Source organism: Vibrio sp. R12-SW3-ISO1, assembly GCF_059834005.1.
The window spans coordinates 57672-115342 of sequence record NZ_JCBDGK010000001.1 but is presented as its reverse complement, the minus strand read 5'-3'; the positions used below and the strand labels follow the sequence as shown (position 1 = coordinate 115342).

At 48.7% G+C, this 57671-nt stretch carries 53 protein-coding genes (2 of these 53 cut by a window edge); 18 read left to right on the top strand and 35 right to left on the bottom strand.

Features of this window, described 5'->3' with window-relative positions:
• The 6 genes from yccS to AC6R0R_RS00460 all read left to right on the top strand — a co-directional run.
• Nucleotides 1-1460, top strand: the 3' portion of a protein-coding gene (gene yccS, locus AC6R0R_RS00485; protein WP_500625300.1) for a YccS family putative transporter. Its footprint begins 715 nt before the window's first position; the window shows 1460 of its 2175 coding nt (coding positions 716-2175); the start codon falls outside the window, past its left edge; its stop codon occupies nt 1458-1460.
• 94 nt (nt 1461-1554) lie between these two features.
• Nucleotides 1555-1779: a hypothetical protein gene (locus AC6R0R_RS00480; protein ID WP_334551826.1), complete on the top strand. Its 225-nt coding sequence runs from the start codon at nt 1555-1557 to the stop codon at nt 1777-1779.
• Nucleotides 1780-1834: 55 nt separating this feature from the next.
• Nucleotides 1835-2113, top strand: coding sequence for a hypothetical protein (locus AC6R0R_RS00475; protein ID WP_500625299.1), 279 nt, complete (start codon nt 1835-1837; stop codon nt 2111-2113).
• A gap of 153 nt (nt 2114-2266) precedes the next feature.
• Nucleotides 2267-3529, top strand: a complete 1263-nt coding sequence (locus AC6R0R_RS00470; protein ID WP_500625298.1) for a hydroxymethylglutaryl-CoA reductase — start codon at nt 2267-2269, stop codon at nt 3527-3529.
• Between the two features lie 175 nt (nt 3530-3704).
• On the top strand, nt 3705-5246 hold the full coding sequence (gene glpD, locus AC6R0R_RS00465; protein ID WP_500625297.1) for a glycerol-3-phosphate dehydrogenase: 1542 nt from the start codon (nt 3705-3707) through the stop codon (nt 5244-5246).
• A gap of 106 nt (nt 5247-5352) precedes the next feature.
• Nucleotides 5353-6018 (top strand): PilZ domain-containing protein, encoded by a 666-nt coding sequence (locus AC6R0R_RS00460; protein ID WP_500625296.1) that lies wholly within the window; start codon nt 5353-5355, stop codon nt 6016-6018.
• 39 nt (nt 6019-6057) lie between these two features.
• Here AC6R0R_RS00460 and luxQ read toward each other — a convergent pair whose 3' ends face one another.
• The 6 genes from luxQ to AC6R0R_RS00430 form a co-directional block, all read right to left on the bottom strand.
• Nucleotides 6058-8604: a quorum-sensing autoinducer 2 sensor kinase/phosphatase LuxQ gene (gene luxQ / locus AC6R0R_RS00455; RefSeq protein ID WP_500625295.1), complete on the bottom strand. Its 2547-nt coding sequence runs from the start codon at nt 8602-8604 to the stop codon at nt 6058-6060.
• Nucleotides 8601-9716, bottom strand: coding sequence for an autoinducer 2-binding periplasmic protein LuxP (locus AC6R0R_RS00450; protein WP_500625294.1), 1116 nt, complete (start codon nt 9714-9716; stop codon nt 8601-8603). Before AC6R0R_RS00450 ends, luxQ begins: the two co-directional genes overlap by 4 nt.
• A 129-nt stretch (nt 9717-9845) precedes the next feature.
• Nucleotides 9846-10991, bottom strand: a complete 1146-nt coding sequence (locus tag AC6R0R_RS00445) for a conjugal transfer protein TraF (protein WP_500625293.1) — start codon at nt 10989-10991, stop codon at nt 9846-9848.
• A gap of 80 nt (nt 10992-11071) precedes the next feature.
• Nucleotides 11072-11377 (bottom strand): GIY-YIG nuclease family protein, encoded by a 306-nt coding sequence (locus AC6R0R_RS00440; RefSeq protein WP_500625292.1) that lies wholly within the window; start codon nt 11375-11377, stop codon nt 11072-11074.
• Between the two features lie 3 nt (nt 11378-11380).
• Nucleotides 11381-12046 carry a YceH family protein gene (locus AC6R0R_RS00435; RefSeq protein WP_500625291.1) on the bottom strand — a complete coding sequence of 222 codons (666 nt, stop codon included), beginning with the start codon at nt 12044-12046 and terminating at the stop codon, nt 11381-11383.
• 53 nt (nt 12047-12099) lie between these two features.
• Nucleotides 12100-12321: a hypothetical protein gene (locus AC6R0R_RS00430; protein WP_500625290.1), complete on the bottom strand. Its 222-nt coding sequence runs from the start codon at nt 12319-12321 to the stop codon at nt 12100-12102.
• 221 nt (nt 12322-12542) lie between these two features.
• On the opposite strand from AC6R0R_RS00430, the gene AC6R0R_RS00425 reads away from it, so the two are divergent.
• Together AC6R0R_RS00425 and AC6R0R_RS00420 are read left to right on the top strand one after the other, a co-directional pair.
• On the top strand, nt 12543-12857 hold the full coding sequence (locus tag AC6R0R_RS00425) for a DUF496 family protein (protein ID WP_334551816.1): 315 nt from the start codon (nt 12543-12545) through the stop codon (nt 12855-12857).
• Between the two features lie 301 nt (nt 12858-13158).
• Entirely contained in the window at nt 13159-13416 is a 258-nt protein-coding gene (locus tag AC6R0R_RS00420) for a YgjV family protein (protein ID WP_334551815.1), read from the top strand.
• A 50-nt stretch (nt 13417-13466) separates the two neighbouring features.
• Here AC6R0R_RS00420 and glpK read toward each other — a convergent pair whose 3' ends face one another.
• Nucleotides 13467-14990 carry a glycerol kinase GlpK gene (gene glpK, locus AC6R0R_RS00415; protein WP_500625289.1) on the bottom strand — a complete coding sequence of 508 codons (1524 nt, stop codon included), beginning with the start codon at nt 14988-14990 and terminating at the stop codon, nt 13467-13469.
• Nucleotides 14991-15249: 259 nt separating this feature from the next.
• Nucleotides 15250-15873, bottom strand: coding sequence for an OmpA family protein (locus tag AC6R0R_RS00410; protein WP_487902891.1), 624 nt, complete (start codon nt 15871-15873; stop codon nt 15250-15252).
• A gap of 274 nt (nt 15874-16147) precedes the next feature.
• Between AC6R0R_RS00410 and AC6R0R_RS00405 the strand changes: the two genes are divergently transcribed.
• Nucleotides 16148-16768: a thiol:disulfide interchange protein DsbA/DsbL gene (locus AC6R0R_RS00405; RefSeq protein ID WP_500625288.1), complete on the top strand. Its 621-nt coding sequence runs from the start codon at nt 16148-16150 to the stop codon at nt 16766-16768.
• A gap of 18 nt (nt 16769-16786) precedes the next feature.
• Nucleotides 16787-17260, top strand: coding sequence for a BamJ family beta-barrel-assembly machinery protein (gene bamJ / locus AC6R0R_RS00400; RefSeq protein WP_500625287.1), 474 nt, complete (start codon nt 16787-16789; stop codon nt 17258-17260).
• Nucleotides 17261-17346: 86 nt separating this feature from the next.
• Here the strand turns inward: bamJ and AC6R0R_RS00395 are convergent, their stop codons facing one another.
• The 4 genes from AC6R0R_RS00395 to nrdD all read right to left on the bottom strand — a co-directional run bounded on the left by AC6R0R_RS00395 (nt 17347) and on the right by nrdD (nt 22125).
• Entirely contained in the window at nt 17347-18027 is a 681-nt protein-coding gene (locus AC6R0R_RS00395; protein WP_334551810.1) for a putative ATP-dependent zinc protease, read from the bottom strand.
• Between the two features lie 73 nt (nt 18028-18100).
• On the bottom strand, nt 18101-19282 hold the full coding sequence (locus AC6R0R_RS00390; protein ID WP_500625286.1) for an amino acid aminotransferase: 1182 nt from the start codon (nt 19280-19282) through the stop codon (nt 18101-18103).
• A gap of 150 nt (nt 19283-19432) precedes the next feature.
• On the bottom strand, nt 19433-19903 hold the full coding sequence (nrdG, locus tag AC6R0R_RS00385) for an anaerobic ribonucleoside-triphosphate reductase-activating protein (protein ID WP_500625285.1): 471 nt from the start codon (nt 19901-19903) through the stop codon (nt 19433-19435).
• A 101-nt stretch (nt 19904-20004) separates the two neighbouring features.
• Entirely contained in the window at nt 20005-22125 is a 2121-nt protein-coding gene (nrdD, locus tag AC6R0R_RS00380; protein WP_500625284.1) for an anaerobic ribonucleoside-triphosphate reductase, read from the bottom strand.
• A gap of 297 nt (nt 22126-22422) precedes the next feature.
• Between nrdD and AC6R0R_RS00375 the strand changes: the two genes are divergently transcribed.
• Nucleotides 22423-23325: an endonuclease/exonuclease/phosphatase family protein gene (locus tag AC6R0R_RS00375; protein ID WP_500625283.1), complete on the top strand. Its 903-nt coding sequence runs from the start codon at nt 22423-22425 to the stop codon at nt 23323-23325.
• A 31-nt stretch (nt 23326-23356) separates the two neighbouring features.
• Here AC6R0R_RS00375 and AC6R0R_RS00370 read toward each other — a convergent pair whose 3' ends face one another.
• From AC6R0R_RS00370 to AC6R0R_RS00350, 5 genes are read right to left on the bottom strand one after another with little or no spacing between them, the layout of a single operon-like run.
• Nucleotides 23357-26512, bottom strand: coding sequence for an efflux RND transporter permease subunit (locus tag AC6R0R_RS00370; protein ID WP_500625282.1), 3156 nt, complete (start codon nt 26510-26512; stop codon nt 23357-23359).
• Nucleotides 26513-26530: 18 nt separating this feature from the next.
• Complete coding sequence (locus AC6R0R_RS00365) at nt 26531-27577, bottom strand: efflux RND transporter periplasmic adaptor subunit (protein ID WP_500625281.1); 1047 nt, start codon at nt 27575-27577, stop codon at nt 26531-26533.
• Between the two features lie 45 nt (nt 27578-27622).
• Nucleotides 27623-28081 carry a DUF6691 family protein gene (locus AC6R0R_RS00360; protein ID WP_500625280.1) on the bottom strand — a complete coding sequence of 153 codons (459 nt, stop codon included), beginning with the start codon at nt 28079-28081 and terminating at the stop codon, nt 27623-27625.
• Nucleotides 28082-28096: 15 nt separating this feature from the next.
• Entirely contained in the window at nt 28097-28516 is a 420-nt protein-coding gene (locus AC6R0R_RS00355; protein WP_334551803.1) for a YeeE/YedE family protein, read from the bottom strand.
• Between the two features lie 46 nt (nt 28517-28562).
• Nucleotides 28563-28874 (bottom strand): metalloregulator ArsR/SmtB family transcription factor, encoded by a 312-nt coding sequence (locus AC6R0R_RS00350; RefSeq protein WP_500625279.1) that lies wholly within the window; start codon nt 28872-28874, stop codon nt 28563-28565.
• Nucleotides 28875-29058: 184 nt separating this feature from the next.
• Here AC6R0R_RS00350 and AC6R0R_RS00345 point away from each other — a divergent pair, with 184 nt between their 5' ends.
• The gene (locus tag AC6R0R_RS00345) at nt 29059-29244 is read left to right on the top strand and encodes a YgaP family membrane protein (protein ID WP_334551801.1); all 186 of its coding nucleotides are present in this window, start codon (nt 29059-29061) and stop codon (nt 29242-29244) included.
• A 12-nt stretch (nt 29245-29256) separates the two neighbouring features.
• A complete protein-coding gene (locus tag AC6R0R_RS00340; protein ID WP_500625278.1) occupies nt 29257-30960 on the top strand; it encodes an FAD-dependent oxidoreductase in 1704 nt (567 codons plus the stop codon).
• A gap of 217 nt (nt 30961-31177) precedes the next feature.
• Here AC6R0R_RS00340 and AC6R0R_RS00335 read toward each other — a convergent pair whose 3' ends face one another.
• Nucleotides 31178-32083, bottom strand: coding sequence for a LysR substrate-binding domain-containing protein (locus AC6R0R_RS00335; RefSeq protein ID WP_500625277.1), 906 nt, complete (start codon nt 32081-32083; stop codon nt 31178-31180).
• 108 nt (nt 32084-32191) lie between these two features.
• On the opposite strand from AC6R0R_RS00335, the gene dkgB reads away from it, so the two are divergent.
• From dkgB to AC6R0R_RS00320, 3 genes are all read left to right on the top strand, one after another.
• Complete coding sequence (gene dkgB, locus AC6R0R_RS00330; RefSeq protein ID WP_500625276.1) at nt 32192-32989, top strand: 2,5-didehydrogluconate reductase DkgB; 798 nt, start codon at nt 32192-32194, stop codon at nt 32987-32989.
• Between the two features lie 159 nt (nt 32990-33148).
• Complete coding sequence (locus AC6R0R_RS00325) at nt 33149-33673, top strand: hypothetical protein (RefSeq protein ID WP_500625275.1); 525 nt, start codon at nt 33149-33151, stop codon at nt 33671-33673.
• 96 nt (nt 33674-33769) lie between these two features.
• Complete coding sequence (locus tag AC6R0R_RS00320; RefSeq protein ID WP_500625274.1) at nt 33770-34759, top strand: Gfo/Idh/MocA family protein; 990 nt, start codon at nt 33770-33772, stop codon at nt 34757-34759.
• Between the two features lie 38 nt (nt 34760-34797).
• On the opposite strand, the gene AC6R0R_RS00315 is transcribed toward AC6R0R_RS00320, so the two are convergent.
• The 6 genes from AC6R0R_RS00315 to AC6R0R_RS00290 form a co-directional block, all read right to left on the bottom strand.
• Nucleotides 34798-35277 (bottom strand): heme-degrading domain-containing protein, encoded by a 480-nt coding sequence (locus AC6R0R_RS00315; RefSeq protein ID WP_500625273.1) that lies wholly within the window; start codon nt 35275-35277, stop codon nt 34798-34800.
• Nucleotides 35274-36329: an oxidoreductase gene (locus tag AC6R0R_RS00310; protein ID WP_500625272.1), complete on the bottom strand. Its 1056-nt coding sequence runs from the start codon at nt 36327-36329 to the stop codon at nt 35274-35276. The genes AC6R0R_RS00315 and AC6R0R_RS00310 overlap by 4 nt, the downstream gene beginning before the upstream one ends.
• A 153-nt stretch (nt 36330-36482) precedes the next feature.
• Complete coding sequence (locus AC6R0R_RS00305) at nt 36483-37136, bottom strand: DUF3047 domain-containing protein (protein ID WP_500625271.1); 654 nt, start codon at nt 37134-37136, stop codon at nt 36483-36485.
• Between the two features lie 126 nt (nt 37137-37262).
• The gene (gene rsgA, locus AC6R0R_RS00300) at nt 37263-38351 is read right to left on the bottom strand and encodes a ribosome small subunit-dependent GTPase A (protein WP_500625270.1); all 1089 of its coding nucleotides are present in this window, start codon (nt 38349-38351) and stop codon (nt 37263-37265) included.
• 271 nt (nt 38352-38622) lie between these two features.
• The gene (locus AC6R0R_RS00295; protein WP_500625269.1) at nt 38623-39657 is read right to left on the bottom strand and encodes a methionine synthase; all 1035 of its coding nucleotides are present in this window, start codon (nt 39655-39657) and stop codon (nt 38623-38625) included.
• Nucleotides 39658-39688: 31 nt separating this feature from the next.
• The gene (locus AC6R0R_RS00290; protein ID WP_500625268.1) at nt 39689-40663 is read right to left on the bottom strand and encodes a DUF1852 domain-containing protein; all 975 of its coding nucleotides are present in this window, start codon (nt 40661-40663) and stop codon (nt 39689-39691) included.
• A gap of 344 nt (nt 40664-41007) precedes the next feature.
• On the opposite strand from AC6R0R_RS00290, the gene AC6R0R_RS00285 reads away from it, so the two are divergent.
• Entirely contained in the window at nt 41008-41652 is a 645-nt protein-coding gene (locus tag AC6R0R_RS00285; protein WP_500625267.1) for a GntR family transcriptional regulator, read from the top strand.
• A 79-nt stretch (nt 41653-41731) separates the two neighbouring features.
• On the opposite strand, the gene AC6R0R_RS00280 is transcribed toward AC6R0R_RS00285, so the two are convergent.
• Genes AC6R0R_RS00280 through AC6R0R_RS00265 form a run of 4 tightly spaced genes read right to left on the bottom strand, consistent with a single transcriptional unit; the run spans nt 41732 to nt 47573 of the window.
• On the bottom strand, nt 41732-42988 hold the full coding sequence (locus tag AC6R0R_RS00280) for an amidohydrolase family protein (RefSeq protein ID WP_500625266.1): 1257 nt from the start codon (nt 42986-42988) through the stop codon (nt 41732-41734).
• Entirely contained in the window at nt 42985-45471 is a 2487-nt protein-coding gene (locus tag AC6R0R_RS00275) for a branched-chain amino acid ABC transporter ATP-binding protein/permease (protein WP_500625265.1), read from the bottom strand. The genes AC6R0R_RS00280 and AC6R0R_RS00275 overlap by 4 nt, the downstream gene beginning before the upstream one ends.
• Nucleotides 45468-46337 (bottom strand): branched-chain amino acid ABC transporter permease, encoded by an 870-nt coding sequence (locus tag AC6R0R_RS00270; protein ID WP_500625264.1) that lies wholly within the window; start codon nt 46335-46337, stop codon nt 45468-45470. Before AC6R0R_RS00270 ends, AC6R0R_RS00275 begins: the two co-directional genes overlap by 4 nt.
• A gap of 51 nt (nt 46338-46388) precedes the next feature.
• A complete protein-coding gene (locus tag AC6R0R_RS00265) occupies nt 46389-47573 on the bottom strand; it encodes an ABC transporter substrate-binding protein (RefSeq protein ID WP_500625263.1) in 1185 nt (394 codons plus the stop codon).
• A 167-nt stretch (nt 47574-47740) separates the two neighbouring features.
• On the opposite strand from AC6R0R_RS00265, the gene AC6R0R_RS00260 reads away from it, so the two are divergent.
• A complete protein-coding gene (locus AC6R0R_RS00260; protein ID WP_500625262.1) occupies nt 47741-48148 on the top strand; it encodes a nuclear transport factor 2 family protein in 408 nt (135 codons plus the stop codon).
• Between the two features lie 98 nt (nt 48149-48246).
• On the opposite strand, the gene atzF is transcribed toward AC6R0R_RS00260, so the two are convergent.
• The 7 genes from atzF to AC6R0R_RS00225 form a co-directional block, all read right to left on the bottom strand.
• Nucleotides 48247-50028 (bottom strand): allophanate hydrolase, encoded by a 1782-nt coding sequence (gene atzF, locus AC6R0R_RS00255; protein ID WP_500625261.1) that lies wholly within the window; start codon nt 50026-50028, stop codon nt 48247-48249.
• A 53-nt stretch (nt 50029-50081) separates the two neighbouring features.
• Nucleotides 50082-53672: an urea carboxylase gene (uca, locus tag AC6R0R_RS00250; protein WP_500625260.1), complete on the bottom strand. Its 3591-nt coding sequence runs from the start codon at nt 53670-53672 to the stop codon at nt 50082-50084.
• A 108-nt stretch (nt 53673-53780) separates the two neighbouring features.
• Entirely contained in the window at nt 53781-54419 is a 639-nt protein-coding gene (locus tag AC6R0R_RS00245) for an urea amidolyase associated protein UAAP2 (protein ID WP_500625259.1), read from the bottom strand.
• Between the two features lie 11 nt (nt 54420-54430).
• Entirely contained in the window at nt 54431-55195 is a 765-nt protein-coding gene (locus tag AC6R0R_RS00240) for an urea amidolyase associated protein UAAP1 (RefSeq protein ID WP_500625258.1), read from the bottom strand.
• A 10-nt stretch (nt 55196-55205) separates the two neighbouring features.
• Nucleotides 55206-56012: an ABC transporter ATP-binding protein gene (locus AC6R0R_RS00235; RefSeq protein ID WP_500625257.1), complete on the bottom strand. Its 807-nt coding sequence runs from the start codon at nt 56010-56012 to the stop codon at nt 55206-55208.
• Nucleotides 56005-56835, bottom strand: coding sequence for an ABC transporter permease (locus tag AC6R0R_RS00230; RefSeq protein ID WP_500625256.1), 831 nt, complete (start codon nt 56833-56835; stop codon nt 56005-56007). Before AC6R0R_RS00230 ends, AC6R0R_RS00235 begins: the two co-directional genes overlap by 8 nt.
• A gap of 33 nt (nt 56836-56868) precedes the next feature.
• Nucleotides 56869-57671 carry the 3' portion of a putative urea ABC transporter substrate-binding protein gene (locus tag AC6R0R_RS00225; RefSeq protein WP_500625255.1) on the bottom strand. It continues 271 nt past the right edge of the window, so only the last 803 of its 1074 coding nucleotides appear in the window; the start codon falls outside the window, past its right edge; its stop codon occupies nt 56869-56871.

Sequence of the window (57671 nt, the reverse complement as noted above, 5' to 3'; positions counted from 1 at the left end):
TTAATATCTACTTTATTGCGCAAGATATCCATGAGCGGTTAAGTTCGAGCCACTATCGTTACCAAGAATTAGCGCAACACTTTGAGCGTTCCGATATTTTGTTTCGTTTCAAACACCTTATTGACACGCAAAAACAGGCATGTCAGCGCATCAGTCAAGCCATCATGACTGGCAAAGCGTATCAACACGATACGGATTCAGTCATCGCACTGGATGAACTGCAAAACTCATTGGCGCACCTCCAAGCGCAAAATCACCCCACATGGAAACCTCTGCTCGCGCAGCTTGGTTACTTGTTTAACAACTTAGCCATGGTGGAAAAACTGCTCGCCAACGTCAGCAACCCAGACACCACAAAACCCGAAGAAGATGCATTGGATGACACCGAAGCGCACACGCTCAAATCGATGTGGCAGAGGGTACAATCCAACCTCAACAGTGACTCGATTCTGTTTCGCCACGCGCTACGCCTTTCTCTGTCATTAACGGTGGGTTACGGCATCATCCAAGCGTTCGATATTGACCATGGCTACTGGATTTTGCTCACCACGTTGTTCGTTTGCCAACCCAACTACAGCACGACTCGACAAAAACTGATTGGCCGTGTGGTCGGTACCATTGCTGGTCTTTTGGTTGGTGTGCCACTGCTGAGTTTTTTCCCCTCGCAAGAGAGTCAGTTGGTGCTGATTGTCGCATCGGGTGTCGCCTTCTTTGCCTTTCGTTTGGCGAATTATGGCTACGCGACAGGCTTTATTACCGTTTTAGTTCTGTTTAGCTTCAACCAACTAGGAGAAGGCTACGCCGTAGTGCTCCCTCGTCTCGCGGATACGATCATAGGCTGCTTACTCGCCGTTGGCGCGGTGGCGTATATTCTCCCGGATTGGCAGTCTAAACGATTGCACACCGTGATGGCAGAAGCTATCGCTGCGAATCAAGCATATTTAGCCCAAATCATTGGCCAATATCGCGTGGGTAAAAAAGACAATCTGGCCTACCGAATCGCTCGACGAGCGGCGCACAATAGTGACGCGAACCTCACTGCCGCTATATCGACCATGCTCGCAGAGCCTGGGCGCTATCGAAGCGCCGTAGATGAGAGTTTCCGCTTTTTAACCTTAAACCATGCGCTGCTGAGTTATGTCTCAGCGTTAGGCGCGCACCGTACCCGCATCGACAACGAACAAACGCATGTATTGATTCTGGATACCCACCGGCTGATTCACCAGCATCTTGAACTGCTGCGCATGCGTTTAAATCGTAAACCTTACGCTGAAGACTTTATGATTGCGGAAGATCCGACGATTACCTCTAGGCTAAGTGAGTGGCGTGAAGAAGACGATAATTCGGTGCGTCTCGTGTTGCAACAGCTGCACCTAATCTATCGAATGATTCCTGAGTTGCATTCACTGACTAATAAATTCAGCGTAAGAGTGATAAGCCCCACTAATACAGAGTCATGAAATTGCTGTCATCTCACTTTTCCTGACAAAACTCGGACAAAAAAACAGCACAATTCCTTACGATTTGTATGAATTTTCGCACAGGCGTAAGACGATGAACGGAGACATCTCTTTCACAACTGAACTTGAGCACATGATGCTAAGTGGGGTTAATAATATGTCACCACAACAATTTGAGATTATCCGCACGCAGCTGCAGAGCCTATCACCTCAGCAGTTACGCGCACTTCTTGGCGATATCAACGCCAAATTGGATCATCCTAGTGAATCGATTATCTCAGATGATGAGCTGGATATGATCACAAGCCTCTTTTCGTAATCAAACTTGCTCAATGCAGGCAGACACCTTAAGCTTAGAGTAAGTGGAGGCGCTTATGTCTGTTTCAGCAATACAATCTGGCTATCATATCATCGACCAGTCATCTCGCATGGTTGAAGAGGCTGCGCTCGAGATCAACAACAAGACCAATGCCCCGATCCCACTTAAAGACAAATCCCTCGAATTCAATAAGGTCGAATTTAAAGCACCGGAAATTGACCACATCCAGCCGCTCGCCGAGCTGACACAAGCGGAGCAATACAGCAAAATCGGTACGAATGTCATTCAACGCGATCAAGATATGATTGGAACCTTATTAGATATCCATGTGTAAGACCTTGTCCCAAAGCCAACTCGCGCAGCCAGTTGCCCATTTTCCTCTATCCTGTTTCGCTGCTTCTTGATGCAGTGTTGAGTTCAAACCTCACCCCGTTAGAATGCCTAACACTTTTTGTACGTTTATCACTATTTTTGTACGTTTATCACTATGCCCAAAATGAATCACGCCACCCCGAACACCTACACGCCTTTCCAGACGCAAGATGAGGAGTATGACTTAACTTCACAACTTGCGCCTCGAGAAGGAAAACCGTCACGCCGATTGACGCCGAGCCCTTACATCTCCGAGAAAGCGCTAAACCAACGGTGGAAAACACTCTCGGCGCTCACCGACCGCTCATTGTTGCTTGATGATCAGACTGAGCAAAACTGTGCCATTTTTGACCGTAATATCGAGCACTTCATCGGCACGGTAAAAGTCCCGGTAGGCATCGCCGGCCCGTTGCGGGTAAATGGCCTACACGCACAAGACGACTATTTGGTTCCACTGGCGACCACCGAAGCCGCTCTTGTCGCGTCATACAACCGGGGCGCTCAGTTGATCACTAAGGCGGGCGGGGCCAGCGCAATGCTGCTCAACGAAGGCGTTACACGCACGCCGGTGTTTGTATTTGAAACACTGGCTGAGGCGGGCCAGTTTGTCGCTTGGGTCACCACCCAATATGAACAGTTCAAACACATTGCCGAGACCACGACCTCTCACGGTAAGTTGCATGATATCAATGTCAATATTGAGGGGAACCACGTCTACTTGGTGTTTGAATACCACACGGGCGACGCGAGTGGGCAAAACATGGTGACTATCGCGACCAATGAGGTTTATCACCACATCCTCAAGACCACCCCCATAGAACCCAAAGAAGCGTTTCTCGACGGCAATTTGTCAGGGGATAAAAAAGCCAATAACTACACTCTACGCCATGTACGAGGCAAAAAAGTGACCGCAGAAGTCACGATAAAACGCGCGTTGGTTGAGCGCTACTTGCATACGACGCCGGAAAAAATGGCTCGCTTTGGACAAGTCACCACAACTGGCGCTGCGTTGTCTGGCAGTATTGGCGTCAATGCGCACTATGCGAATGCGCTGGCGGCTTTGTACATCGCATGTGGGCAAGATGCAGCTTGCGTCGCTGAATCCGCCATCGGAATGACTCGAATGGAAGTCAACTCACAAGGCGACCTCTATGCTAGCGTCACACTGCCAAACTTGATGGTGGGTACCGTTGGCGGTGGGACTGGCCTGCCGAGCCAAAGAGCCTGCTTGGAAATTCTCGGGCTGTATGGTGCTGGCCACGCAAAAGCGCTCGCTGAAATGGCCGCCGCACTTTGCCTGGCGGGTGAGCTTTCCATTGTCGGTGCATTCTGTGCGGATCACTTCTCAAGAGCCCATCAAAAACTCGCCCGAAAATAAACGCCACTCATTGATGAAAAGTTTTAGGACCTCGGCTCAGCCGAGGTTTTTTTTATTCGTTCGATAGTCTGATTGGATCATATTCAAACTTTTTTCATTTCATCTCTATTCGAACCTGTTTTTTCGTGATTAAATGAACACAATAATGAGCGAATGAGCATTTTGGAGAAAATTAATGGACGCAAGCTTGTTGACACACTCCCCCCATGAACCGTTGGACGTTATCGTCATTGGTGGCGGAATCAATGGTGCTGGCATAGCTGCGGATGCAGCAGGCCGTGGGTTAAAGGTTGGGCTATATGAGGCTCAAGACTTTGCCGGTGCTACCTCTTCTGCGAGTTCAAAACTGATTCATGGCGGGCTGAGATATTTAGAGCATTACGAGTTTCGTTTAGTTTCGGAAGCGCTCGCCGAACGTGAAGTGTTGCTCAAGAAAGCCCCCCACATCGCATTCCCAATGCGCTTTCGCTTACCGCATCGACCATTTTTAAGGCCGGCTTGGATGATCCGAATTGGGCTGTTTCTTTACGACAACATTGGCAAAAGAACCACCCTACCCGCGAGCAAAAAGATCATGCTCGACAACCAGAGCATTACCAAGGCCGACATAAAGAGCGGTTTTGAGTATTCCGATTGCTGGGTGGATGATGCACGCTTGGTGATTGAGAATATTCTTCACGCGAAACAAAATGGTGCCGAAGTCAGCAACTATTGTGAAGTGACCTCAGCAGTCAGAGACAAGGGCTTATGGCGCGTCACTTTCTACGATAAACGCACCGGCGTCGCACACGAGCGTCTAAGTAAAACACTGGTTAATGCAGCAGGTCCTTGGGTGAGAGAATTTCTCACTCAGCAAGCGAACGTCACTTCGCCCTATGGCATCCGCCTGATTAAAGGGTCGCATATCATCGTGCCAAAACTTCACGATGAATCTCAAGCATATATTCTGCAAAACGAAGATAAACGCATCGTCTTCGTTATTCCATACATGGAGAAGTTTTCAATCATAGGGACCACTGATGTCGAATATCAAGGAGATCCACGTAACGTCGCGATCTCCGATGAAGAGAAACATTACCTCCTCGACGTAGTAAACCGACATTTTCGTCACCAACTGTCGATTCAAGACATCATTTCAGACTACAGCGGCGTAAGACCACTGTGTGACGATGAGTCCGACTCACCCCAAGCCATCACTCGTGATTACACGCTATCTATTGATGGGCGTAATGGCGATGCGCCTGTACTGTCCGTTTTTGGCGGGAAACTGACCACTTATCGAAAACTGGCTGAAGCGGCAATGGAGCAGCTCAGTCAATATTTGGAGGTATTACCGGCTTGGACAGCAGAGACACCTTTACCGGGTGGTTTAGATTTTGATTGGAAAGATGCGAAGTCCGCACTTCAGACCAAGGCTCCCTATCTCGATTCATATACACTCAATCGTTGGTTAAGAGCCTATGGTTCGCGCGTCTTCTTACTTCTTGGTAATGCGCAAAAAGAGCAAGACTTGGGAATGAAGTTTGCGCCAGGTGTCTATCAACGAGAAATCGATTTTCTCATCACCACAGAGATGGGGTATGAAGCAGACGATGTACTGACGCGCCGCTCAAAATTGCATTTATTGTGCACTCAAGAGCAAATTGACGCCATCAGTGACTATATTGCGATTTGTCATTGCAAACAGGATGCGCCTATTTATGAGGGCGCTGTGTAATAGCATCACAAATCGGTGTCATATTTTTCGCGATTGCGGCTTTATTATGTATCAGGTTTCATTATAGTGATTAACAAGAAACATGATACAGAGTTACATGATACCTATGACTCACACCCACGAAACGCTCGACGAACTGTACACACTGCTTAGACCAGGAGTGAAACTGTCTGTCACACTCAATTTTGGCCCCAACGATGAGTTTAGCTTTACATCGAGCTACATTGGCCATAAAGAATCTCAATTCTTCGTTTTAGATTTTCCTCAAAAGGCCGCCGAAGCGCTGATCATGCGAAAATTGACCAACACTGAAGTGATTGTTCGAGGAATCACCGCCAGTAAACTCGGCCATGTGGTTGCGTTTAAATCGTCTGTGATGTGCAAACTGAATCAACCTTGCCACATGTTGTGCGTCCGTGAGCCTAGTCATTTCGCCACCAAAACCATCCGCGATCATGAACGGTTCTCTGTTCATATGCCTGTCGAGATACGCTCAAACAACGTCAGCTATCAAGCAACGATCGTCGACGTATCTGTTTCAGGCTGTGCGGTGTTTATAACTGGTGAAAACGAACTCTCCACCAGCAGCGCCATAGAGTTGCACAATGACCTATCGAAAACCTTGCCTAAGCCGCCCAAATACTCCATTGTCAGTATCAACAAGGAAAAGTCGGGGCATAAATTAGGCATAAAATTTAGCCCTGAACTTGAGCTAACTGAAGAGTTAAAGACGTTGTTTCTAGAACAAGCGCATTTGCATTCGAAGTTTTAAACGCCCTACCAAATGAATAGGGTGGCTGCTTCACCTCGACTAGGTATAGAAATGTTGTTTAAAGTAGTGGAACGCAACATTCAATGCCGACTCTTTAATCGGCTTGACGATGACGTAATTCGCCCCAGCTTGTTCAAAGGCTCTGCGCGTATCTTCCATTCCATCTGCGGTACAAGCAAAAACAGGCACGGTTAATTGGAGTTCACTGCGAATCCTTGCCGTCGTTTCGATACCACCGAGGTTAGGCAGTTGGTTGTCCATCAATACCAAATCAAACGCCTGAGCTTGCAACAACTCAAGGGCATTGTAGCCATCTTTTACCCACGTCACTTCCATGCCGTACTTTTCGCAAAAGGCTTTGGCAATAAAGGCATTGGTATGATTGTCTTCGACAAGCAATACTGAGAGCGCGCGATCGAACAAGGCTTTCGGATCAAACTGCAACCCACTTTGTGCTTGTTTTTCATCGGCAATTTTGGTTTGGATAGGCAGTTGAACAGAAAAGATCGTCCCCTCGCCCTTGGTACTCTCAATATCCGCGGTACCATCGAGCATTTCCACTAAGCTATGCACAATGGCTAAACCTAAGCCACTACCTCCGTATTCGCGAGTGGTCGTCGATTCAGCTTGGACGAACGGCTCAAAAATGTGTTTCAGCCGTTCACCGTCAATACCAATTCCGGTATCTTCGACGACGATTTCGAGTAACTGCTCGTCTTCGTCACCCACTAGGTGGATACGCACCGTCACCTGCCCGTCATGTGTAAACTTGACCGCATTACTAGCGAGATTAAACAGTATTTGATTCAAACGAACTTGATCACTGTGCGCCCAAACTTGGTCAGAGAAATTGCTTTCCACAACAAAACCGATACCTTTTTCTTGGCATAGTGGTCTAAAAATATTGTCGACCGCACTGGTGAGCTCGCTCAGCTTAAAATCAATGCGTTCGATGTTAAATTTTCCACGCTCAATTTTGGAAAAATCCAAAATATCATCTAGCACCGCCAGCAAGTGCTCGCCACTATTACATAGCACATCGACTTTCTCGATATTGCTCGGCTCTTTGAGTTTATGTTTGAGTAACTGTGAAACCCCTAAAATACCGTTGAGTGGCGTGCGTAGTTCATGGCTCATTTTTGCTAGGAAATCGGCGCGCACACGCGCTGATTCAAGGGCCTCTTCTCGGGCACGCTTACTCTGCTCTTCGGCCTCAATCAGGCTCGTCACGTCTTGACCTTGAGCCATGATTTGTAGCTCTGTGTTATCAACATGAATGGGAGACAGATTCCACCGGTACGTCTTAGTGCCTATGGTGGTATTAATGCCGGTGAGCGTTGCGCCTTTAGCGCACATTCGAATGTGAGGGGTAAGGCACTCAACCATGCTTGCTCCCCCGTCACTGGCGCGACTGCTCTCTCGAAATGCGCGCTCTGCAGAGGGGTTCATACGAATCAACTCCCCATTGACGTCCCATAGCATGATTGGAGAGAGAGAGAAGTTGAACAAATCAGTGAATTGCTTCTCCTGTTGACGAATACGTTGAAACGAGCTTTGAAAGGCATGACCTATGTGGTCAAACTCTTTGATTGTGGACCCCGAAAAGGGCTCGAGTGTCATCGACTCTGATGTGCTTTCGGTGTAATCCATCAAAGTTTGCAGTTCGCTCGATAAGCGACGCCCAATCCAATAGCGTGTCGATACCGTAATCGCCACAATGAGTACGGCTATCACAACCATCCAGATGTAGCGTGTTTTAACAAACAACATGATGTGTTCATTGCTCTGGATGGTATAAACCGATAAATAAGTGGGCGACTCGTTGATGGTTAGATCGGTTTTTGACACCGTAAATTCACTGGCATTGAATGACTTTGTGGCAGCGGCAAGCCAATCTATATGGCGCAAATCGCTGTTTTTTGTACTCGATGCGATAATGTCTGAACCCACGACAAACATCAAATCATTGGCGTTACTTGCTTTAAGTATCGAGTTGACCCAGGAGAAGTTGTCATTCAACACTACAGCGATGTATGCGTGGCCAAACACTTCACCAGTATCTAAGTTAACAATGGCGGTGCGCCGAAGCAGGACATAACGCACGCCAAGTGGCGTGGGCAATTGTTCTAAACGCCAAGCACGACTTGCCACCGTCTCATCATGGAGGTGTTGGATCTGCGCTTGGGTGATACCATAAAATTGAAAATTGTAATCCGCCCAGACAACTTGATTACGCGAGGCGACAAATCGAAAATCCGGTGCAAGACTGGGGGTGCGTTGGTCAATGCCGTCAAAAATGCGGATGACGGCGTCGTCGTCTTTTCGCGCAACAGCCTCGAACAAACCATCGTTTAGGCTATAGCTGTCTTGCTGGATCTCAAGTGCACTCAAGCGGTAATTGAAATTTTCCTGAACAAGGCTCTGAGTTTGCTGCTTGGAACGCGCCACTTCTTGCTCAACCACCTGTTGATTCACTTGGTAGTTTTGCACCAGCATGACCATGGTTAAAAACACAATGGTCAAGAAAATTGAGTTAGTCAATAAGGTGGCAAGTTTGTGCTTGCTACGACTCACGGTTTTACTCATCGTTGATCTGAGTACCTAAATGCGCGCTGCTTTAGCGACCGCACACGCTCGGAATCGTCACCTGCTGTGACCAATTCAAAATCACCGGAGTATACTTGCGGAACAGGTTTACTCTCAAGATCCCATTTGATCGCTTCTGCCATCGCGATGCCAGTATCATCATTCATGCGCATTACAGTAAACGACAAATGAGCATCGGCAAGCGCATCTAATTCGGCGCTACCTCCACCCCATCCATTGATCAAGATATCCTCTCGCCCTTGCTCTTTAAGCGCATCTGATGCACCAAGTGCCACATCGGTTGAACATGCGTACATAAACTCAATCGAAGGGTCGCGTTCTAAAGCCAGTTTTGCCGCTTCATAGCCTGACTCACGAGTCGCTTGAGTGTAAAACGATGAAGACAACACATAATTGTCATGGTGACTCATCGCCTCGATAAAGGTATCACCTCTCGCATCACTGACGTAGCCTTCAGAAAAATAGAGCACTGAGTAACGGCTTTGCTTGTCCGTGACTTCTTTATAGTGTTGTTCTAAAACCTCAGTACCTTTGACATGGTCAAATCCGATGTACAAAAAAGGTTGCTGATCGGCCCAAGCCCGAACTGGTGTAGTGATATTCTGCAATATGAGTTTAGTGTCGGTCGAACTCAGTACGTGTTCAATAAACTTTCGGTGTCGAGTGGTATCAAGGGTAAAGATTAAATAGTCAGTTTTACTTTGTACTGCTTCGAGTAATGACAAACTCTGCTGACGAACATCCGCATTCGGACGGGTAAATACCTGATTGATTTCGTAACGAATGCCCAGCCTATCTAAGCGCATTTCAAAAGCTTTGATGTTACGCACCCAATAATCGGACACTTGTTGACCAGGATAGATAACAGAAATAGAAATCGGTTTCTCTTGCTTAGCCGCTAGTGGAACCGGCGCGTTTCGCACTGCCTCCCCAAGAGATTCGGTTAGCACTCGCTGTGTTGGAAATTCGTTCAAGTATTGATCATATTGCCAATACCCATCTAATACCTGCGTGGCCTGCGCTGTGGTAACCACAGAAAACAGCACCAAGCCTGCACCAAGCTTTTTTATTAGGTTATTGTTTTTTCTCATTATACTCTAGCCAACTGTTGCCAAATACGCCGTTTAACGAGCTTTTGTACAGTAACACGCTTTTGTCGCCACGTTAACCTCAAAGACTGATCAAACAAGCGTTTGTTTGATCAGTCCTAACAGTATATTTTAGAAGGTAAATGCCAAGTTTGCAGAGGCGCCAAATTGGTTGTCGCCCGCGTAACTGCCAGCAAGGTCAAGACTGACTAAATCACCGGGGCTAATACCCAAGCCAACCGTCACTGAATCGTCTAACGTCTCTTCTAGATCAACTTGGTAACCTAAACGCAGTTGTGCCCAGCCAAATGCGTTGCCTTCAATACCGAAACGCACAAACTGGGTATCATCCTCTACACCTAGAGCAGATACTTCGAAACGCTCTTGTTTGGTAAGATCAACATCCAATGCCGCAACAAAATAGTCTGATACGTAAGAACCCGAAGCGGTCACCTGGGTATTAAACGCGTATTTATCGAGGCCATCTAAAGTTTCGATATCTTTGCTAAACAGATCCTTTGCTGCTATGCCTAAACGCAAGTTTTGATAGAACCAGACAAAGCCGAGGTCCATATTGAAGTGACTCTGCTTGTTTTCACTTTGGTCGTAGTCACTAATATCGAAGTCTTCGACGGAAATCGTATCTTTATAGGTCTTCAACTCTTGGTATTTCGGCGTGACACCTATGGCAATGTCTTGACTACCAAGCGTGATGCGCTTTGCAAGAGCCACACCCACCTCTGTGTAACCAAAGGCCCACAAATTAACAGTTGAGTTCTCATAACGGGCCTGAGTGTCTGAATCGTCAGCAATGTTGGTTTTGCCTATTACATCCGCGTAACCGCGCACAAAGACATTTGCTGAGAGGGTGTTGATGGGAAACGCAACTGCAGCGCCAGCGCCACCATTCACACCTAATGGTTTATCATCCGCCAATTGATCCAAGTAGGCGTTGAGCTGATCCTCTGTTGCAGGATCTGGATTATTCGGGTCAAAGCGGTCTATCGTGTCTTGCAAATCGTCAATCACTTTGAGCGATTCGTCTCCATCTCGAACGTTTGCCCCAATCGATGGAAGCAATAAACCAAAGTCGTCATTTTCACGATGAACGGCCACTAAAGCAGGGTTATAAAACGCTCCGAGCAGGTAGTCAGCGCTCGTGACGCCTGTATTGCCCATACCGTTGCCGCGAGCGTCCGCGACAAACGTCGCACTGTTCGCTGATAACGAAAGTACTGTTAACATTGCCACTGATGAAATTTTCGTTGTTAGTCTCATATCCATATCAACCTTTAGTATGATTTCATCTCTAAGGTTAATACAAAATATTACAAACCATCAGGTAAATCTTTTATTTATCAAGCATCAATCGCCTGAGTGAATAACAAGTGACCAGATACGATTGCTTCCTTCTTGCTTTTGCTCAGTTTCTTTAACCGCGCTTCGACCTTGCTGGCCTGACTGCGTGAGTCCGCGACATAGCTCGACCAGGCAAGGGTTAGCTGTCCTTTTCCTTTCAGCGCCTTGGCGCCTTTTCCGCCGCAATGCTCGGAGAATCGGCGCTCGACGTCTGTGGTTATCCCACAATACAGTGAGTTTGAGCGGGTACGGACAAAATAGACGTACCACGCCGAGCACGGAGCTTCCTTATCGCTTGTCGTCATTTTTTATGACGTCAATAACGCAAGTTGTTCTTTCAGATCCTCAAGGGAGGCTTTGAGCTCTACGACTTCGTGCTCTAATTGCTCGATGCGTTGCAGTGCGTCAGAATCGCCGGCTGCCGGCGCCAAAACAGGGCTTTGATGAATAACGTCGATATCGACAGCGCCACTGAATAGATGCTGATAACGAGATTCACGTTTGCCAGGCTCACGAGGGAGCTTAACCACAAGAGGCCCCTCCTCGCGTGACGCCATGCTGTCGAGCAGCGCTTCTACTTCTTTCACATCTGCAAACTCAGCCAGTCGATTGGTACGAGAGCGAAGTTCACCTGGCGTTTGCGCACCACGGAGCAGTAGGCAGCACACCAGCCCCTTTTCTTGATCGGTTAATTTCAAATCACCAAATTCAGTGTTGCAAAAACGGTGTTGGAATTTATTCGCGCGACTATTAAAGCCACTTTCGTCACTGACCAAACGGCGTGCAATCAAGCTATCGACCGCGTCACGCACTTCTGAGTCGCTAAGCGCCATAACGGGCTCACGGTTGCTTTTCTGATTACAGGCCGCTGTCAAGCTATTGAGTGTCAGTGGATAATAGTCCGGTGTCGTGACTTCTTTTTCGATGAGACAACCGATCACACGGGCTTCTAAAGGGGTCAGTTCTATATTCATGTTAGATCCTTAACGTGGCTCTTGATGTCGCACTTTGCACGTAATGTGATGCCCTAGTGCTCACCAATGAGTGGGATTCTTTTGATATTACCATTGTTGTCCATCATCACTATCTTGCTACGGTTGAGTTCGACTTCTGTGATCTCTTGACGCGTACGTTCAGAGCGATACGCGTTGGCCACTTTCTCTGTCTTAGGTGACGCCTCAACAGCAGTAGCAATGTCGTCTTCAACAACGGAAGCGAGGTTAAATATAATAGACGAGTGACGTAACATTGATTGGTACATAGTGAATGTTGAAAACAATCCAGTTTTAATAGGTTCCCTGATAATAGCCTGAACTTTCCTATGGGCTCAATCATTGCGTTGCTCTTGCCCAGAGTGACCGGCGATAAAAGCGTCAACATGCTGTAATGATTGATCTAAAGACTATTCACCTGCGACATGATGTGATTTAATCGTGGCAGTCTTTAAGAGAATTAGGAAAGGAACCTACTATGAGTGGTGTATTTGAAATCGTAGCTCAGGCTCGTCGTAAAAATAAACTCAAACGTGAACTTCTAGATAACGAAAAGAAAGTTCGTGATAACCAGAAACGTGTCGATTTGCTCGATAACCTACTGGATTACATCAAGCCAACCATGAGCACCGAAGAAATCACGCAGATCATCAAAAACATGAAAGCGGATTACGAAGATCGCGTCGATGACCACATCATCAAAAGTGCTGAAATTTCAAAAGAACGCCGTGAAATCAGCCGCCGTATTCGCGAACTTACTGAAGAAGATAAAGTGGCACAAGGGAAGAAATAACCCTCAGCGTCATTTTACTTCTTATCGAGCCTGCATCACCTGCGGGCTTTTTTACGTCTCAAAGACTTTGACGTTCAACACAAATCGTTATTTTCCTTTGTCTCTTGACGTAAAACGTTTGCGTAATCGCTAACCTTCTCCGTTACGCAAATTGAGGGTTTCGTCACACATTTCACCCTGCTATAGTCCACCACAGTTAATCAACTGACCATTCGAGGCACGGAGCTTCCTCACTTATCTCATGACGAGAAGAATTGGGTCGGGCACAGACACTGCCTAGATACATTATGAGGGTCAAATTATGGACATGAATATGGTTGAAATTTTGGGTTACGCGGCGTCTATCATGGTCGCTATCTCACTTACCATGAAAGATATCGTTAAACTTCGCATTCTAAACTTCGTTGGTTGTGGTTTATTCACCGCTTACGGCTTGATGATTGATGCGTGGCCAGTGGTGGTCACCAACGGTTTCATCGCTTGTGTGAACGTCTACTTCCTTGCCAAAATGCAAAGCGAAAAAAAAAGCAGCGCTGAAAAAGTAACGAGCGCCGCTTAATTCTGATTTAATTAGACAGACGCCCTCGCTCACTGTAGCGAGGGCGTTTTTTATTCGTCGTCGTCCTCTTCATGCAATGCAGCCCACGCCTGCGCAGCATTGACAGCGCGCTTCCACCCTTTGTATCGACGTTGGCGTTTCTCTTCATCATGATGCGGCGTAAACTGGCGATCGATTTCTGCTTTGTTACTCAACTCATCCAAGCTGTCCCAAAAACCGACTTCTAGCCCGGCAAGATACGCTGCCCCAAGAGCCGTGACTTCGGTGACCTTGGGTCTCATCACATCCACATCCAGCACATCGGCTTGGAATTGCATCAGGAAATTATTCGCCACTGCGCCGCCATCAACGCGCAACGCTTCGAGTTTGATGCCAGAATCACTTTGCATCGCGTCAATCACATCTCGGGTTTGATAAGCAATGCCTTCCAACGTCGCACGGATAATGTGATTCGCACTGGTCCCACGCGTCAGTCCAACAATGGTGCCTCGCGCATACGCATCCCAATACGGTGCGCCCAAACCGGTGAACGCTGGCACGACATACACTCCGTTTGAGGTCGCCACTTTGGTTGCGAAGTATTCAGAATCTTTCGCATCAGAGAGCAGCTTAAGTTCATCTCTCAGCCACTGAATGGATGCGCCACCCATAAATACCGCACCTTCTAGCGCATAACTGGGCTCTCCCCTCGGGCCGCAAGCGAGCGTCGTCAGCAGTCCATTATGCGAGGTCACTTTTTCGTTGCCGGTATTCATCAACAAGAAGCAGCCCGTGCCGTAAGTATTTTTCGCTTGGCCCGCACTCACACACATCTGGCCAAACAACGCTGCTTGCTGGTCGCCTGCGATCCCAGCAATCGGAATTCTCGTACCGCCTTTGCCGCCGATGTTCGTTTGACCAAACAACGCTGACGAATTTTTCACTTCCGGCATCATGGAACGCGGGATGTCCAGTTCGTCGAGCATGCGCTGATCCCACTCTAGGGTGTTGATGTTAAACAACAAGGTACGTGAGGCGTTGGTATAGTCGGTTGCATGCACTCGACCCTGTGTCATTTTCCACACGAGCCAGGTATCCACCGTACCAAACAGCAGTTTTCCCTCTTGCGCCAGTTGACGTGCGCCTTCGACGTTGTCGAGAATCCATTTCACCTTAGTGCCCGAGAAGTAAGGGTCAAGCAAAAGCCCTGTGGTATCACGAATGTAATCCGACAATCCACGCTCTTGTAACTGCTCACAAATCTTCGCGGTACGACGACATTGCCAAACAATCGCGTTGTAAATCGGTTTCCCCGTTTCTTTGTTCCAGACAATAGTGGTTTCACGCTGGTTAGTGATACCGATCGCCGCCACTTGGTCGCTGCGAATACCGCTTTTGGTCAGCGCTTCAATCAATGTTGAGCTTTGCGTGGCATAGATCTCCATCGGGTCGTGCTCTACCCAGCCGCCATGCGGGTAAATCTGAGTAAATTCACGTTGGGAGACACTGACAATATTGGCATCGTGGTCGAGTACCACCGTTCTTGAGCTTGTCGTGCCTTGATCGAGAGCGACGATGTACTTTTGCTCCGTCATAGTAGGGTCCTTTACTTTCTTTTTGTCTTATGACGTCATTGTGCACAAAGCAAGAACACATAAAAGCATCGACCGCCACAAATGAGCGTTCGAACACAAAATGTTAGAAAGTTATCGCCAGATTGTTGCTGAAATCGCGGAGAGCAAGCCACAGTTGCAACTCTGAGGCCTAAGAAGAACTTTCGAACGAACAAAAAGCCTGACAAACGTCAGGCTCATGGTTGGTCAGTGTGAGATAACGTATGGTGGGTATCACCCGCTAGTTATTTGAAACGATAAAGAGCACTTCCACGCGTCGATTGCAGGCTTTGCCAGACGGGGTGTTATTACTACAGGCTGGCACATGTTCTCCATAGCCGCGCGTGAAAATAGAGTTCATGGATACGTTGTTGCGCGCCAGTTGCGCTTTTACGGCTTGTGCTCGCTTGACGGAGAGTTGATCATTGAAAGACGCATTGCCTGTACTATCCGCGTGCCCGTCAATCACGATGTCGATGTCGGGTTGTTTCGATAAGTAACGCCCCACCATATCGACCCAATATAAAGAATCCGGTGATAAGTTCGATGAGCCAGTGCGGAACTTGATCGTATCTTTAAGTTTGACCATCACATGATTCCCCGGAAGAATTTCGTAATCGACACCATTGCTGACTAAAAAGCTCTGTAAGTCCCCATAGCTTTGAGTGCGCTGTTGCCCCATCGGGCCTTGTACACCAGCGTTTGATGATAACATCGGCGCATTACCCCAATCTGGATAACGCAATTCAGAGTCGCTTTGCGGAGCGGTATCCAACATATCTCCGCCTAGTCGAGCAAACTCCTTGGGAATAGAGGCACTGCATCCAGACAGGAGTAACAGTAGAGGCAAAATGTATTTTGTCATGGTCGTCATCACTCGTTACTTCTCAACACTCTCTTTATATCGACCATTTTGCGCGAACTTTAGCGCTTCTCTCGTGACCAAACGCATATTTCTTACCACCCTACAGACTTTAAGGGTGGTCGCGACTCCACCTACTTAGCTTGTGAATCAAGGCTTATCGATAGTAGAATCGAAACACATTCCACGCTCAGCGCGAATTCAACGATAAACCAATGAGTTAAATGGAGTTGGTGTCACGTTGAACGATAAGCCTGCGCATACAGAGATAGTCATAATGAACAAACTCCTTACTCTGACACTCATCATACTGACATTTGGCTTAGCCGGATGCAGTGAGTCAACCGAACCCACCGAAGGCAAACACTACGAACCACTCCCTGTTAACCTCTCCACCTTCCGAGTGGAGCCTGTTATTGAAGTGTTCTCTCTACATTGTAGTCACTGTCGTAAAATGGAAGAGGCGCTACCTGAACTTGAACAATTGGTCGGCCAGTCGTTTGGCAAGGTGCACGTCACGTTCAATGAAAGCGCACAAGTGGGTGCGATGATTTACTACTCCGCGCAAATGCAACTTGGTCATACACCGGATCACGCAATGATGACGGAACTGTTTGCCGCTGCGCAAATGGGGGATGGCGCATCGTTAGATGACAAGAAACAAGCGATTGATGCGGCGTTTGAAACTCGCAACTTAACCAGCCCTTACAATCTCGATAATGATCAGCAAAGTCAGCTGTTTAAAAAGATCGAACGCGCGCATGAGATGACCACTCAAGGGCAGATCAATGCGGTGCCAATGTTCATCGTCAAAGGCAAGTATCGCATCCTTACCTCTGCCCACAGCGATATTGCCGACATTGCCAATACGATCCAATTCTTACTTGCTCAACCTTAACTCTGACAGGACGTTACTATGTCTAAAATTATCATTCCTATCGTTATCGTGGTTCTCGCTGTGTTTTTTGTCTATCGTACTTGGACGAACGGCAAAGCGGCCGAAGCTAACCTTGCTGCTGGTGAGGCATTTTTGGCTGAGAATGGCCAAAAAGAAGGCGTTATCACCACCGACAGTGGTCTTCAATACCAAGTACTCACCAAAGGTGAAGGGACGGTATTCCCTACCGTGGCAAGCACAGTAAAAGTGCACTACCACGGTAGTTTGATTGACGGCACGGTCTTCGACAGCTCTGTCGAGCGTGGAGAGCCTATCAGCTTTAAACTTGGTCAAGTGATCAAAGGGTGGCAAGAAGGACTGACTTACATGAACGTCGGTGACAAAGTAAGACTGTTTATTCCAAGCGCATTAGCGTACGGAAAAAGCGGCACTGGCCCTATCCCACCCGCAGCGACACTCATTTTTGACGTTGAATTGCTGGCCATTGACTAAGGCAAGGTCATCTAACCGAGTCTCTTGTGACATTCCATAAAAAAAGCCGCTAAGCGGCTTTTTTTTCAGCTGACAAACAGAGCGTTTTACTTGTGTTTGTCTTGAATAAACGTACGGCTGACATCGACAACGGCAATGTCTTTAAAGAAGCTACGACCAAGAAGTATTGGGTAGGTCAAGTGCGTTCTGTCGGCTAATGTGAACTCTGTTTTTTCCTTCACATCACCGATTTGAATCCAACCCTCAACCACTGCGCGCTTTTCAGACTCTTCAGAAGTTGATTGGCGAATTTTCACCCAGCGCTGAACAGGCAAAGCGATTTCTCTGCTTTTTACACCCTCATGTTCAATTTTGAACTTGACCCAATCCTTTCCGTCACGCTCGAACGGCAACACCTCTACTGCACTGATGGATGACGTCGTCGCCCCAGTATCGATACGCGCTTTAAAGCTAGCTTCTAGTCCGGGCACATACACCCACTCTTGTTCACCAAGCATCAACTTGCCATCCGCCGTTTTCTTCGGCGATTCTGTCGGCTTAGGTGCCACTGGTTTTTCCGGCTTAGGCTCAGGTTTGACCTCAGGCTCTTGTGGTGCAGTCGGCTCTGGCTCCGAGGTGTCTGGTGACGTCACCTCTGGCGTTGTCACTTCCGGCTCCTGCGTTTGTGGCGTTTGCTCAGGCTCAACCACTGATTCACCCGTCGTTGAACACGCCACCAATCCACCACTCAATAGTAACGGTAGGACGATTTTCCATGTTTTATTCATTGGACCACCTAATCTTGTCAACATGGCCGCTCATCTTGAGCGGCACTCGCGAGTTTTCAATACGCAGATGTCTTTACGCGACACGAACGATAGCGTTGGCAACGTATGGGATGTCTTTTTCCGTCAAGCCAGCAATGTTAATTCGACCATCGCCTACGCCATAAATGCCATATTCTTCACGCAGTTGCGTCATTTGCTCTTGGCTAAAGCCTAGCACAGTGAACATGCCTTTGTGGCTCTGAATAAAGTCGAATTGTGATGTTCCGTGGCTATTTTTCAGTTCATCACACAATGCTTTGCGTAGGCTAACCAAACGTTGTTGCATCTGTGACAGCTCTTGTTTCCAGACTTGGGTCAGCGCGTCACTGCCCAAAATGGTTTTCACTAGCGCTGCACCATGATCAGGCGGCATGGTGTAGGTGGAACGCGCGAGGGTCATCAACTTGCCTTTGGCGTTGTCCGCTTCCTGCTTAGTGTTTGCAACCACAATCGCCGCGCCCGTGCGCTCACGGTATAGGCCAAAGTTTTTCGAGCATGACGTGGTGATCAACATCTCTTCCACGTTGTCTGCCATGTAGCGAAGACCTTTCGCGTCTTCCTCTAACCCATCGCCAAAACCTTGATAAGCGATATCGACAAACGGGGTAAAACCATTTTTCTGCGACAGCTGGGTGATGGCCTGCCATGCGTCAAAATCGATGTCAGCACCCGTTGGGTTATGGCAACAGCCGTGCAATAACACGACGTCATCTTTTCCAGCGGTGCGCAGATCCGCCATCATGGCATCAACGTCGACTTGCTTAGTGTCACGGCTAAAATAGCGGTAGTGACGTACTTTCAGCCCCGCCGCTTCCATCACAGGTTTGTGGTTCACATAACTTGGATCAGAAATCCATATTGTTGTATTTGGCTGCGCCACCTTCATCAGGTCACCCAGCATACGCAGAGCACCGCTCGCACCTGGGGTTTGAATAGCAGACACGCGATCCATTGCCGATGTGCCCGTCAACAGCAGATCAATCATCGACTGGTTAAACTGCTCACAGCCCGCAAGGCCAACGTAAGATTTGGTGGTTTGCGTCGCGACGACAATATCTTGGGCTTGTTTAATGGCTTGCATTACAGGGGTTTCACCTGCGCTGTTTTTATAAACACCAATGCCAAGGTCTACTTTTTCATCACGAGGATCGTTGCGGTACGCAACAGAGAGAGAAAGAATCGGATCCAGCATAGGTGCTGGTAATTGAGAAAACATGAAAGTCACAACCCTTTGAAATTCAAGATGGCTGACAACTTATCATTTAATCCTACTTTCTAGAAACTATTTTGTGAGCGAGAGTTCAATTTCATCGATTGCTTTTGTAAATTTTCACATACAGTTAACAATGAGCCCTACCCCAAGGTATTACTGCAATTTGAACGTGTGGATGATTTGATTCGCGCTACCTCGCCATTCAAGATTAACATCGCGCTGCTCTTGAATGAATTTGCCATCGATTAAGGTATCAATGTACTGCGTCACTTCACGCTGCGCATCATCAAGCTCTGCTAGGGTATATCCCGTCCAGACCCAGATGTCTTTTCCCGGGCATTCGGCGCGTACGCGTTTGACCAACTTAAGGATGTGCGGCACGTTAGCAGGGTGGAGCGGATCCCCACCGGACAGCGATAACCCACGGCGCTTGATACGTGGATCGTTAAGATCAGCGATGATTCTATCTTCCGCTTCTTGAGTGAACAACACTCCTGAATCCAAACGCTGAGTAGATTGGTTGTAGCAACCTCGACACTGATGCACGCAACCTGAGACAAACAAGGTGCATCGGGTGCCAGGGCCATTAACCACATCGATGGGGTAATATTGATGATAATTCATCGCTCTTTCCAAAACAAAAGCCGCTAACTAAACACGAAACAAAACAGAGAACAAAAGAAGCCAGTCAAACTGGCTTCTTATCAGCTTGTCTAGGTGACCACTTACAGATGCTTAACGCGTCGTTTTACTTCTTCTTGCTTGCCGAAGTTGAAAGGTCTGGCGTCTGGGCTACCAAGATAACCACACACGCGGCGCGTCACTGATACTTTGGTCGAGTCGTGGTTGCCACAGCTTGGGCAGGTAAAGCCTTTGCTGGTACAGTCGAACTCCCCGTTGTAGCCACACTCATAACACTCGTCAATCGGCGTGTTGGTGCCGTAGTAAGGCACGCGGCTATAGCTGTAATCCCAGACGTTTTCGAGCGCTTCGATGTTGCGCTGCATATTCGGGAACTCACCGTAACAGATGAATCCACCGCTTGAGATTTCAGGGTATGGCATTTCAAAATCAATTTTATCGTACGGGTTAACCTTCTTCTCCACATCAAGGTGGAAGCTATTGGTGTAGTAGCCTTTATCCGTCACCCCTTCAATCACACCGTACTCTTTGGTATCGATTCGGCAGAAACGGCTGCACAAGTTTTCACTTGGTGTGCCGTATAAGCTGTAACCGTAGCCAGACTCTTGTGTCCACTGATTCACTGCTTGTTTAAGATGCTTAATGATGTTAAGCGCTTTTTCTCGCAGTTCACTGTTATCGTACACATGGGTTTGATGGCCAAAGAGCGCATTCACTGTCTCGTGGATACCAATGTAACCAAGTGAAATCGAGGCACGACCGTTTTTGAAGATGTTCGCAATTGGCTCATCGGCACCTAGTCGGATGCCACATGCCCCTTCCATATAGAGGATAGGTGCGACGCGCGCTTTGACATTCTCTAAACGTGAGATGCGTGTTTCCAACGCACGGCGTGCCAGTTTCAGCTTGGCATCCAGCAGTTGGTAGAATTTGCTCTCATCGCCGCCCGCTTGAATAGCGATGCGTGGCAAGTTGAGGCTCACAACACCCAAGTTGTTGCGACCTTCATGAATCAGCTCACCATTTTCTTCATAAGTGCCCAAGAAGCTACGACAACCCATCGGCGTTTTAAATGACCCTGTCACTTCGACAACTTTTTCGTAGTTCAAGATGTCGGGGTACATACGCTTCGATGCACATTCCAACGCCAATTGCTTGATGTCGTAGTTCGGATCGCCCGCTTTGTGGTTTAGGCCGTCTTGAATGCCAAATACCAATTTGGGGAACACCGCTGTTTTGCGGTTTTTGCCCAAACCAGCAATGCGATTCTTCAAGATGGATTGTTGGATAAGGCGTGAGCCCCAACTGGTGCCTAAACCAAAACCAAAGGTGACAAACGGCGTTTGACCATTAGCGGTGTGCAGGGTGTTCACTTCATATTCCAACGATTGGAAAGCGTCGTAACACTCTTTTTCAGTGCGCGCACGCGCAAACGCCTCAGGATCATGAATATCCCACTCTTTGGCGATCTCTAGGTGCTTGTCATAACTCGTCATCACGTACGGTTCGAGCACCTCATCAATACGGTTGATGGTGGTGCCGCCATAGATATGACTGGCAACCTGCGCGATGATTTGCGCCGTAACTGCGGTCGCCGTCGAGATCGATTTCGGTGTATCAATCTCTGCGTTACCCATTTTAAAACCGTGGGTTAGCATGCCTTGCAAGTCAATCAGCATACAGTTGAACATTGGAAAGAACGGCGCGTAATCTAAATCGTGGTAGTGAATGTCGCCCGATTCATGAGCTTGAACAACATCACGGGGTAAAATGTGGGTTTTCGCGTAGTGCTTCGCAACAATGCCTGCCAAAAGATCGCGCTGAGTCGGGATCACCTTGCCATCTTTGTTTGCGTTTTCGTTGATGAGATCAACATTGCTCTCTTCAATCAGACCTTCAATTTCGCGCGTCAGCGCACTTTGTTTTTCACGCGCGATGTCACGGTCATGGCGGTACTCAATGTAAGCACGCGCGAGTGACTTATACGGCCCCTGCATCAACTCGTTTTCAACTAGGGTTTGGATTTCATGGATGTGGACTTCATCGTGATCGCTTAATTGCAGCTCGATCGCTAACGCGACATTGAGTGCGTAGATGGCAATTTCTTTATCAACGTTATCGGCGGCGGCTTCCACTGCGGCTTGTATACGATCCCGGCTAAATGTCGCTCTTGAGCCATCCCGTTTGATTACGATTGGTTTCACCTTTCCTCCTTACCCAGCATACTCACAGAGTTATCCACAAACACACTATATAGGGTTAATTTTTATTCGAGCAATACTATATATTGTGGCGTATTTAACGAGATAGGCACCATGGAAGTATTGATTTTGATCAATAAAAAACGCCCCTAGCGTAAGATCAAAGCGTTCTAGTGGCACCGATCAAAATTAGGAAGGAAACGATGAAAACATTCAGATTTGAGATGAATTCGCTTGCATTTTTCAGAGCACTTATAGGATAAAGGATGAGTCAAATTCATGGATAGGGTGACGCTAACAATGCGCGATTGGACCGCCTCTTTTCTCTCACTCAGAGCTTACGTGCTACTTGTCGCCTTGGTTGGTTCCATCGGCTCAAGTCATGCTCTGACGTTAGCCAGTTGGAATATTGAGTGGCTTAGCTCTGACCCTAGCGATCGCTTTGAAGCGCCACTGCGTTCTGCACAAGATTTCGACGCCTTAGGTCGTTATTTTGCCCAAATCGATCCCGACGTGCTCGCCTTTCAAGAGGTCAATGATGAACAAGCGCTGCGCAACGTTGTGGGGTCGGGCTATCAAATCTGGTTGTCGGATCGCTCGTTAGAGCGCCATCAAGACGCCCAGTTTGGTGCGATTAACCAATATACAGGGTTTGCGGTGAGAGCGGGTATAGAGGTCGTTCAACGTGACGACATCATACTGGTGGATCAAGCTCGCAGCCGATTGCGCTTTGCCGCTTATCTGGTGCTTAACCCGCAAGGCCATCAACCCCTGCACCTTCTTTCGGTGCATTTAAAAGCCGGTTGCAGCGGCACGTATCGTGATAATCGAGATTGTCGCCTTCTTTACACTCAAGGTGAGAGCTTAAACGCGTGGATCAGTGAACGTGAAGCAAACCAAGAGGCTTACCTCATCATGGGCGACTTTAACCACAATCTGGCGTTTAAAGGCGACTGGCTTTGGCGCACCTTGACAGAGGGCACCAAAGCGCAATTGGCGAGCGATCGTACCGCAGCGCAATGCGTAGTGCGCTCTAACAAACAAGCGAATAAAACCCATAAGTTTCGCAGCCTGATTGACCATGTCATCGCCAGCCCATCGCTTACTCTGGCCATGCCTTATCAAGTCACCTATAAAACGAGTGACCTCTTCCAATATCGCCTTAGCGATCATTGTCCGATGGTCACTCGCATTATCGACTAATTTTGGTTATCCCCTTGGCTTTAAATAGACGTTAGCGAGCAAAGCGATGTTTTATCGCAACGTAGTACAGCACGGGGATCACCAACAACGTTAAAATGGTAGAAACGAAGATCCCGAAAATCAAACTGATGGCGAGACCATTAAAAATCGGGTCATCGAGAATGAACACCGCGCCAATCATCGCAGCCAGTGCGGTTAACATGATGGGTTTCGCGCGAACCGCCGCCGATTGAATCACCGCTTCTGCAAACTCAACGCCCTCTTCGACCTGTTGATTAATAAAGTCAACCAAGAGTATCGAATTACGCACGATGATGCCTGCTAGCGCAATCATGCCAATCATAGAGGTCGCGGTAAATTGCGCGCCGAGCAATGCATGACCTGGCATCACACCGATGATGGTCAGTGGAATCGGCGCCATAATGATCAGCGGTACCAAATAGGATTTAAACTGCGCCACTACCAATAAGTAGATCAGAATCATTCCAACACCATAAGCAATGCCCATATCTCGGAAGGTTTCGTAGGTAATGGTCCACTCGCCATCCCAACGCACTGAGACGCCATTAAGTCCATCAGGTTGCGCGACATAGTATTGCTCTAGGGTCATCGCCTCATCCAACTTACCGACTAAGTCGAACATGCCATACAGCGGGCTATCCAACTCGCCAGCCATATCGGCGACCACCATCACCATAGGCACCATGTTTTTTCGTACGATATAGGCTTCCATTGGCAACACGTTGACGCTCACGAGATCCGAGAGCGGAAACGCTTGACCATTTTGGCTGCTGACCTTCATGTTCAGCACTTGCTCTAAGCGCACTTTAGCCTCTTCACTGGCTTGAATCATAATGGGCACTGGGTATTTACTGTGCTCGCTGTGCAGATAAGTCACAGGCTTGCCACCCACCGCCGTTGCCAGCGCATCGACTATCGACGCATACGGCACTTGATAATGCGCGGCCTTACTTCGATCAATCGCCACCTGCCATTTTTGGTGATGTTCGGGCAGATACATGTCAACATCAACGATGTCCTCCGTCTCACGGAAAATTGCGCGTATCTGCTGTGCGGCTTGATGACGCATGGCATCGGTTGGCGCGTAGACTTCTGCCAATATCGGTGACCAAACCGGTGGCCCCGGCGGCACTTCAACCACTTTAACTTTGCCCCCAAAGCGCGATGCAATCTCATTGAGCACTGGGCGCACCTCACCAGCAATGGTGTGGCTATCGCGGTCACGATCTTTCCTATCCACCAAATTCACTTGAATATCGCCTTGATTCGGTTGATTGCGCATAAAGTAGTGACGAACCAAGCCATTAAAGTTGATAGGCGCCGCCGTACCCGCATAGATTTGATAGCCAGTGACTTCAGGCACCTCATCGAGCGCTTGTCCAAGTTCAAACAGTACGCGCTGCGTCCGCTCTAGCGGCTCACCCTCTGGCATATCCAGCACTACTTGAAACTCGGATTTGTTGTCAAAAGGCAGCATCTTCAACACCACCGATTGCGCCACTGGCAGCAGCACCGAACCAGCAATCAGCGCCAATATCGCCAACAATAACAACCAACGATTGCGACGCTGTGCTCTGGCGGTGACAAAAGGGGCCATAATGCGATGAAACAGTGATGAGCTCGCACCTTTTGCATCTTCGTGATGGGCGTGTTTGAGGAGATGATGCGCCAACCAAGGTGAGAGCACAAAGGCGACCGCCAGCGAAATCAGCATCCCCATGGACGCATTAATTGGAATTGGGCTCATGTATGGCCCCATCAATCCGCTCACAAACGCCATCGGCAGCAATGCCGCGATCACGGTTAAGGTTGCTAAGATGGTCGGTCCGCCGACTTCATCGACGGCGACGGGGATCAATTCATCGAGTGATTTTTTGCCCATCGACATATGCCGATGAATGTTTTCCACCACCACAATCGCGTCATCGACCAAAATACCGATTGAGAATATTAGGGCGAACAATGACACACGATTGAGGGTAAATCCCCAAGCCCAAGACGCAAACAGCGTGATCATCAAGGTCACCACAATGGCGATTCCGACGACGATGGCTTCACGCCAACCCATGGTAAGCAAGACCAGAATCACCACCGCCGCCGTGGCGAACGCCAGTTTGCCGATCAGCGTATTGCTTTTGTCCGCCGCGGTTTTACCGTAGTCACGTGTAATTTCAACCTTAATACCTTCGGGAATCAGTTGATTCTTAAGTGCGTCTAAACGCGCTTCAACGGCTTTCGCGACGTTGACTGCGTTCTCACCGCTTTTTTTTGCCACCGCGAGCGTGACAGCGGGACGCATGCCCTCTTTTGAGGTCGTCCACACCTGCTGCGTCGGCGTGTTAGTGCCTAAGCTAACCGTAGCAATATCTTCTAAATAGACGGGGGTTTGGTTATACAACCCGACCACTAGCTGTTTCACCTCTTCAACGCGTGAAAGAAACTGGCCGACTTGGACTGGAAACTGTTGATTTTCATGGGTCAAGCTCAGCATGGGTGAGCTTTGATTGGCGGCGGGCAAATGCTGATTGAGCTGATCCAAGGTGATATTAAAACTGTTCATCTTTACAGGGTCTAAACGCACGTCAACAATGGTCTCGTGACTGCCGACTGTATAGATGTCTCGTGTCCCTTCAATGCGTTTAAGCTCAGTTTCTAAGCCGTGTGCTACCTGAGTTAACTGCTGCTGATCAAGCTGCGCCGATGGGCTGGATAAGGTGATACTGACGATCGGCACATCCTCAATCCCTTTGGGTTTAATGACGGGTTCACCAACACCCACGCCCTGCGGCATCCAATCTTTATTGGAATAGAGTTTATTATAAATGCGCACCACAGCATCATTACGGCTGACGCCAACATCAAAGATCGCGACGATCATCGCGCCATCGGGCTGCGAGAAGGAGTAGATTTTATCAATACCCTGGATTTCAGAAATGATCTGTTCTGCGGGTGTGGTGACTAGGCTCTCCACTTCAGCGGGCGTTGCTCCGGGGAAGGGAATATACACATCCGCGAAGGTGACATCGATTTGCGGCTCTTCTTCTTTGGGTGTGATGATAACCGCAAACAGACCCATCAATAAGCCTACCAACGCTAACAACGGCGTCATGGCTGAGTTTTGAAATGCTGCGGCAATACGGCCTGAGATCCCTAGCTTATGTTCCATGCGACGTTCCCCCTGCCTTTATTGCTGCTGGCTTAATGTTGGCAGGGTCGCGTAGATCGCGTCTCCCTCTTCCAACCCAGACAGCACCTCAACGTACTCACCCACTTGTTGACCTAAACGCACTGGGTTAAGCACCGGTCCGTTTTCACTTTGACGGTAAACCGCACTTAACTCGCCGCGGCGTACTACCGCCTCATTGGGAATCATTTGTATCGCGCGTTCACCGAAGCGAAACTCAGTTTTTACCCACATTCCCGGCACCAAAGCGCTCGCATTAGCAGGCAAATCTTTGCTTTCGGGTAAATCCAAACGAATTTTGAAGGTGTGAGACGTGGTGTCGGCGTAGCTGAACAAGTTATAGGAGGTGGGCGCGACGCGCTCGCCATTGGGTGCCATCACATCAAATTGAGAGACATCCTTAACAAGCGGTTGATACCGCTGAGGAATTTGCGTTTCAACGCGCAGACGATCTAAAGAGAAGCCACTGAGTAGTGGCGACCCTGGCGCAACGGTTTCACCAAGCTCGACGTGACGCGCTGTGACCACGCCGTCATAAGGCGCTTGAATACTGGTGTAGCCAAGGGACTCTTTTGCCTGAGCGGCACTTGCTTGCGCCGCTTTCACTGAGGCCGCAGTGCTGCGCGCACGCGCTTCTGCGCTGTCCATTTGATCTTGAGAAATTGCGCCTTTCGGGAAGAGTTGACGATACCGGGCAACCTGAGCTTGCGCCTCACGATTTAGCGCAATCGCACTAGCCAGTTGTGCATTGGCGGCATCGAGCGAGGCTGATTGTTGCACCGCGCTGATTTCAAGCAACACTTGCCCTTGTTTGACGACATCATTGACGTCAACGTGCAAGCTCACAACTCGCCCAGACGTCTGAGCGGCGACGGTTCCTTGATTGACGGGTTGAATCACGCCATCTAAATGGACACTCTGCGCCATCGGAGCACGTGTGACCAAGTACAACGTGTCATTCTGGTTAGCCATGCTTACAGCAGAAAAGCCCATCAGGCTCACGGCCAGTGCAGAGGTGGCTACAGAGAGTTGAAATGTCCTTTTCATGATCGCCGCTCCTTTTTTTTGAGGGGTTATGTATCAGTGTAAAACTTAAGCAAGTTGAGACTGTGACTTGCGGCTGTTTTTATAACAAATCATTAGGTTAGTGGCCCCTAGACCAACCATCATGCTGGCAAAAAAGATCCAAACGCCCACGTTACCTAAACCGAGACTGGCCATTGCAGGTCCTGGACAAACGCCAGCCAGCCCCCAACCCACGCCAAACAGCGCAGCGCCGCTTATCAATCGACCATCAATCTGTTTACTTTTTGCTAGGCAAAAGGTCTGTGCCGCGAGCGGCTTTTTCTTGGGTTTAATCAGCAAAAAATAGCTCGGCATAAACACCAACAAGGCGCCGCCCATCACAAACATCAAACTTGGATCCCACTGACCCGCGATGTCCAAAAAGCCCAGAACTTTGTGTGGGTCTGCCATGCCAGACACCACCATGCCCATGCCAAATAACACGCCTGCCAACAGTGACGTTAAACGAAAAACAACTTTATTCATGAAAAGATCCTAAGGTTATACAAGGTGGAATCGAACAAATACCGTCAACGCTGCCACGCCCATAAAGACGCCAGTCGCGACCATTGAACGCTTAGACAAACGGCCAAGGCCACAAATACCGTGCCCACTGGTGCAACCGTTGCCAAGGCGCGTACCCACTCCAACAAGCAAACCGGCGAGCGCCAATCCTGTCGCACTGGTTGAATAGACCGTCACCACATCGTCAACAAACAGCAAGGCTGCGAGAATACCGCCCGAGACCATGCCCACCGCGAAAAGCAATCGCCAAGCAAAATCGTTCGATTTCGGCGTAAGTAGCCCCGTCATGATGCCGCTAATGCCCGCGATTTTTCCGTTAATCAGCAACAAAATCGTGGCTGAAACCCCAAGTAACATGCCTCCTGCTAACGATTCCCAAGGAACTGTGAACGCCATATCTACCTCTAAGTGTCGTATGTATTAATGTTGGGTTTACCCAGCGTTATCGAGCGCAAAAAATTGTCTCTAAACTCTGAATAAGTTGAATCACTCGCGCATCTGCCAAGGAGTAGAACACCTGTTGGGACTCTTTACGCGCCTGTATTAATCCATGCTTACGCAGCACAGTAAGATGTTGAGAGAAGGCGGATTGGCTCAATGTCGACCCTGCTTGCAAGGCCCCCACGCCGACTTCGCCTTGCGTCAATTGACATAAGACCATCAAACGCTCTGGGTGAGCCATGACCTTGAGTAGATCAGAAGCCTCAACCGCATTTTGTTGCATTTGGCTTAGATTCAATGTTTGTTCACTCATGACACACCTATTATTTTGCAATGGAATGCTCTCTAACGAATGGCTTGATAATAAACCCAAACCTAATTTAGTCAATACTAATTTAGTATTTTTGTAATTAGATAAATAAACATTAGACTTTTCTAATTTAGGGTTCTATAGTACGAGGGTTTCATCACGGAAATGATTCGAAAGGAGAACGATCATGACGTTAGAAAATGCTATTCGTGTACTGGCAGGCAGTATGGTTCTGCTATCGGTGGTACTGACCTTCACCGTCAGTAGCCACTTTGTTTGGCTAACTGTGTTTGTTGGCGTTAACTTGATTCAAAGCGCGTTTACAGGTTTGTGCCCTGCCGCTTTCTTTTTGAAAAAACTTGGTTTTCACTAATCGGAGTCACCCATGACTAAAATTGTTATCGTAGGCGGTGTTGCAGGTGGTGCATCTGCGGCTGCTCGTGCTCGTCGCCTTAGCGAGGATGCTCAAATCATCATGTTTGAACGTGGTGAGTTTGTTTCGTTTGCCAACTGCGGCTTGCCTTACCACATCGGCGGCGACATTACCGACCGCAGTAAGCTCCTATTGCAAACTCCGGAGAGCTTCCTTGCACGATTTAACGTCGATGTCCGCGTGATGAATGAAGTGGTGCGCATTAATCGCGAAGACAAATCCATCACGGTAAAAAATCTGCTCGATGGCACTGAATACCAAGAGTCTTATGACTTTCTGCTATTAAGCCCAGGTGCAGGTCCGGTTGTGCCACCGATCCCTGGTATCAAGAATCCGCTGACGCATTCACTGCGCAACATTCCAGACATGGATCGCATCATCAAAACGATTCAGATGAACAAACCGGAACACGCCACTGTCGTGGGCGGCGGATTTATTGGCCTTGAAATGATGGAAGCCTTCCACCAGCTCGGCATCAAAACCACCCTCATCGAAATGGCCGATCAAGTGATGACGCCCGTCGATCGTGAAATGGCAGGCTTCGCGCACGCGGAAATTCGCCAGCGCGGCATCGATCTCAAATTGGGTGTTGCGTTAAGCGCCGTCGAATATGTACCCAATGATCACATGGCAAGTATCGCTTCGGGTGAGGATGTCGAACATCAACACATCGAAGGTGAGTTGACACTGTCACTCAACAATGGCGAATCGCTCACCACTGACATTCTTATTATGGCTATCGGTGTGCGCCCAGAAACCAAGCTCGCACAAGAAGCCGGTCTACAAATTGGCGCCCTTGGCGGCATTTACACCAATGAAGCGATGCAAACCAGCGATCCTAGCATCTACGCCGTCGGTGATGCGGTCGAAGAGAAAGACTTCGTGACCGGTGAGCAGACATTGGTCCCTCTAGCAGGACCTGCCAACCGTCAAGGCCGCATGGCGGCAGACAATATGCTTGGCCGCAGTGAACAGTATCAAGGCACACAGGGCACTGCGATCTGTAAGATTTTTGATCTTGCCGTCGCCTCTACCGGTAAGAATGAGAAGCAGCTAAAACGCGCAGGCATCGCCTATGAAAAAGTGTATGTTCACACCGCGAGCCATGCGAGCTACTACCCTGGCGCGGAAATTGTGTCGTTTAAAATGCTGTTTGACCCAACCTCTGGCAAAATTTTGGGCGCACAAGCGGTCGGTAAAGATGGCGTCGATAAACGCATTGACGTGATGGCGGTAGCTCAGCGCGCAGGTATGACTGTCGATCAGTTGCAGCACCTTGAATTAACTTACGCCCCACCGTACGGCTCGGCAAAAGACGTCATTAACCAAGCCGCGTTTGTTGCCAACAACCTAATCAAAGGCGACAGCAAAGCGATTCACTTTGATGAAATCGACAACCTCACAGAGGACCAAGTCCTGCTAGACGTGCGTAACCCAGGTGAGCTGGAATCGGTCGGTTACATCGATGGTGCGATTAACATCCCTGTCGACCAGTTGCGTCACCGCATGAATGAGCTCCCTAAAGACAAAGAGATCGTTATCTACTGTCAAGTAGGGTTACGCGGTAACGTAGCCTACCGTCAATTGGTCAACAACGGCTTTAAGGCGCGTAACCTACTCGGCGGTTACCGTACCTACAAGTTCGCTACGGCCTAAGTTTTTATTCCACCACGTCAACACTGTCTTGGGGAGCGAATTGCTCCCCTTTTTTGTTTCGTTACCTACACAAGCCACCATATCGTGTCGCCACCGTCCGAGCAAAAACAGGCACACCGTACCGAGTAAGATAGCACTGATCATCCATTGCTCTCGGTTCATTCCTAATTCCAGCATTAATTGTCCTTGTGATTGATGGTGCGAGTAGGCATCGGCATTACAAAAAACGTCCCTCTTGCACTGTCACTTCTTTCTTGACGAAATCAATAAAAGAACTGATGCGTCGTGACGTAGCAGAGTTACGGTAATAGACAGCGTGAATGGGCTGACGAATGTCTTGTGAAGCATCTGTAAGCAATTCAGTGAGGGCGCCACTCTGCCTATCTTGATAAGTCATGAAGTCTGACAAGCAAGCGATCCCAGCACCGTGCAGTGCTAAGGCACGAATCGTTTCCCCGTTGTCCGAACGTAGATTACTCGTGATCTTGATGAGCTTGTTACTGTCATCAAGCAATGGCCAATCTTTTAGCGACTCCGGGCGGCTAAAGCCAAGCAATTTGTGCGACAGCAGATCATGAACACAGTTAGGTTTGCCCTGTGCTTCAATATACGCAGGACTGGCGAGAATACGTATACGGCTATGGCCAATAAACGTGGCTCTGAGCGTTGAATCTCTTAGTTCGCCGATGCGAAACGCAATGTCGGTCTTTTTGCCGACCAGATCGATGTTCTCTTCATTGGAATTTAACTCAATCTCCACATCAGGATACGTTTGCTGATAGCGAGCAATTAATGGCGTCAGCACATGCAAACAAAAAGGGGTCGCGGCATTGATTCTCAACAATCCTGATGGTTGTGTTTTTTGGCTGGTCAGCTGCGCTTCCGCCGCTTCTACCTCATCCAAGATTTGCCGAACTTTGGCGAGGTAGACCGTCCCTTCACTCGTCACATCTAGCTTTCGCGTTGTACGATTAAGCAGCGTCGTGTCGAGTTTAGTTTCTAGGCGCGATACGGTGCGACTGACAGCAGAGACCGTCACCGACAATACTTGTGCAGCATCGCTGATCGAACCCACATCCACTACAGTCACAAACGTCTTCATCTCATCGAGGGTCGCTTTCATTGTTTACCAATTATCAAATTAGATTTTCTTTTTGTTAACTATACTGCAAGAAATAGACACCGTACATTAGTCAGCACACAAACCCTTCCTTTAAAAATAGGAGTTCATATGGCAGTTCCCACTTTCGGTGTCGGCACATTTCGTCTGACAGGAGACACAGTAAAACAATCGGTCAAACACGCGCTCGACTTGGGCTATCGCGCCATTGATACTGCGCAAATTTATGGCAATGAAGCGGACATTGGAGAGATGATCGCGGCAAATAATCTGCCTCGTGAATCACTATTTATTACCACCAAGATTTGGGTGGATAGCATGAGCGAGGCATCACTTATTGCTAGCCTTCGAGAGAGCCTTAAGAAACTCAACACGGATTACGTCGACCTCACTCTGATTCATTGGCCGGGGACAGACAAGAATATCGAGGAGTACATGAAGGCGCTGATGGAAGCAAAGACGCTTGGTCTGACAAAACAGATTGGTGTGTCGAACTTCAATATCGACCTGCTTCAGCAAGCGATTGATATCGTCGGTGTCGATCACATTGCCACTAACCAAATTGAACTGAGCCCTTATTTGCAAAACAACAAACTGGTTGAATTCATGCAACAGCAAGGGATTCAGGTGACGTCATACATGACGCTCGCCTACGGCAAAGTGCTTCACGATGAGGTCATCAAACAGATCGCGGTTGAGTGCAACGCAACCCCAGCGCAAGTTACACTCGCTTGGGCGCTAAACAAGGGCTATGCGGTGATCCCTTCATCGACCAAGCGCGATAACTTAGCCAGCAACCTTGAGGCGCAAAAGCTAACACTGAGTGATGATAATATGGCACGCATCGACGCATTAGAAAGAAATGGGCGTGAAGTCGACCCAGATGGGTTAGCACCCATCTGGGATTAGTCGGGTAATAGCGTCGAAGATCTGTTTTCTCTAAAGCGCCGTCCTCACACAAACCATTACACGCATTGGGTTTGCACCATCAAACCCTTTGCTTTTCAACGCTATTGATATATAAACTAATGCATTGTTTTACCACGTTATCCTTGCCTTTCCTTTTTTATGTTACTCACCCTTGTTATTTTGTTGGCTATCGTCCTTACCGCGCTGCTGGCGCACTACTATCACTCCGAATCTGTACGTAGAAAAAGTCGCCAAGACGCAAAGCAGACGCTATTGCTGCGCTCCAAACGCATTAAACAGACATTCAAAGGCCACATAGAACGCTTTTGTGCCCTTGATGCCCTAACGCCAGAAACAGAAATGGCCGTGCTCCGTTTAGCCAACCTGTTTTTCGTTTTTCAACCGGTCAACAGCCACACGGTTGAGCAATACCAAGAGACGTTACACAACTTGGTCAAGACGATTGATGAGCGAATTGATGCGGCCCAAGAGACATCACTGGACATACTGAGTGCCGATCTTGAGCGATTTTCCGCTTCACTGCCTAAAGCGAACAGTGCTTATACTGCGAGCTTCTATCGGAATGACTTACCTGCGATGATTTATCACCTCAGCAATGAGACGACCACCTCCGTGAGTGATGAGGCCGCCATGAAACCTGCACCAGAAATGGTCACCGAGTAAGGTAAGCAGTTGAGAGTGCTCACATTCTCGTTTGCGTACGCATGAGCTGCCTAATTAATACGCTATAGTGCAGACTGCAAAGAGAAAGGAGAACTCATGTCAGCCACCCACACTCAACCCGTCATGAAATGGGGCGTGATTGCGCCGGGTCGCATCGCGCATAACTTTGCCAAAGGGATCAGTGTTGTCGACGACGCCTGTATCACAGCCGTCGCCAGTCGAGATAAACAGCGCGCAACAGCGTTCGCTGAGCAGTATGGAATCGATCGCATCTATCTAGATTACGCCGAGTTAATTCGCGACCCCGACATCGATGCCATCTACATCGCCACACCTCATGCGTTTCACTTTGAGCTAGCAAAACAATGCTTGTTGGCCCGAAAACCGGTGTTGTGTGAAAAGCCATTGACGATGAATGCCGCGCAATCACAAGCGTTGGCGAGACTCGCTTTAGAACAGTCTACTTTCATCATGGAGGCGCTGTGGTCGAAATTTCTCCCTGTTTGGCGAAATATGAACACATGGTTGGCGCAAATTGGCGAAGTGAAACAGGTTCACTCGAGCTTTTGTTTTAAGGTGGATGTAGACCCAAATGATCGTTTATTTGATCCCTTACTCGGTGGTGGCGCACTGCACGACATTGGCATTTACAATATCGCGCTATCGAACCTCCTATTTGGTCAAGCGCCGTGTGACTGGAAACTGAGCGGCGATGTCGGGCAAACAGGGGTGGAAGAAACGGTTAATGCACTTTTAGATTATGGTGACGGCCGGCACGCAACCTTTCATTGTAGCTTCCATGTGGATGAGCCAATGGTGATGCAAATCTCAGGCACTCATGGACGCATTGTCATTGATGCGCCTTTCTTTGGTGCCCAATCTGCCACGCTCTACGCTGACGATAACGCCCCTGAAACCTTTCAGGTCACCCATCACGGCGGTGGGTTTGAATACCAGATTCGTGAAGCCATGGCATGCATTCGCAGTGGCCAAGTTTTTAGTGAGATTCACCCTCTCTCATCAACGCTAGAGCACATGCGTATTATTGATCAAATGCGCGCTGAACTGGGCATCCCAACGCCCTAGCATAAGACTTTTCGCCATCAGATTTAGGTCACCTAGATTTAGGTGACTCTTGAACAATTAGCCAAATAGTCACTTAACACCTCAATCAGTAACTGATGATCGTCAGCTTGAGGTAACCCTGAGACCGTGATGGCACCGACAAGGCCACAACCTCGAATTCGAATCGGGAATGATCCACCATGCGCACAGTACTGAGTCGCATCTAGGTGCGCTTGGCGTTCAAAATCTCGCTGCTTTTGCGCATTGTACTGACCTAAGTAATAGGAGCTGTGGCCAAATCGCATCACAGAGCGGCGTTTGCGCATCGCCCAGTCTAGATTGTCGGCTGTGGTTCCGGGCATGGCGAACTGAAAGATGACCTGTTCAAATGCATACACTTCCACCAGCACAGCCGCCGACTGCGCTTCGGCACGCTGTTTTAATGCCAGCCCTAGCTCCCATGCTGTCTCATTGTTAAAGCGTTCAAACTGAAGTTGAGCTTCTTGCTCTAACAATACCTCTAATGACGCTTGAGTCATTGATTCCACTCCCATTGACCTTCCAGTGCTAATGTTTGCCCTAAGCGGCTGCTCTGCATCGCTAATTCAATCAGGCGAATCGTCGCTAGCGCTTGTTGGGGCGTGACGGGGACTGGTGTGTTGTGTCGAATCGCGCTGGCCATTTGCTCAAAATAGGTTTGGTATTGACCCGAAAAAGTATCAATCCGCTCAGAGCCTTCATCGTGATAAAAACGCCCAAAGTGCACCTCACTTTCTTGGCCCCAGCTTGGGTCTAAGGGTGTCATGCCTGAAGTTAGCTGAGACTCCTGAGGATCAAGACCGTATTTTTCATAACTGCCCTGTGTGCCCTTAACAGTAAAACGATGGTTGGGGCCCGCACTGAACATATCGCCATGAAGTACTGCTAATCGGTTGGGGTAATGAAGCGTAACGTTGAAGTAATCCACCGTGGTACTCGATGGACGCAGCATTTTGCAATGAGCACTGATCGCCTCTGGTAAGCCAAACAGTTCAAGCGCTTGATCGATAAGATGCGAGCCAAGATCGAATAAAATACCGCCGCCATCGGTCGCCTGTTCACGCCAGCGAACGCGCACTTCGGGTCTGAATCGGTCAAAGTGAGACTCGAAATGTTTGACGTCACCTACTCTCCCCTCTTCAATAAGGGATTTGACGGTTAAAAAGTCTCCATCCCAACGTCGATTGTGGTAAACACTGAGTAGACACTGATTTCTTTTGGCCAAATCAATCAACGCCTGACCATCTTGCACATTCGTCACAAACGGCTTCTCAATGATGACGTGCTTCCCATTTTCCAATGCTAATTTCGCTAACGGAAAGTGCTCACTGTTGGGTGCGGTAATAATCACCAGTTCAGCGTCAGATTCCGTAAGCATCGCCACGGCGTCTGTAAAGTGCTGGACGTTTGGCCAATCTTGGGCTACCTCTGTCTTACTGGTGCTGACAGCAACAAAATCAAAGGCTTCTAAGCTGGTAATAAACGGGATGTGGAAGGTTTTTGCAGAAAAGCCGTAGCCCACTACAGCAGTTTTGATAGGAGAAAAAGTCATAGCACTACTCGGTCAATTATGGAGATTACCCATCTGGGGTCAAATGGGAGATCTGAGGTTCGTCGTTTATAAACAAGCGATTCTATTCGACATCCATCACTCATAAAACCCCAAAAACATTCATCACTAAAATTCCATGGTGACAAACATTACTCACTGTTCTGTAAACCTTATTTCACCATAGAACGCATGGGCTTGCTCGCCACTATTGTCCGTATCGGTCATAATAGCAATGACATCAATATACTGGTACGCGCGGGCGTTATCGATATCACTACCCTTGTCGCCAAAGTAGGTGATGAAGTCTTGATAAACGTTACGCTTTTCATCATGCCATAAGCCAAGTTTTGCCTCGTTGTCTTTCACCGCTAACATTTTGACCCTTTCACCTGCATAAGCATTATCCCAAGAAGTGCCTTCACTTTGTGAGCTCGACCAAACGTAATTGAGCGCTTGTGAGCTTAGTCCCATCAAGCCCTTTTCCATCACAAGATAAATCCGCGCGGCATAATCATCCCCTTGTTTGCTGCGCTCGTCTAATCTGGTGAGTGCTTGGTCCACTTTCCATCGCCAATGGATCATCGGTGTCTGCAAAAGATCAACGCGCTTAGCGATTACCCAGCCAGACGCACTCTCTTCACTGACTGCTTGCAGCACTGAACCACCTAGCATTGGCTGATATTGAGTATTGCCAGAAAACACTTTTTCACGCCACGTTGAGTCATTAATCTCAAACGGCGGTAATGTCACATCAGCGCTGACATAAAACGCGCTGCTGAAAAGAAAGAAGCCAAGTGAAGATTTCATGGATAACACCAATATAGAGTTGAGGTGATAACTTAGTGTAATCACCATTTAATAACGATACGATCAGCATGAAACGGCCGCTGCCTAATTTCAAGGAGGCATTTCGCCTCCTTGAACTTATCGAGATTACACCCCGTTTCTGCGTTTTTGCTTTTCTCCCATCACCCGCCGCACCATTTTGCCAAATTGTTTACTTTGCGCGCGTTGCTGCGCAAGCGTGGCGCCGTTATGGGCCTGCTCACGTAAGAGCTTTTGGTAGTTGTTAAAACGGCGTTCATCTAACTCGCCATTGGAGATAGCTTGCTGCACGGCGCAGCCCGGCTCACTTTGATGCTGACAATCACCAAAGCGGCACGCTTTAGCCAAGCTCGCTACGTCCGCAAAAGTCTCACTCACGCCATCTTCACAGTCCGCCAGTTGAATTTCTCGCATTCCCGGCGTATCGAGCAAAACCGCGCCCGAGGGCAGAAAGTGAATCGAGCGCGAAGTGGTGGTGTGCCTACCCTTGCTGTCATCCTCACGGATACCTCCGGTCGCTTGCTCCTGCTCACCTAGCAAGGTATTGACCAGCGTAGATTTTCCCACCCCAGACGATCCGATAAACGCCACCGTTTGGCCTTCGCCGCACCAGCTCATCAAGCGACTTACGCTGTTAGCGTCAAGTGCATTGACACTCTCAACCATGAGAAATGGATCCAATTGCTGCACCTGTTGGCGCAGCGCCGCTTCATCCTCGCACAAATCGGCTTTAGTCAGCACGACTACGGGCTCAACCTTGGCTTCATTAACAAGGGCAAGGTAGCGCTCAATGCGGCTTAGGTTGAAATCATGGTTAAGCGAACAGACGATAAATACGGTGTCCACATTGGCGGCAATCAGTTGCTGTTCGACCTTTGTCCCTGCGGCTTTTCGGCTAAACAGGCTTCGGCGTTCAAGTAGCGACGAGAACTGTTGCTGACCATCCAACACTAGCCAATCGCCAACGGTCATCGCTGGCAATGAACGGGTGATCGGTAAATGATGCTCTTGATAGCCGTCACTTTGTTGGCTTAGCACCACGTAACCACTGCGATGATGTGCGATGACGCGAGCCCAGCGGGTATCATCGTAATCGTCTAATGAGATCTGCTGCTGAAAAAATGGCTTCCAACCGAGACGTTTAAGCAAGTTCGGCTTTTTGTTGGCCGCGGTTACAAAAGAAAATTTTGTATTCATGATTGAATTATCCCAGACGCAACAATGCGCCTTAATACATGAGCATTAGGGTCTAATTCGGATAGAGTTGACCCCGGTGATACCGGGCAAAGAAGGGGGACTGTGGATTATCCACAAAGAGCGATTTGGCGGTTTACCCTTTCACTGCCCAGTTGCTGTTCATCATTACAATCATCTTGTGTCCTCGCTTTAGGTGAAATAACGCGCTGAATATAGACCTCAGTGGTGAGGCTGTCAAACCCAGCGCATACAATCCGAGCTCAACAGTGCGTTACGCCGATGCGACTAACTCGTCTCGGACTATTTTGGCGCCGTCGCTCAATGCTTTGAGCTTGGCAGCAGAGACCTCGCGAGGTAAAGGTGCCATGCCGCAGTTGGTACAAGGGTACAACTTATCGGCATCGACATATTTGAGCGCTTCTCTGAGCGTACTTGCGACCTCTTCTGGCGTTTCAATGTCATGAGTGGCGACATCAATAGCGCCCACCATCACTTTTTTGCCTCGAATCAATGATAACAACTCAATCGGCACACGTGAGTTGTGGCACTCCAGTGAGATAATATCGATGTTTGATTGCTGCAACTTAGGGAACACGGCCTCATATTGGCGCCACTCGCTGCCCAACGTTTTTTTCCAGTCAGTGTTGGCTTTGATACCGTAGCCATAGCAGATGTGCACCGCGGTTTCACATTTAAGCCCTTCAATCGCACGTTCTAAGCAGGCGATTCCCCAGTCGTTCACGTCATCGAAGAACACATTAAACGCGGGTTCATCAAACTGGATGATATCGACACCTGCCGCTTCAAGCTCTTTTGCTTCTTGATTGAGGATCTTGGCAAACTCCCACGCCAATTTCTCACGGCTTTTGTAGTGCGCATCATACAAGGTATCGATCATAGTCATCGGCCCAGGCAGTGCCCACTTGATGGGTTGGTCAGTTTGCTGGCGCAAAAATTTCGCGTCCTCGACAAACACCGGTTTGATGCGACTTACTGGGCCAACCACGGTTGGCACGCTTGCTTCATAACGATTACGAATGGTCACGGTTTGACGATTGTCGAAATCCACCCCACCCAAATGCTCAATAAACGTAGTGACAAAGTGTTGGCGCGTTTGCTCGCCGTCACTGACGATAGTAACGCCCGCGAATTGCTGCTCTTGCAGGGCTACACGCAGAGCATCGCGTTTTCCATCTTGCAGCGCTTCCCCTTCTAACTTCCACGGGGACCACAGTGTCTCCGGCTCGGCAAGCCATGACGGTTTAGGTAAGCTTCCCGCGGTAGATGTCGGTAGTAATGTTTTCATCGATTGTTCCTTCACAAAATTTTCATCATGGTTACGCGTAGCTTTCTGACCACTGCTCAAGTCGCGCTTGATACGGTTGAATAAAGTGTGTTTGTGCAAATTTCCCTTGCTCTACTGCCAATTGGCTGCGTTCTTCGCGGTCATAGACGATTTGTGTTAGAGAGTGATCGCGATTGTTCAATTTTGGCTGATACACCGCGCCCGCGGCTGCGTTAGCGTTGTAGATCTCTGGGCGATAAATCTTTTGAAACGTCTCCATCGTGCTGATCGTGCTGATGAGTTCTAGATTGGTGTAATCATTGAGTAAGTCGCCAAAGAAGTAGAAAGCCAGGGGCGCGGCGCAGTTCGGCGGCATAAAGTAACGTACGTCTAAGCCCATCTTTTTGAAATACTGCTCAGTAAGCGACGATTCATTCGGCAGATACTCAACACCGAGCACCGGGTGTTGATTGCTGGTGCGGCGATAAATCTTGTTGTCGGAAACACTGAGGCAAATCACCGGACGCTTGTTAAACGATTGCTGATATGTCGCAGAGCGAACAAAAGACTGGAACAGTTGGCCATGCAGCTCACCAAATTTGGGCGGCACACTAAACTGGTTCGCATGCTTATTGTGCTCAAGCAGTAAGACACTAAAATCGTAATCGCGCACATAGGAAGAGAAGTTATTCCCCACGATACCTTCAATACGTTGATTGTTTTTACGATCCAAAATATGCGTTTGCAGGACTTCTATCGAGGGAAAAGCGTCACTTTGCCCGTCTAACGCGATCTCGACGGAGATGATGTCCAACTCCAATGCGTAACGATCACCAGTAGGATTGTCCCAATGTGCAAGCGAATTGAAGCGATTGTCCATCATTCGCAGCGCCGCTCGCAGGTTGTCTTGACGTTGTTCGCCCCGTGCCAAGTTAGCAAAGTTGGTGGTAATACGCGTGTTGTCTGACGGCTGATAATGCTCATCAAAACGCAGGCTTTTAATCCTAAAAGTGAACTCGTTATTCATTGTAATTATCCTATTTCCTGAGAAAACGCTGACGATTTAGGCTCTGCTGGGTGGGTCAAAGCCTAACGCCAGTTATACGGAGTTCACGAGTTGAAGAATATTGGTATTACTTCACTTTAAACATGAAGAAGTTTCATGGTGAGAATAGCAGTACGATAAATAAAACGACTGACCTACTGGTCGTCAAAGGTGAAAATCAACAATATAAACAAGGTATAACGTTGTCACTAGCGGGAAAACAGAGTTAGACTTAACGATAGTGAATAGGTTACAAAGGCTTGAAAAACATGGTTACGTCGCGTTCCACCGCATCGACGCATAAACAAAAGGAAGTGCAGAGAATTATGGCGGCGCTATCAACTGCTGTCGCGCAACACAAACTAAAACCGGGACAGCGTTTGGTTGAAGCGCAAATTGTCTCCGCACTCCAAGCCAACCGTAACCATGTACAAACGGCGCTACAACGCTTGGCCCTGCAACACATCGTTAAGATCGAGCCCAACCGTGGCGCTATGGTGGCCAAACCTAGTGAAGCCGAAGCTAAAGAAGTATTTGCGGCTCGTCGGGTGATTGAAAGAGGTATCGTTGAAGGTATTTCATCCGAACTGATGGCCGACCATTGGCATGAGATTCTTGCACACATTGAGCGTGAGCATGCTGCTGTACATACCGATGATCGACGAGAAATTGTCGACGCGCTGTGTGACTTTCATCGTCTCTTAGCGCGACTCTGTGGCAATACGGTATTGATGGAGATGTTTGACAACCTGATGGTACGCAGCTCGTTAATCGTCGCACTCTACCAGCGTAACGACGTTCCCACCTGCCAGCATGATGAACACCTGCAGCTTATAGAGGCATTAAAGTCTGGCGACACAAGCCTTGCCGTCTCTGTGATGTTAGCCCACCTCGACCATCTTGAGGCTGAGCTAGACTTAAGCCGTCACAAAGAGCAAGAACTCGATTTGAGTGAAGCACTCAACCTTTGATATCAGTATTGTGCTTACCACTTATTCTTTCTCGTTCTCTGAGCCTTACCGCGAAGCTATACTGACGTCAAGCCCGCGTTTATTGCGCTTTCTCCAATTGATGCAACTGAACTTCTGGCCTCGTAAAGGTGACGTTTCCGCGCTTGATACCCATAGTGGGTAGCGCTATCTTCGCGACGATATCGGCTTTGTCTAACGCATCAAAAAACACCGCGTCCGCCGCCTTTCCGACTCCTATGCCATGCTGAACAATTTTCATGAGCCTTGCTGAATCGGTACAAATCCAATCGAAACACTGCGCTAACTCTGTTTTTGTCGTCAAATGGGCAATGTTGGCATACAGATTCGCCATCCTGATTTGAGACGCGTCGCCATAAGGTGTAAATGGATTCTCAATGTTGTTGCTCGATATTGAGCAGCACACCCCACGCTGACTCATCGGCTTGAGCGGCGCCACCCCTCTCGGTATCAGACAATCAAAATCACGACCGTTGAGAAAAAGATCGGTGCTCGGCAGCGCCGTCAAATGAACACCTGCCATAGCCATTTGTGCTGCTATGGGCGCGAGCGCTTGTGATGGCAGCGCCGATAGTTTTGTCACATGCCCAACGGTAACCCGTCCCTGATAATCACATGCCTGCGTCATTTCGATGACAAACGGCAATGTCATGGTGGATGTATCAAGGTCAAAATCAAGGTGAAAATCAATATCCACATCGTATTGCTTGGCCAAGGAAAACAGCGCCCTTACCTGCTCCTCTGGTTCACTATCGGTATAAGGGCACCCCCCCAACAGATCCGCCCCTTGATCGAGTGCGTCAGCCAGTAATTCGTACGTTCCCGGGTTATTATGAAGGCCTTCTTGTGGAAAGACGCACAACTCCAGCGTTATCGCCCAGGCATACTCTTTTTTGAGCGCTGAGATTGCCTGAAAACCAACCAACCCAATCACAGGATCAATCTCTACATGCGTACGCATATAACTGGTGCCATGCTTGATGGCCTTCTCTAGTACCTGTTTCCCGCGCTGATAGATGTCTTGATAAGTGAACTCCGCTTTTAGCCGTGAGGTCTGTTCAATCGCTTCTTGCAGTGTGCCTTTTTGCAAGGCACAGCGAGATACCGTGCATGCTTTATCAAGATGTACATGGGTTTCTACCAGACCGGGTAGCATCAACCTGCCTTGTGCGTCTATCTCTTTCCTACCCGTCAGTTCACTGGGTTCAAGTTCAACTTGCCGTTTAAAGCCGACAAACACCCCCTCGTTGATAAATGCGCAGTTAAGTTGTGGCTCGCCGTCCAAGCGGCAATTGGTCACTACAGTATCGGCTATCATGAGCTTGCTCCTAAATACGCTTTTTCTAGCTCAGAATCTGATCGTAGCTGTTCCGAACTGCCGGTTTGTACAATGGTGCCCGTTTCAAGCAGGTACGCGCGATCGGCTATCTGCAAGGCAAGGTTCGCCATCTGATCAACCAGTAAGATGGTCACACCGTCATCTCTGAGCTGCGCAAGCGCATCATAGAGCTCAGCGATCATTGAAGGTGCGAGCCCAAGTGACGGTTCATCCAACAACAAAATGTGTGGCTTCGCCATTAATGCCCTGCCTACCGCCACCATCTGCTGCTCACCTCCGGATAGAAGGCCCGCCTGACTGTCGATACGATCGCGAAGACGAGGGAATCGCGCCAAAATAGCCTCAATTTCTGACTCTTTATCCACTTCATCTAGACGGCTGTGTGCTCCCATTAACAAATTATCTCTGACGGAGAGCTCACCAAATAACTGACGACCTTCGGGTACCAAAGCCAATCCGCGTTTCGCTATTTGACTCGCATCGAGGTGATGGATATAAGCATCGTCAAGACCAATCGTACCGCTGCGCGGTTTTTTCAAACCAGCGAGGCTTTGTAAAATGCTGCTCTTTCCAGCGCCATTGGCGCCCAAGATGGCGACACACTCACCTGGGTTCACTTCAATGTCCACTTCGTGCACAACCGGTGAGGCACCGTAATCTATCGTTAATTGCTTGGTAAACAACACGGCTTCTTTTTCCGCTTTCCATCTGTTTTCACGCGGCGGTGCGGTATAACGGGTTGCGCCAAGATAAGCGGCGATGACTTTGGGATCTTGTTGTATCTGTTGAGGTTTGCCGAAGGCAATGGGCGTACCTGCATCCAGTACTAATATGTCATCACTGACACCCATCACCAATTTCATATCATGCTCAACCAAGATGACCGCAATACCAAAGCCTGCAATCGACTTAATTAATTGAGCAAGCTGATCGGTGTCTTCTCTACTCAGCCCAGCTGCAGGTTCATCCAGCAGTATCACCCACGGGCATGTCGCCAACGCACGCGCAATCTCGACCAAACGTCGATCGACATGTGGCAAGTCTTCCGCTGGTGTGTGGATAGAGCCACGATAGCCCACCAAAGCCAATAGGTTTAACGCCAGATCTCTTTGACCGGATTGCTCCGCATAAAACGGGTGACCTAGTGTACCCTGCTGCATTGCAGCAAGCAGGTTTTCAATGACCGACATATCCTCAAACAGTTGTGTGGTTTGATAGGTGCGGGCAACACCACTTCGGGCAATGCGGTGTGCAGGAAGCCCCGCGACTTCTTCATTCAACATCACACTGCCTTGATCGGGCGTATAAAAACCACTGATCATATTGAGCACGGTGGTTTTGCCCGCGCCATTAGGGCCGATGATGCTCGTCACTTTGCCTAACGGCGCTTCAAAACTCACCGCTTTGGCCGCAACCACACCACCAAACGTGATACCGATATTATTGACTTTGAGCGCGCTCAACCCGTTGTCAGCACGATCATAAAACGTCGCGATAAGATGACGATTGACAGAATTAGGTGGAAGTTGGGTGAATGAGCGACGAAATTTCGCTGCGACCTCTCCTATCAAACCTCTTGGCGCCACCCATAGAACCACCAATAGCAAAACAGCGAATATCAGCAGGCGATATTCCGCCAGAGGCGCTAAGAGTTCAGGCAATAACACGACCACAGTGGCGCCAATGACCGGCCCCCACAGCGTGCCGACTCCCCCCAAAATAACGACGAGAACGAACAAAATTGACTGGGTAAACGGAAATGTACTTGGGCTGATGTACATCATCAGCGGAGGGATCATCGCCCCGGCGATACCGGCAAATGCCGCAGACAAAGAAAACGCGAGCGTTTGCGTCTGTACTGGGTTAAATCCTAGCGATCTCGCGGCAATAGGGCTCGACTTTACCGCGCGCATCGCTTTGCCCCAGCCACTGAAATAAAACAGCTGATAGGTGAGTAACCCCAAGCCTAAAATGGCAGTGCTGGTTAAGGCAAGTAGACGTTCAGGTTCCATCTCTCCGAATTGCGGCATCATGATACCCATCAATCCGTTGGCGCCTCCAGTGAGGCTCTTCCACTCCATCAAACCATGATGAACCACAAAGGCAAAAGCGATCGTCACCATTGCCAAGTAAGGGCCAGTAACACGCATAGCTGGAATGGCGAGTAATGCTCCAATGGCTGCGCACACTAAACATGCCGCAGCTAAGGCGAGCACAAACGGCACGTCATTGAGCAATAATAATGCGCTCACGTAAGCACCGATGGCGTAAAACGCAATGTGACCGAAGCTTATCTGACCACTCATCCCCATTAATATGTTGAGCCCGACTCCGACGATAGCCGTTAACACGCATAGGGTAAAAACCAGCAGAGAATAACTGTCGAGTAGGAAACATAATATCGCCCCTACTAGGGTGAACAGCGCCACCCATAACCAAGACTTGGTATTGATAGCGCTCATACCTTCACCTCCTGACCTTTAACAAACAGGCCATTCGGCTTCACAGCCAAAGCAATAATGACCAGAGTAAAGGTAATAATTTGTGTAAATGCAGAGCCAAAATAGACGGTGACAATCGCTTCGACTAAACCAAAAATAAGCCCTGCGCTGAATACGCCGGAAGCACTCGCGATCCCGCCAAGGATAGCAACAGCAAACGCCTTCAAGCCAAACAATGTTCCCATGTCGGAATGCACGGCATAGAGCGGCGCGATTAGAATGCCTGCAATTGCCGCAAGTACCGTAGAGACAGCAAAACTGACGGCGACCACGCGACTAACATTAATCCCCATCAACTGCGCTGAATTGGGGTTTTGAACGCTCGCCTGGAGCACCTTACCAAGTTGGGTATGCCTTACTACCAAGACAAGTAAACCCGCAATGATCACCCCGACAACCGGGATCATGACTTGCAATACATAAACGCCGCTACTAAATAGCTCAAGACTTGTCGTCGCGAACGTGTTGGTGAACTGTCTTGGCTCCTTGCCAAAACTGAACAGAACCGTGTTGTCCATCAATATCCCTCCTGCAACCGTCGCCATAAGCCACGCATCGGACCCTTTGCTGGCAAACGGACGCACTAAGAACCGCTCGATGACCAGTCCATACAATGCGCTTAATAGCAGTGTGATAGAAAAAGCAACCCAATACGGCATACCCCAGGTGATACATAATGTGTAAGCCAGCACAGCACCAAGCATCATCGCGCTGCCCTGAGAAAAATTCACCGTCTTACTGACGATAAAGGTAATATGGAAACCCAAAGCAAGGAGAGCATACATGCTCCCCAGACCAAGGCCTGTTATGATCGCGGCGGTTAACATGGCGCTACGCTCTCCTTTACATGGTGATGGATGTATAACCCAAACTGATCGTTACTGAACCGGAACGATTTGGTTATTCACAAAGTGTGTGAACACGTAGTCATTGGGGCCGATCGCATCATGTTGTGTTTCTGTAAACGGACGCTTAAAATCCTTGATCAGCCCTTGATAGTCATCAATGCGGTAGTACCCTTCACGAATCGCGCTCCCCTCCGTAGATCCAGCATTCTTGATTGCGAGCGCCGTTAAGTGCATCGCGTCATACGCATTGGCAATCCCAACCGCGGGAGTCACATCGGCAACACTTTGTATCTCTGGGAATTTCGCTTGTAACTTGCCAAATACCTCGCCGCCTTTTCCGGTTGTAGTATCCGTAAAGGTAAACGTCTGAATAAAGTGCACTCGATCGGCCGTTGGACCAGCAAGCTCACCGAAACGTCCACCCGCCGGTCCCCAGTGGGAGACTACAGGGACATCCCAGCCCATACGTTCAAGTGATTTGACCACCTGAGCGGAAGGCGCCACGTTCGCGACCATTAATAGCGTGTCCGTACCTTTCTCTTTTAAACGGGTCAATTGTGGGACTAAGTCAACGTCACCAGATTCAATACGCTCAATACCTGTGTATTCTATGCCACGACTATTGAGAGCTTGGCGAAAACCTGTTTCGTTCGACTCGCCCCAAGGGTTATTGATCAGCAACATGCCTGGCTTTTTCACCGCATACTTATCGATGGCATACTGAACCAGCGCTTCGTCGACCACCTCATCCACCGCAGAGACACGAAACACATAGTTCTCCTTAGCGCCATTTTTGGTAATCGGTGTACCCGCCGCCCACACCCCCATAAAGGGCATTTTCATTCGGTTGGCGACAGGCACAATCGCAAGCGAAACGGGCGTGTCTAAACCACCAAATAACACCGCGACCTCTTCTTTTTGAATCAACTCGCGCGCCGCTAACAGCCCTTTTGATGGGTTGCTTTCATCGTCACGTCGCACCAGTTCAAGTGGTCGACCTAATACGCCGCCACCTTCGTTTATCTCATCAATCGCAATTTCTAACCCACGAGTGATCGCCTCTCCTGATTTCGCCGACTGGCCTGATAGAGCAGCAACTAATCCCACTTTAATTGGCTCTTGCGCAATGGTTGAAAACGCCGTCAAAGACGCAGCAGCCAAAGCGCTTATCCCAAGTCCCTGTCTGACCCATTTTTTGATAATTGAATGTTTCATAAGATCCCTCTTTTCATTGATTGCTAGCTATTGCACAATAATTGCTAGCAATTTGGGTGCCATACGAGAAAGTGCGGTTTTCAGCCAATTAGAGGCGCACTTTGCACAAAAAAGGCACAAAAATTAACATTTTTGCACCAAATCAATCCACATAAGGAAATGAATCGATGAGTGAACTAGAGAATGCCGTAGACATCGTCCAACAATTTTTAGAAGCATCAATGAAGCCAGATCCGGAGACGGCCGCGACGTTTATGTCCCCTGACGTAAAAATCACATTTACAGGTCGAAGAGAAATGGAGAATACCCACGCCATCAAGGCTTTTAACCAACAACGATACCAATGGGTGAAAAAGAACATTCAGCAATACGATGCGATGGAAAAAGAGGACCACTGCGTCGTGTATTCAACAGGTTTTTTGTATGGTCAGTGGCCAGATGGACGCCATTTCGATGGCAATCGCTACACAGATAGATTTGAAGTCAGGAAAGGTAAAATTACAAAAATGGACGTGCTCAACGACAGCGCTGAGTGGATTCTTGATCCATCGATCAATCGTGAGCAGGCTGAATAGGTCAGTACATAGATCATACTGATGTCCATTCACGCCTTCTCATCAATTTGTAACCCCCTATACCACATGATGTTGGCATGGGGGTTTATAAACACATTTTAGCAGCGTTCAGATAACTCTTGCAGATAATACCGCCACCCTCCAGTCTGGGTGATGTCGGTAGCCCCTTCAATGCCAATCCCTTCACATATGAACCCAGTGACCCAGTCACCAGAATCAATCTCAACGCGGCCCAACCCCAATGGATGGGGAATTTGCATCAACAGGGAACCAAGCTGCTTTTTCGGCACGCGCCAAATTTCAACTTCAATCTTTTGCCCTTGGTTTGAATGACGGACTAAGCCCGGTCTCAGTGGGGGCCCGCCGGCTAAGCAATAAAGAGAATAGTGTTCAGATGTCGTGGTTCGCCGTTTAAAGTTCGCACCTAACTCAATCAGTTGATGATTGAGCGCTAAATCTTTCATGTGTGCACCACAAACCAATAGATCCACACTCTCGCTGCTCTCTAATTCTATTTCGGTCGCCCCTAGCGGTAAGTTCATCGTTCTCTGCCACTCGGTCGCTAACGCAACCAAGGCTTCGTCATGAAACGCTTGGGCAAACAGAGTCACACCAAACGGGAGTCCGGCGTCGGTGAAACCTGCTGGCATCGCGATCGCACTGTAGTCGAGTAAGTTCATGAAATTGGTGTAGTAACCAAGGTTAGAATTGAGCTCGATTGGGTTGTTGCTCACCTCATCAATAGTGTAAATCGTGCCGGCCGTAGGGGTTAGCACAACATCCACCTCTTCCATCAACTTATCGCACTGAACTTTAAATGCTTGCAGTAGATACATGGCTTTAAACGTATCCGCAGCCGATAGTTGTTTCGCTCCACCGACAATCGTTTGAATCACTTCTAAACACTGTTCTTGATTATCGTTGAAAAAGGATTCAATCGCGGCGTATCGCTCCGCAACCCAGGGACCTTGGTAAAGAAGATTGGCGGCTTCTAAGAAGGGTGACAAATCGAAAGGAATAGTCTGCGCGCCCAAAGACTCTAAGCGAGCAACCGACTGAGCATAGAGCTTACGATAGTCTTCATTACCAAAGAATTTAAGCTGCTCTTCACCTGGAACTCCGACCTTCAATCCAGAAAATTGCGTCGTTGTGTTTTGTCCTTGTTTAAGGGCATGGCGCGCATAACAGTCGCTCTCATCGTAGCTTGCGCCGACTCGGTAGAGGGTGCTTAAGTCTTCAGCACACTTGGTAAAAAACGTCACGCAATCTAGTGTACGGCAGGCCGGAACAACGCCACTGCAGCTCAACACCCCTCTGCTCGGTTTGAGGCCATAAAGGTTATTAAATGCTGCCGGGACGCGTCCTGAACCCGCGGTATCGGTACCCAATGCAAAGTAAACTTGGTTGCTCGCAACCGCAACCGCACTGCCAGAGCTCGAACCACCTGAGATGTATTTAGGATCAAAGCTATTTTTCACTGCTCCCCAAGGGCTGCGTGTACCCACTAAGCCAGTGGCGAACTGGTCAAGGCTCGTCTTACCTAAGGGGACTGCACCTGCTTTTATCAACTGCTGAACAACGTAAGCCGACTCCGTTGGTTGATAGCGGTATGCCTCGCAACCCGCGGTGGTGTCTAAGCCCTGCAAATCGATATTATCTTTGATCGCAAAAGGAACACCAAACAGAGGTAGCTGGTCAATCTCTTGCCCTGAAAGTTGAGCGAGATACTCCCCCAGTTGCTGGTCAGAAATCACTGACACCCAGGCATTGGATTGATCCGCTCTCACTTGCGCCAGTTTGCTGCGCAAAAACATCTCTACCTCTATATCACCATTACGGTATGCTTCAAGTAAGCGGCCGATCGTTGTTGGTTCTTCCATTGCCTGACACCTTGTATTTGAATCTGTCATCTTTTCTATCCTCAAAAACCGAATCATGCCTTGCAGGTGTTGACGACAAGCAGTGGCTCACCCGCATGGACTTGTGCGCCCGCCTCGTGGCATATCGAGTCAATCACACCAGAGACACTCGCGGTCACCTCAAGCTCCATCTTCATCGCTTCTAGTATCATCACGACGTCGTTCTCTTTTACCGTTTGGCCAGGCTTAACAAGCACTTTCCAGATGTTGCCAGCAACATGACTCTCAATGGCTTCTTGTCCCTCTGCAAGCTCAGTGTGTACATTCGACTGCTCAATTTCAGTGGCGACAAAATTCGCTTGTCCAGACTCTTCCCAGCGTTGGCGCTCTTGTTCAAATGCTTGTTGCTGGCGTGCTTTGCTTTGCTTTATTTCATCGGCATGGTCATCAAGAGTGGATTGATAGTCCGCGAGTGAAAACTCTGTCTGTTCAATTTTAATTGGGTAGTGACCTAGAGGATGCTTTTCACGGATATCCAATAGCTCTTGTGCACTCACTTCATAGAACCTAATCTGGTCAAAAAAGCGCAATAGCCAAGGCTTGGTAAAGGCTTCTGTTTGACGATAGCGATTCCACATTTGCAAAGTGCGACCGACAAATTGATACCCCCCGGGGCCTTCCATGCCGTAGACACACAAATAGGCGCCACCAATGCCTACCGCGTTTTCAGGCGTCCAAGTACGTGCTGGATTATATTTCGTCGTGACCAAGCGGTGACGAGGATCCATTGGTGTTGCGACCGGCGCGCCAAGATACACATCCCCTAAGCCCATCACTAAGTAGCTGGCATCGAACACAATGCGCTTAACGTCCTCGACGGAATCAAGCCCGTTGATGCGGCGAATAAACTCAATGTTGTCTGGGCACCAAGGTGCGTCTTTACGTACGATCTCATCGTATTTACGTATCGCCAGCCGAGTGGCTTCATCATCCCAAGAGAGTGGCAAATGCACTACGCGAGCAGGAACAGCGAGATCATCGATGTTATCCAGCGTTGCTTCAATTTTTTCCAGCTCTTCAAGCAACTGCGCTCTTGGCAACATAAGGTTATCGTAGTGAATTTGCAGGGAACGTATACCCGGAGTCAGTTCTTCTACACCTAGCAACCGCCGCTCTTGAAGCTTCAGCATCAAAGCATGAACTCGAAATCGCAGACGAATATCGAGTCTTTGTGGTCCATATTCCACCAGCAGGTAATCCTCGCCACAGGGTCGATATACCACCTGTTCTCCATATTGACTGGCTGGTATTGTTTTAATGACGGGCGAGCCGAGATCTGCTCTTGGCAGCGCCATTTCATCAATAGCGCCGACTTCAATTTGAGCCAGCTGTGCGAGCTCGGCTAACTCGGCGTTTTCTACCGTAACCGGAATAAATCGAATCTTATCCCCTGATTTGAGCTGTCCCATTTTCCATAGATCGGCTTTGATGATGGTGGCAGGGCAAACGAACCCTCCCAAGCTCGGCCCATCCGGCCCTAAGATGACCGGCATGTCACCCGTGAAATCGATAGTACCAACCGCATACGCATTATCGTGGATGTTAGAGGGATGAAGGCCCGCTTCGCCACCGTCAGCGCGAGCCCAATTTGGTTTCGGTCCAATTAAGCGAACGCCAGTTCGGCTAGAGTTAAAGTGCACTTTCCACTGCGCATCAAAAAATTTATCGATATCTTCCTGAGTGAAAAAATCAGGCGCACCGTGCGGCCCATAGATCACTCGAATCTGCCACTCGCCGTTGAAAATCGGCTGAGGAAGTGAGCCAATTTCAGTGCTACCCGCTTGAACGACGGGATGAATGTGCAACACATCGCCCGCTAGCAATGCGCGCCCAGCATGGCCCCCAAATTGACCTAAAGTGAAGGTTGAACGGCTACCAAGATATTGAGGACAATCAATGCCCCCCTGAACAGCGAGATAAGTTCGAGCGCCATCGAGTATTTTACCGAGTTTGAGCGTTTGTCCTGCTTTGATGTCGATGGCCGCATTCATCGCAACCAATTGATCATCAAGCGTCGCTTGAATCGTTGCGCCCGTTAGAGCTATACGAGTGTCTTGGTTAAATTTTAACGTTGGACCAGAAACAATCATTTCCAGACCGGCACTTGAGTCCTCATTCCCCAGCAGTCTATTGCCTAACCGGAAGCTCAAGCTATCCATCGGGCCTGAAGGCGGCACGCCAATGTCCCAGTAACCTGTTCGTGCTGGGTAGTCTTGAATGGTGGTTTGGGTACCTCCGCTGATCACATCAAAGGTATTGGGCTTGAACTCAAAGCTATTGAGAGATTGAGTCAGCACCTCGCCTTTCTTAACCAGTTCGCTCGCTAAGAGCTGGCTCAAGTACGCTTTGTTGTGCTCTATTCCGTAAATAGTACTTTTGTCTAAGCTTTGTTTAAGTTCAGCCAGTGCCGTGTCTCTATCGGCAGCATGAACGATCACTTTCGCCAGCATAGGGTCAAAAAATGGTGATACTTCAACGCCCGCTTCAATCCAGTGTTCAATGCGCAAATTCTCTTGCTCTGCCCACTCAACATGGCTCAATAGACCGGCACAAGGTTGAAAGTTCTTGTTGGCATCTTCCGCATAGAGACGAACCTGGATCGCATGACCTTGTGATTTGAGGTGCGCGCCCAGCGCTTTTAAGTCGAGTTGCTCTGCCCCTTGGCGAACCATCCACTCGACAAGGTCCACACCAAACACTTCTTCTGTGACACCATGTTCAACCTGAAGACGCGTGTTGACTTCAAGGAAGTAGAAGGCTTGTGTTTGCTGATCCAATACAAACTCCACCGTTCCTGCATTTCGGTAATTCACCTGAGCGGCCAACTTCACTGCGGTCTCTTGCAGCTTAATTCGGGTTTCATCGTCTAGGTTAGGCGCGGGGGTTTCTTCAATGACTTTTTGGTTGCGACGCTGCGCCGAGCAGTCCCGCTCGCCCAAGGCAACCACATGACCCCGTCCATCGCCAAAAATCTGGACTTCAATGTGGCGTGCTTGCTGAATAAACTTCTCGATAAACACGCCACTGTTGCTGAAATTGTTCTCACTCAATCGTTTAACGCTGTCGTAAGCCTCATCCAACTCTTGGCTTGTGAAACAACACTGCATGCCGATACCACCACCACCTGCCGTGCTTTTGAGCATCACTGGGTAACCAATGTTCTCCGCTTCACGCAGTGCTTGCTGCTTGTCGTTAAGCAACCCCGTGCCAGGGAGAAGTGGCACATCGGCTTGAGTGGCAATGTCGCGTGCAGAGTGTTTCAGTCCGAACGCACGCATTTGCTCTGCTGTGGGCCCTAAAAAGACCAACCCTTCTTTTTCGCAGCGTTCAACGAACTCTGGATTTTCACTCAGGAAACCGTAGCCAGGATGAATCGCTTGCGCGCCCGACTCTTTAGCAATGGAGAGTATTTTATCTTGATCAAGGTAGGTTTCGGTCGCGCCCCCTTGTCCTAGAGAGAACGCCTCATCAGCACCGACGACATGGAGGCTGTGTGAATCGGCTTCGCTGTAAATCGCAACGCTGCCAATATTGAGGTGTTTTAACGTGCGGATAACTCGACAGGCAATGGCTCCACGGTTAGCAATCAATACCTTACTAAACATAATTTCGTCCCTAAAATCCGGGTCGTCCCGGAACAACAAAGAGCATTCGTTAGGGTCGTCCCTTGCTCATGTTCGACAGCGTGCTTGCTGACTTTATCGCCAAAACCTTTATTCCCAGATAATGACCTCAACGGGGGTCGGGTTGTAGGCATTACATGGATTGTTCAATTGTGGGCAGTTTGACATCAACACAATGACGTCCATGTGAGCTTTTAGCTCCACGTATTTACCTGCACCACTGATACCGTCGGCAAAAGTCAGACCGCCTTCGGCTGTGACGGGGACATTCATAAAGAAGTTAATATTATGGGTGATGTCGCGCTTCGACATACCAAACTGCTCATTTTCAGCCACCGCCAGTAACCAGCTATCACGACAAGCATGCATACACTTTTTGTCTATCGAGTAGCGTACTGTGTTGCTCTCAGTCGCACATGCGCCGCCCAAGGTATCGTGTCGACCACAGGTATCCGCCACTATCTCAAGCATTACGTTGCCTTGATCAGATAAAATCTTCGTGCCTGCGGTTAGATAAACATTGGCCTGCTCTCGAATCGTATCCATCGCGCTGTAACGCTCTGAAGGATCATTGGCGTTGTAAAACAGCGTATCTGCGGCTTGGTTACCCTCAATATCAAGAATGCGCACAGTCTGCCCTTTTTTGACGACTTTCATGTAGTAATCACCCGCTGGCACGGTGTCACGATATAGGGCTTCATTAAGTGGCAATTGGCTCTCTACAATCATGGTTTGCTCCTTTAGCAACATTGGCGGGTGGCTGATGCTTCAAACGTTCGACTTGCCGTTGCAGCATAGCGGCGGTTATTTTCAAAGCCTCGCTCGTTCTCTTCCCGATGAGTGAGACAGGCATCGCCATCTTGCATTGACTCAGATTCCCATACTGAAACCTCAACGGGCTGGTATGGGTAGGTTTTTGATTGATTAAGTGGATGTGGACAAGTGGTCATCACAACCAACGTATCCATTTCAAATCGCAGTTCAATGCTATCGCCCGCGTTGCTGTGTTGTGGGTCGTAGTTAAGATTACCCTCCTCATCGGTGGCGACTTTGCTAAATAGATTTAAGTTCGCAGCCAAATCACGCTTACCTAAACCGTATTTAGCCACCTCGACCAACAGCGCATCATAACCATTTTGCTTCCACTGATTGCGTTGGGCTTGGTAGTCCCGTTCACCCCATTTTTCTGCCACTTTTTGTTTGTTGCTGACCCCACACACCGTATCAATCCAGCCGGTATCATCGCGCACAATCGAGCAGAAGATGCGTCCCATATCAGAGTACAAGCAGTGGCCTTGGGTTAACTTAAACGTATGTTGGCATTTCAAGGTATCGGGCGCATTGTAGCGCTCAAGTAGATTAGCCGGGTTGTAGAACAACACACTCAAATTCGCACCACCCTCGATATCTATGAAGCGTACGGTTCGCCCTTTGGGTACCACCATTGACCAATGCGCGGCCCCTGGCAGAGTGTCTGAAAAAATCACATCCTGTTTTGCTAACATGTTTTATTCCTTATGCAATTTTGGAAAAAAGTTGGTCTGGCGGCGTGTTGTCCAACTGCTCGGTTGAGATATCAAATGTCACCTGCGCGCCAAAACGCTCCGGCGCTTGCTCATCATGACGAGTATGATCAAACACCCATAAACGGTTGCCCAGATGGAAGCCTTCACTCAGGTCGTGCGTGATCATGAACACCGTTAAATTTTGCTCTTTCCACAGCGACTTCACTAACACATGCATATCTTTTCGAATCCCCGGATCCAGCGCGCCAAACGGTTCATCCAACAACAGAATTCTTGGTCTTTTTATCAGCGCCTGAGCGATGGAGAGTCGCTGCCTCATACCACCCGATAGCTCATGCGGGTATTTATCTTGAGCCGCTACAAGGCCAACCTGATCGAGCATCTTTAATGCCTGCTCTTTGGCCTGCTGCTTCTTCGAGCCAAACAGTCGTCCCAGCGTGCGGCTAGAAAGACTATTCGACTCAAACTCATAACCGAGCATGACATTCTCAAGTGCTGTTAAGTGTGGGAATACAGAGTACTTTTGGAACACGATGCCTCGTTCGACTCCAGGTTCTTGTGTCAAAGGTTCGCCATCCAATAGTAATTGTCCTCTTGAGGGTGTTTCGGTACCGAGCAACATATTGAGGAATGTGGTTTTACCGCACCCAGAGGTGCCTACAATACTGACAAAATCCCCTTCATGAACCGTAAGGTTTAAACGCTCTAAAACGATGTTGTCGCCATACTCTTTCCAGACCTGTTTGACTTGAATGATCGGAGGGGTGTTTTCTTTGTTCGTAGTGGAGTTAACCATGGCTCTCTCCTTGTGACTGGTGATACCAAGGGCTGAGCTTTTTTGATGCTAGACGCAGCAACCAGTCCATGCTGTAAGCTAAGAGAGTAATCCACAACACATACGGCAGAATCACATCCATCGATAGATAACGGCGTACTAAGAAGATACGATAGCCCAAGCCTTCGGTAGCGACTATCGCTTCGGCAGCAATCAGAAACAGCCATGCGCTACCCAAGGTTAGGCGAACCGCTTCAATCAGTTTGGGCATAATCTGCGGAAGGATCACTCGCACGATTATTTGCCAACTGTTCGCACCTAAAGTCTGAGCCTTTATGAGCTGTTCATCCGGCAAGCTTTGCACTCGAAGTTGAATGTCCCTAATGATGATTGGACACACACCGATGACAATCAGCACGACCTTGGACAATTCACCCACTCCGAATGAAATAAACAAAATCGGTAAAATCGCCATAGGTGGTATCAGTGATACGGCCGTGATCACCGGTGATAGCGACGCGCGCATTAAAGGAACGATCCCGGTCGCAATGCCCAATGACAGACCGATAAGGGCACTGAGACCAATCCCCCAGCCCAGCCGTGCTAGGCTTGCAAAGGTGTCCGTCCACATCAGGTATTCGCCCGTTCTTCGACTTGGGGTAAATGCCATTCTATCAATGGCATCAGCAAAACTGCTAAAGGCTGGCAGCAATTTGTCTGCGGAGTTCGCCGCCAATCTCGCATCCGATGCCGTCACATAGACGGCAAGCAGGATAAGAAAAGGCATCACGCCGAGCATAACCCGCCCAAGTTTAGACGGGTGACGGTTAATTACTTTGGTCATAATGACTCCAATTACAACGACCGAATGGTGAGGTTACAGCGTGTTGTCCGCTGCCATCTGCATGTATTCAGAAGTAAATCGAAGCTTGACGTTGCTAGGGTCACCGAACACACTCGTTGGTGTTTCTACACCAATGAAGCCTGCATCAGGTGCACCTTCGCCAAGTAATCCATGTTCAAACGAAAACTCACTGACTTTTTGCATCGTTTCTGCCAGTTTAGGGCTTTGCGTAAAGCTGACCGCCTCATCTGCTGAGTAGAACATGTTGGTTGCTTGGAGTTGAGACTTGTAGCCATCAAGATCTGTCCCTGACGCTTGCGCCATATATGATTTGGCTTCATCGCCCTGTTCAGGTGATTGCATGATTGACATGATCTCATACCATGCGCCTGTTAATGCTTTACCTAATGCGGGGTTACTTTGTAGCGTCTCTGTATTGACGACGAGTAGATCAATGATTTCGCCAGGAATATCAGAAGAGTCAAAAACAAAAGAGGTGTCTGGCTGAGAAGTAATTTCGCTAAGAAGGGGGTTCCAAGTCACAACCGATGTCACTTCACTTGTGCTAAACGCAGCAACAAGATCAGCGTCAGAGGTGTTCACCACTTTCACATCACGCTCACTCAAACCGACACTTTCTAATGCACGAGCCATCAAGTAGTGAGACACACTCAACTCGACAAGATTGATCGATTGGCCTTTTAGGTCTTCAAGTTGCTTGTCCCCTTTAAGGACAATACCGTCATTCCCATTGGAGAAATCACCGACCACAAGAGCAGTAGAGTCCACACCACTTGCAGCGGGAATCGTTAATGCGTCCATGTTGGTCATCACAG

Bases quoted from the DNA above. Each gene is read 5' to 3' on its own strand.
- AC6R0R_RS00480 (WP_334551826.1), top strand. From the start codon at position 1,555: ATGAACGGAGACATCTCTTTCACAACTGAACTTGAGCACATGATGCTA.
- AC6R0R_RS00475 (WP_500625299.1), top strand. From the start codon at position 1,835: ATGTCTGTTTCAGCAATACAATCTGGCTATCATATCATCGACCAGTCA.
- AC6R0R_RS00470 (WP_500625298.1), top strand. From the start codon at position 2,267: ATGCCCAAAATGAATCACGCCACCCCGAACACCTACACGCCTTTCCAG.
- glpD (WP_500625297.1), top strand. From the start codon at position 3,705: ATGGACGCAAGCTTGTTGACACACTCCCCCCATGAACCGTTGGACGTT.
- AC6R0R_RS00460 (WP_500625296.1), top strand. From the start codon at position 5,353: ATGACTCACACCCACGAAACGCTCGACGAACTGTACACACTGCTTAGA.
- luxQ (WP_500625295.1), bottom strand. From the start codon at position 8,604: ATGAGTAAAACCGTGAGTCGTAGCAAGCACAAACTTGCCACCTTATTG.
- AC6R0R_RS00450 (WP_500625294.1), bottom strand. From the start codon at position 9,716: ATGAGAAAAAACAATAACCTAATAAAAAAGCTTGGTGCAGGCTTGGTG.
- AC6R0R_RS00445 (WP_500625293.1), bottom strand. From the start codon at position 10,991: ATGAGACTAACAACGAAAATTTCATCAGTGGCAATGTTAACAGTACTT.
- AC6R0R_RS00440 (WP_500625292.1), bottom strand. From the start codon at position 11,377: ATGACGACAAGCGATAAGGAAGCTCCGTGCTCGGCGTGGTACGTCTAT.
- AC6R0R_RS00435 (WP_500625291.1), bottom strand. From the start codon at position 12,046: ATGAATATAGAACTGACCCCTTTAGAAGCCCGTGTGATCGGTTGTCTC.
- AC6R0R_RS00430 (WP_500625290.1), bottom strand. From the start codon at position 12,321: ATGTTACGTCACTCGTCTATTATATTTAACCTCGCTTCCGTTGTTGAA.
- AC6R0R_RS00425 (WP_334551816.1), top strand. From the start codon at position 12,543: ATGAGTGGTGTATTTGAAATCGTAGCTCAGGCTCGTCGTAAAAATAAA.
- AC6R0R_RS00420 (WP_334551815.1), top strand. From the start codon at position 13,159: ATGGACATGAATATGGTTGAAATTTTGGGTTACGCGGCGTCTATCATG.
- glpK (WP_500625289.1), bottom strand. From the start codon at position 14,990: ATGACGGAGCAAAAGTACATCGTCGCTCTCGATCAAGGCACGACAAGC.
- AC6R0R_RS00410 (WP_487902891.1), bottom strand. From the start codon at position 15,873: ATGACAAAATACATTTTGCCTCTACTGTTACTCCTGTCTGGATGCAGT.
- AC6R0R_RS00405 (WP_500625288.1), top strand. From the start codon at position 16,148: ATGAACAAACTCCTTACTCTGACACTCATCATACTGACATTTGGCTTA.
- bamJ (WP_500625287.1), top strand. From the start codon at position 16,787: ATGTCTAAAATTATCATTCCTATCGTTATCGTGGTTCTCGCTGTGTTT.
- AC6R0R_RS00395 (WP_334551810.1), bottom strand. From the start codon at position 18,027: ATGAATAAAACATGGAAAATCGTCCTACCGTTACTATTGAGTGGTGGA.
- AC6R0R_RS00390 (WP_500625286.1), bottom strand. From the start codon at position 19,282: ATGTTTTCTCAATTACCAGCACCTATGCTGGATCCGATTCTTTCTCTC.
- nrdG (WP_500625285.1), bottom strand. From the start codon at position 19,903: ATGAATTATCATCAATATTACCCCATCGATGTGGTTAATGGCCCTGGC.
- AC6R0R_RS00375 (WP_500625283.1), top strand. From the start codon at position 22,423: ATGCGCGATTGGACCGCCTCTTTTCTCTCACTCAGAGCTTACGTGCTA.
- AC6R0R_RS00370 (WP_500625282.1), bottom strand. From the start codon at position 26,512: ATGGAACATAAGCTAGGGATCTCAGGCCGTATTGCCGCAGCATTTCAA.
- AC6R0R_RS00365 (WP_500625281.1), bottom strand. From the start codon at position 27,577: ATGAAAAGGACATTTCAACTCTCTGTAGCCACCTCTGCACTGGCCGTG.
- AC6R0R_RS00360 (WP_500625280.1), bottom strand. From the start codon at position 28,081: ATGAATAAAGTTGTTTTTCGTTTAACGTCACTGTTGGCAGGCGTGTTA.
- AC6R0R_RS00355 (WP_334551803.1), bottom strand. From the start codon at position 28,516: ATGGCGTTCACAGTTCCTTGGGAATCGTTAGCAGGAGGCATGTTACTT.
- AC6R0R_RS00350 (WP_500625279.1), bottom strand. From the start codon at position 28,874: ATGAGTGAACAAACATTGAATCTAAGCCAAATGCAACAAAATGCGGTT.
- AC6R0R_RS00345 (WP_334551801.1), top strand. From the start codon at position 29,059: ATGACGTTAGAAAATGCTATTCGTGTACTGGCAGGCAGTATGGTTCTG.
- AC6R0R_RS00340 (WP_500625278.1), top strand. From the start codon at position 29,257: ATGACTAAAATTGTTATCGTAGGCGGTGTTGCAGGTGGTGCATCTGCG.
- AC6R0R_RS00335 (WP_500625277.1), bottom strand. From the start codon at position 32,083: ATGAAAGCGACCCTCGATGAGATGAAGACGTTTGTGACTGTAGTGGAT.
- dkgB (WP_500625276.1), top strand. From the start codon at position 32,192: ATGGCAGTTCCCACTTTCGGTGTCGGCACATTTCGTCTGACAGGAGAC.
- AC6R0R_RS00325 (WP_500625275.1), top strand. From the start codon at position 33,149: ATGTTACTCACCCTTGTTATTTTGTTGGCTATCGTCCTTACCGCGCTG.
- AC6R0R_RS00320 (WP_500625274.1), top strand. From the start codon at position 33,770: ATGTCAGCCACCCACACTCAACCCGTCATGAAATGGGGCGTGATTGCG.
- AC6R0R_RS00315 (WP_500625273.1), bottom strand. From the start codon at position 35,277: ATGACTCAAGCGTCATTAGAGGTATTGTTAGAGCAAGAAGCTCAACTT.
- AC6R0R_RS00310 (WP_500625272.1), bottom strand. From the start codon at position 36,329: ATGACTTTTTCTCCTATCAAAACTGCTGTAGTGGGCTACGGCTTTTCT.
- AC6R0R_RS00305 (WP_500625271.1), bottom strand. From the start codon at position 37,136: ATGAAATCTTCACTTGGCTTCTTTCTTTTCAGCAGCGCGTTTTATGTC.
- rsgA (WP_500625270.1), bottom strand. From the start codon at position 38,351: ATGAATACAAAATTTTCTTTTGTAACCGCGGCCAACAAAAAGCCGAAC.
- AC6R0R_RS00295 (WP_500625269.1), bottom strand. From the start codon at position 39,657: ATGAAAACATTACTACCGACATCTACCGCGGGAAGCTTACCTAAACCG.
- AC6R0R_RS00290 (WP_500625268.1), bottom strand. From the start codon at position 40,663: ATGAATAACGAGTTCACTTTTAGGATTAAAAGCCTGCGTTTTGATGAG.
- AC6R0R_RS00285 (WP_500625267.1), top strand. From the start codon at position 41,008: ATGGCGGCGCTATCAACTGCTGTCGCGCAACACAAACTAAAACCGGGA.
- AC6R0R_RS00280 (WP_500625266.1), bottom strand. From the start codon at position 42,988: ATGATAGCCGATACTGTAGTGACCAATTGCCGCTTGGACGGCGAGCCA.
- AC6R0R_RS00275 (WP_500625265.1), bottom strand. From the start codon at position 45,471: ATGAGCGCTATCAATACCAAGTCTTGGTTATGGGTGGCGCTGTTCACC.
- AC6R0R_RS00270 (WP_500625264.1), bottom strand. From the start codon at position 46,337: ATGTTAACCGCCGCGATCATAACAGGCCTTGGTCTGGGGAGCATGTAT.
- AC6R0R_RS00265 (WP_500625263.1), bottom strand. From the start codon at position 47,573: ATGAAACATTCAATTATCAAAAAATGGGTCAGACAGGGACTTGGGATA.
- AC6R0R_RS00260 (WP_500625262.1), top strand. From the start codon at position 47,741: ATGAGTGAACTAGAGAATGCCGTAGACATCGTCCAACAATTTTTAGAA.
- atzF (WP_500625261.1), bottom strand. From the start codon at position 50,028: ATGGAAGAACCAACAACGATCGGCCGCTTACTTGAAGCATACCGTAAT.
- uca (WP_500625260.1), bottom strand. From the start codon at position 53,672: ATGTTTAGTAAGGTATTGATTGCTAACCGTGGAGCCATTGCCTGTCGA.
- AC6R0R_RS00245 (WP_500625259.1), bottom strand. From the start codon at position 54,419: ATGATTGTAGAGAGCCAATTGCCACTTAATGAAGCCCTATATCGTGAC.
- AC6R0R_RS00240 (WP_500625258.1), bottom strand. From the start codon at position 55,195: ATGTTAGCAAAACAGGATGTGATTTTTTCAGACACTCTGCCAGGGGCC.
- AC6R0R_RS00235 (WP_500625257.1), bottom strand. From the start codon at position 56,012: ATGGTTAACTCCACTACGAACAAAGAAAACACCCCTCCGATCATTCAA.
- AC6R0R_RS00230 (WP_500625256.1), bottom strand. From the start codon at position 56,835: ATGACCAAAGTAATTAACCGTCACCCGTCTAAACTTGGGCGGGTTATG.